At 63.5% G+C, this 57,671-nt stretch carries 42 protein-coding genes, 2 tRNA genes and 3 rRNA genes (1 of these 47 cut by a window edge); 31 read left to right on the top strand and 16 right to left on the bottom strand.

What is annotated here, in order from left to right:
- From AB1Z25_RS02180 to AB1Z25_RS02250, 15 genes are all read left to right on the top strand, one after another.
- Nucleotides 1–2,338 carry the 3' portion of a T6SS effector BTH_I2691 family protein gene (locus tag AB1Z25_RS02180; RefSeq protein WP_486636486.1) on the top strand. 230 nt of this gene lie to the left of the window's left edge, so only the last 2,338 of its 2,568 coding nucleotides appear in the window; its start codon lies off the left edge, out of view; its stop codon occupies nt 2,336–2,338.
- A gap of 1 nt (nt 2,339) precedes the next feature.
- Nucleotides 2,340–3,500, top strand: a complete 1,161-nt coding sequence (locus tag AB1Z25_RS02185) for a DUF6708 domain-containing protein (RefSeq protein WP_486636487.1) — start codon at nt 2,340–2,342, stop codon at nt 3,498–3,500.
- 46 nt (nt 3,501–3,546) lie between these two features.
- Nucleotides 3,547–4,710: a DUF6708 domain-containing protein gene (locus tag AB1Z25_RS02190; protein ID WP_486636488.1), complete on the top strand. Its 1,164-nt coding sequence runs from the start codon at nt 3,547–3,549 to the stop codon at nt 4,708–4,710.
- Between the two features lie 84 nt (nt 4,711–4,794).
- Nucleotides 4,795–6,654 carry a type VI secretion system baseplate subunit TssF gene (gene tssF, locus AB1Z25_RS02195; RefSeq protein WP_227106742.1) on the top strand — a complete coding sequence of 620 codons (1,860 nt, stop codon included), beginning with the start codon at nt 4,795–4,797 and terminating at the stop codon, nt 6,652–6,654.
- The gene (gene tssG, locus AB1Z25_RS02200; RefSeq protein ID WP_107798035.1) at nt 6,618–7,643 is read left to right on the top strand and encodes a type VI secretion system baseplate subunit TssG; all 1,026 of its coding nucleotides are present in this window, start codon (nt 6,618–6,620) and stop codon (nt 7,641–7,643) included. The genes tssF and tssG overlap by 37 nt, the downstream gene beginning before the upstream one ends.
- Before the next feature lie 47 nt (nt 7,644–7,690).
- Nucleotides 7,691–10,324: a type VI secretion system ATPase TssH gene (gene tssH / locus AB1Z25_RS02205; protein ID WP_486636489.1), complete on the top strand. Its 2,634-nt coding sequence runs from the start codon at nt 7,691–7,693 to the stop codon at nt 10,322–10,324.
- Nucleotides 10,325–10,336: 12 nt separating this feature from the next.
- Nucleotides 10,337–11,779 carry a hypothetical protein gene (locus AB1Z25_RS02210; RefSeq protein WP_486636490.1) on the top strand — a complete coding sequence of 481 codons (1,443 nt, stop codon included), beginning with the start codon at nt 10,337–10,339 and terminating at the stop codon, nt 11,777–11,779.
- On the top strand, nt 11,776–12,039 hold the full coding sequence (locus AB1Z25_RS02215) for a PAAR domain-containing protein (protein ID WP_043641377.1): 264 nt from the start codon (nt 11,776–11,778) through the stop codon (nt 12,037–12,039). The genes AB1Z25_RS02210 and AB1Z25_RS02215 overlap by 4 nt, the downstream gene beginning before the upstream one ends.
- A gap of 33 nt (nt 12,040–12,072) precedes the next feature.
- Complete coding sequence (gene tssA / locus AB1Z25_RS02220) at nt 12,073–13,164, top strand: type VI secretion system protein TssA (protein WP_107798038.1); 1,092 nt, start codon at nt 12,073–12,075, stop codon at nt 13,162–13,164.
- 380 nt (nt 13,165–13,544) lie between these two features.
- Nucleotides 13,545–15,080 (top strand): 16S ribosomal RNA (locus AB1Z25_RS02225).
- A gap of 85 nt (nt 15,081–15,165) precedes the next feature.
- A tRNA-Ile gene (locus AB1Z25_RS02230) sits at nt 15,166–15,242 on the top strand.
- Between the two features lie 117 nt (nt 15,243–15,359).
- Nucleotides 15,360–15,435, top strand: a tRNA-Ala gene (locus AB1Z25_RS02235).
- A 258-nt stretch (nt 15,436–15,693) separates the two neighbouring features.
- Nucleotides 15,694–18,582, top strand: a 23S ribosomal RNA gene (locus AB1Z25_RS02240).
- A 121-nt stretch (nt 18,583–18,703) separates the two neighbouring features.
- A 5S ribosomal RNA gene (rrf, locus tag AB1Z25_RS02245) occupies nt 18,704–18,818 on the top strand.
- The 16S, 23S and 5S rRNA genes sit together here with 2 tRNA genes alongside, the layout of an rRNA operon.
- 295 nt (nt 18,819–19,113) lie before the next feature.
- A complete protein-coding gene (locus AB1Z25_RS02250) occupies nt 19,114–19,863 on the top strand; it encodes a carbonic anhydrase family protein (protein WP_486636491.1) in 750 nt (249 codons plus the stop codon).
- A gap of 27 nt (nt 19,864–19,890) precedes the next feature.
- Here AB1Z25_RS02250 and AB1Z25_RS02255 read toward each other — a convergent pair whose 3' ends face one another.
- Both AB1Z25_RS02255 and pdxR read right to left on the bottom strand, forming a co-directional pair.
- Nucleotides 19,891–20,373: a 2-thiouracil desulfurase family protein gene (locus AB1Z25_RS02255; RefSeq protein ID WP_486636492.1), complete on the bottom strand. Its 483-nt coding sequence runs from the start codon at nt 20,371–20,373 to the stop codon at nt 19,891–19,893.
- Entirely contained in the window at nt 20,370–21,827 is a 1,458-nt protein-coding gene (gene pdxR / locus AB1Z25_RS02260; protein WP_486636493.1) for a MocR-like pyridoxine biosynthesis transcription factor PdxR, read from the bottom strand. Before pdxR ends, AB1Z25_RS02255 begins: the two co-directional genes overlap by 4 nt.
- Before the next feature lie 91 nt (nt 21,828–21,918).
- Here pdxR and AB1Z25_RS02265 point away from each other — a divergent pair, with 91 nt between their 5' ends.
- From AB1Z25_RS02265 to AB1Z25_RS02275, 3 genes are all read left to right on the top strand, one after another.
- Entirely contained in the window at nt 21,919–22,302 is a 384-nt protein-coding gene (locus tag AB1Z25_RS02265) for a rhodanese-like domain-containing protein (protein ID WP_253315086.1), read from the top strand.
- Between the two features lie 11 nt (nt 22,303–22,313).
- A complete protein-coding gene (locus AB1Z25_RS02270; protein ID WP_486636494.1) occupies nt 22,314–23,045 on the top strand; it encodes a GNAT family N-acetyltransferase in 732 nt (243 codons plus the stop codon).
- 78 nt (nt 23,046–23,123) lie between these two features.
- Entirely contained in the window at nt 23,124–24,572 is a 1,449-nt protein-coding gene (locus AB1Z25_RS02275) for a hypothetical protein (protein WP_107798043.1), read from the top strand.
- 211 nt (nt 24,573–24,783) lie between these two features.
- Here AB1Z25_RS02275 and gabD read toward each other — a convergent pair whose 3' ends face one another.
- The 6 genes from gabD to AB1Z25_RS02305 all read right to left on the bottom strand — a co-directional run bounded on the left by gabD (nt 24,784) and on the right by AB1Z25_RS02305 (nt 34,160).
- Nucleotides 24,784–26,244, bottom strand: coding sequence for an NADP-dependent succinate-semialdehyde dehydrogenase (gene gabD, locus AB1Z25_RS02280; protein WP_253315084.1), 1,461 nt, complete (start codon nt 26,242–26,244; stop codon nt 24,784–24,786).
- A gap of 74 nt (nt 26,245–26,318) precedes the next feature.
- Complete coding sequence (gabT, locus tag AB1Z25_RS02285; protein WP_486636495.1) at nt 26,319–27,584, bottom strand: 4-aminobutyrate--2-oxoglutarate transaminase; 1,266 nt, start codon at nt 27,582–27,584, stop codon at nt 26,319–26,321.
- A 426-nt stretch (nt 27,585–28,010) separates the two neighbouring features.
- On the bottom strand, nt 28,011–29,321 hold the full coding sequence (locus AB1Z25_RS02290) for a TolC family outer membrane protein (RefSeq protein ID WP_107798046.1): 1,311 nt from the start codon (nt 29,319–29,321) through the stop codon (nt 28,011–28,013).
- Between the two features lie 55 nt (nt 29,322–29,376).
- Nucleotides 29,377–32,430 (bottom strand): efflux RND transporter permease subunit, encoded by a 3,054-nt coding sequence (locus tag AB1Z25_RS02295; protein ID WP_253315083.1) that lies wholly within the window; start codon nt 32,428–32,430, stop codon nt 29,377–29,379.
- A 7-nt stretch (nt 32,431–32,437) separates the two neighbouring features.
- Nucleotides 32,438–33,502, bottom strand: a complete 1,065-nt coding sequence (locus AB1Z25_RS02300; RefSeq protein WP_227106758.1) for an efflux RND transporter periplasmic adaptor subunit — start codon at nt 33,500–33,502, stop codon at nt 32,438–32,440.
- A 1-nt stretch (nt 33,503) separates the two neighbouring features.
- The gene (locus tag AB1Z25_RS02305; RefSeq protein ID WP_107798049.1) at nt 33,504–34,160 is read right to left on the bottom strand and encodes a TetR/AcrR family transcriptional regulator; all 657 of its coding nucleotides are present in this window, start codon (nt 34,158–34,160) and stop codon (nt 33,504–33,506) included.
- A 169-nt stretch (nt 34,161–34,329) separates the two neighbouring features.
- Here AB1Z25_RS02305 and argB point away from each other — a divergent pair, with 169 nt between their 5' ends.
- Together argB and AB1Z25_RS02315 are read left to right on the top strand one after the other, a co-directional pair.
- Entirely contained in the window at nt 34,330–35,211 is an 882-nt protein-coding gene (argB, locus tag AB1Z25_RS02310; protein ID WP_107798050.1) for an acetylglutamate kinase, read from the top strand.
- Nucleotides 35,212–35,358: 147 nt separating this feature from the next.
- The gene (locus AB1Z25_RS02315) at nt 35,359–35,793 is read left to right on the top strand and encodes a CBS domain-containing protein (protein WP_048414414.1); all 435 of its coding nucleotides are present in this window, start codon (nt 35,359–35,361) and stop codon (nt 35,791–35,793) included.
- Nucleotides 35,794–35,816: 23 nt separating this feature from the next.
- Here the strand turns inward: AB1Z25_RS02315 and AB1Z25_RS02320 are convergent, their stop codons facing one another.
- On the bottom strand, nt 35,817–36,584 hold the full coding sequence (locus AB1Z25_RS02320) for an IclR family transcriptional regulator (protein ID WP_235084603.1): 768 nt from the start codon (nt 36,582–36,584) through the stop codon (nt 35,817–35,819).
- Between the two features lie 161 nt (nt 36,585–36,745).
- Here AB1Z25_RS02320 and AB1Z25_RS02325 point away from each other — a divergent pair, with 161 nt between their 5' ends.
- From AB1Z25_RS02325 to ylqF, 8 genes are all read left to right on the top strand, one after another.
- Entirely contained in the window at nt 36,746–37,933 is a 1,188-nt protein-coding gene (locus AB1Z25_RS02325) for an acyl-CoA dehydrogenase (protein WP_227106762.1), read from the top strand.
- Between the two features lie 111 nt (nt 37,934–38,044).
- Nucleotides 38,045–39,238: a CaiB/BaiF CoA transferase family protein gene (locus AB1Z25_RS02330; RefSeq protein ID WP_486636496.1), complete on the top strand. Its 1,194-nt coding sequence runs from the start codon at nt 38,045–38,047 to the stop codon at nt 39,236–39,238.
- Nucleotides 39,239–39,298: 60 nt separating this feature from the next.
- Complete coding sequence (locus AB1Z25_RS02335) at nt 39,299–41,683, top strand: mechanosensitive ion channel family protein (protein WP_486636497.1); 2,385 nt, start codon at nt 39,299–39,301, stop codon at nt 41,681–41,683.
- A 101-nt stretch (nt 41,684–41,784) separates the two neighbouring features.
- The gene (locus tag AB1Z25_RS02340; protein ID WP_227108533.1) at nt 41,785–43,404 is read left to right on the top strand and encodes an electron transfer flavoprotein-ubiquinone oxidoreductase; all 1,620 of its coding nucleotides are present in this window, start codon (nt 41,785–41,787) and stop codon (nt 43,402–43,404) included.
- Between the two features lie 287 nt (nt 43,405–43,691).
- A complete protein-coding gene (locus AB1Z25_RS02345) occupies nt 43,692–44,258 on the top strand; it encodes a hypothetical protein (RefSeq protein ID WP_107798055.1) in 567 nt (188 codons plus the stop codon).
- Nucleotides 44,259–44,301: 43 nt separating this feature from the next.
- Nucleotides 44,302–44,640 (top strand): DUF4870 family protein, encoded by a 339-nt coding sequence (locus AB1Z25_RS02350; RefSeq protein ID WP_107801617.1) that lies wholly within the window; start codon nt 44,302–44,304, stop codon nt 44,638–44,640.
- Between the two features lie 251 nt (nt 44,641–44,891).
- Entirely contained in the window at nt 44,892–45,104 is a 213-nt protein-coding gene (locus AB1Z25_RS02355) for a DUF3820 family protein (protein WP_019100859.1), read from the top strand.
- Between the two features lie 4 nt (nt 45,105–45,108).
- Entirely contained in the window at nt 45,109–46,044 is a 936-nt protein-coding gene (gene ylqF / locus AB1Z25_RS02360) for a ribosome biogenesis GTPase YlqF (RefSeq protein ID WP_107798056.1), read from the top strand.
- Nucleotides 46,045–46,107: 63 nt separating this feature from the next.
- Here the strand turns inward: ylqF and AB1Z25_RS02365 are convergent, their stop codons facing one another.
- From AB1Z25_RS02365 to AB1Z25_RS02390, 6 genes are all read right to left on the bottom strand, one after another.
- Nucleotides 46,108–46,794 carry a response regulator transcription factor gene (locus AB1Z25_RS02365; protein WP_253315077.1) on the bottom strand — a complete coding sequence of 229 codons (687 nt, stop codon included), beginning with the start codon at nt 46,792–46,794 and terminating at the stop codon, nt 46,108–46,110.
- Nucleotides 46,772–48,688 carry a sensor histidine kinase gene (locus AB1Z25_RS02370; RefSeq protein WP_486636498.1) on the bottom strand — a complete coding sequence of 639 codons (1,917 nt, stop codon included), beginning with the start codon at nt 48,686–48,688 and terminating at the stop codon, nt 46,772–46,774. The genes AB1Z25_RS02365 and AB1Z25_RS02370 overlap by 23 nt, the downstream gene beginning before the upstream one ends.
- Nucleotides 48,689–48,864: 176 nt before the next feature.
- On the bottom strand, nt 48,865–49,320 hold the full coding sequence (locus AB1Z25_RS02375; protein ID WP_107798059.1) for a DUF3592 domain-containing protein: 456 nt from the start codon (nt 49,318–49,320) through the stop codon (nt 48,865–48,867).
- Entirely contained in the window at nt 49,317–49,835 is a 519-nt protein-coding gene (locus AB1Z25_RS02380) for a DUF3592 domain-containing protein (RefSeq protein ID WP_107798060.1), read from the bottom strand. The genes AB1Z25_RS02375 and AB1Z25_RS02380 overlap by 4 nt, the downstream gene beginning before the upstream one ends.
- 7 nt (nt 49,836–49,842) lie before the next feature.
- A complete protein-coding gene (ruvX, locus tag AB1Z25_RS02385; protein ID WP_107798061.1) occupies nt 49,843–50,280 on the bottom strand; it encodes a Holliday junction resolvase RuvX in 438 nt (145 codons plus the stop codon).
- On the bottom strand, nt 50,264–50,827 hold the full coding sequence (locus AB1Z25_RS02390) for a YqgE/AlgH family protein (protein ID WP_107798062.1): 564 nt from the start codon (nt 50,825–50,827) through the stop codon (nt 50,264–50,266). Before AB1Z25_RS02390 ends, ruvX begins: the two co-directional genes overlap by 17 nt.
- On the opposite strand from AB1Z25_RS02390, the gene smc reads away from it, so the two are divergent.
- The 3 genes from smc to AB1Z25_RS02405 all read left to right on the top strand — a co-directional run bounded on the left by smc (nt 50,826) and on the right by AB1Z25_RS02405 (nt 56,843).
- Nucleotides 50,826–54,446, top strand: a complete 3,621-nt coding sequence (smc, locus tag AB1Z25_RS02395; protein ID WP_486636499.1) for a chromosome segregation protein SMC — start codon at nt 50,826–50,828, stop codon at nt 54,444–54,446. The genes AB1Z25_RS02390 and smc overlap by 2 nt on opposite strands.
- A 334-nt stretch (nt 54,447–54,780) precedes the next feature.
- On the top strand, nt 54,781–56,157 hold the full coding sequence (locus tag AB1Z25_RS02400; protein ID WP_486636500.1) for an MFS transporter: 1,377 nt from the start codon (nt 54,781–54,783) through the stop codon (nt 56,155–56,157).
- Between the two features lie 302 nt (nt 56,158–56,459).
- Nucleotides 56,460–56,843: an energy transducer TonB gene (locus tag AB1Z25_RS02405; RefSeq protein WP_486636501.1), complete on the top strand. Its 384-nt coding sequence runs from the start codon at nt 56,460–56,462 to the stop codon at nt 56,841–56,843.
- A gap of 107 nt (nt 56,844–56,950) precedes the next feature.
- Here the strand turns inward: AB1Z25_RS02405 and AB1Z25_RS02410 are convergent, their stop codons facing one another.
- Entirely contained in the window at nt 56,951–57,418 is a 468-nt protein-coding gene (locus tag AB1Z25_RS02410; RefSeq protein WP_019103187.1) for a MarR family winged helix-turn-helix transcriptional regulator, read from the bottom strand.
- Between the last annotated feature and the right edge of the window lie 253 nt (nt 57,419–57,671).

The following is a 57,671-nucleotide window of genomic DNA, read 5'->3' on the forward strand; positions in this document are numbered from 1 at the left end:
CAAGTGGGAGAGCGCCTGGGCGGTGAATCATCAGGGCTATATCGCCAGAATCGCCTTGGGCGACGCGGTGCAGCCCCCGCCGTTCACCTGCACCACCAAGGGCGACGATATCAACGCCTCGATGATCTCCATCGAGAAAGCGCAGGATGTCAGCGAATTCCGCGTGCTGTTCCTGCCGGACCCGCTGTCCAAGGCCGCGCTGAGCAAGATCGAATCCGACAGCAAGCTGTATAACAAGCTGCAGAAATTCCAGGCCAAGGCCGTGACGCAGCCGCATGCGTTGCAGCCGGGCGACCTGCGCTCCAAGGTGGTGGAGTTCCGCTCCATCGAGGGCGGCGAGCGCAAACTGGCGCCGCGCTTCAACAACCACATGCACCCCTTCTTCGGCGCGGAAGCCAAGCTGGTCAAGAATGAGCCTTACCCCTATACCGGGCGGCTGAAAAACCTGGGCGTGGAACTGCTCAATAAAAAGGGCATGGCCATCGTTTTGCACGATCCGCTGGGCCTGGCCCAGGAACTGAACAACTGGCGCAATCTGTCCATCGCCCGGCTCAGCACGGTGATGGCGGCGGAGAGCACGGTGTTCGCCAATTACAAGAACGAGCAACTGATGGCCATCATCCGCTCGGTCAACGCTGCTGAAGAGCAGGTGCGCAACGGCGCTATCAGTCGGCGGGAGCCCAAGCTGGGGGTGGCCTTGGATGACTTGGCCAAGGAGGCGAAAAACAACCCGAAGTTCCGGGCTCCAGATTTGAGGGGCATCCCGTATGACAGCATCTATAAGAACCGGGAAGAGTACGAAAGCAAAAAGCAGGAATGGCGGCGCAAGTACGCCAAGGGTATAGGGGATGGTGCCTGGGAGAAATACGGCAAGCGCTTGTGGCCCAAATCGTCCTACAACGCGGTGCTCAAGAGCTTCGAGGCGCTGGGCGACGTTTGCGACCAGAAAAACCAGGAGCGGGCGCAGGACTTGATGCAGTGGCTGAACGCGCCGCTACTGCACGACACCCTGGGGTTTTACGATGACCAGCACTTTGAGAGCGGCGTCGCATACGCCGGCCAGATGGGCTTTTGCGTGCACGGCCTCAATAGCTGCAGCATCGGTCAGGACTGGTTGATCAAGCAGGTCGAGCAAAAAGACCTGAAGCCCAGTGCGATGGTGTTCAAAGCCGCGATGCTGAACTTTAAGGCCGCGACCGAGGCCTATGTGGCGAAGGGCGGGCTTAGCGACGCGCTGTCCCCGTATGAAAAAATACAGGAGGCCGGCAAGGGCATCAGCGATGTCTGGTCCAAGGTCAAGGACCTGGCCGAGAAGCTGGAAACCGTCGCCCATGTCAGCGGCGTCAGCACCGCACACCTGGGCGGAGTCAACCTGCTGCTGCTGCAGCTGGGCCACGCCGGGCTGGCGCGGATGCCGGGCGGCAAGCTGCTGGACAAGCAGGTGCTGCGCGCCGGCGTGGTCCACCGGCTGCTGTCGCTGTCGCTGGGCAAGATCATGAGCAAGGACCTGGCGGCGGCCTACCCCAATCCCGCCGCCTTCGACGCCAAGAGCGTGGCGGCGGCCAAGGCCCAGCGCAATCAGATCAATAAGGCGCTGACCGCGGCCAGCAAATCCAACAGCATGAACGGCCTGCGCTTCGGCTCGGTGGTGGCGATGCTGGAAATGATGAATGTGATGATGAAGGCCGGCAAGCTGGGGGAAAAGCCAGCGCAGCGCGAGGCCTGGGAGTTGCTCGCCGCTAGCTTGGGCTTGGGCGCGGTGATGCTGGAGCTGACCGGCAGCGTCTGCGAGAAGATAGGCGAGAGCCGCAATCCGGCGCTGATCAGCGGCAGCAAGGTGGGCGTTGGCGCCTTGAAGCTGGCTTCCGGCGGCTTGGGTACTGTGGCGGGTGTAATTGGTGCGATTGTAGATTTTGATAATGCTAACGATGCAAAGTCCAAAAATATTAATTTGGCAACCGTGTATTTCCTCAGAGGTATTGTTTCTACTTCTGGGGCCGTGGTTGGTGTCGGAATTGCCTTAGGAGCCTCTGGGCCATTTTTGGAGTGGTTGCTCAAACGTGCAACAAGTGATTTTGGTCGGACTTTATTGCAAGGGATGCTTAATGTCAGCAAATTTGCGGCAGGGGAGCGTATTGCCTTATTGCTACTGCGTGGCGCACGCTTATTCACTGTGGTAGGCATAGGTCTGACTGTGGCGATCTGGTTGTTTAGCGATAATGCGTTGGAAAGCTGGTGTGACAAATCCTGCCTGCGCAAGGATAGAAAGGCCGCGGGTTTTGGTAGTGCAGTGGAAGAGGGTGCGGCTTTGGATGCTGCCGTCTTGGAGGTAAAGTGAGATGTATCTGATGGAATGGATGGTGGTCTTGGACCACAAGCGCTATAAACCTGGTTCGATATGGGATGAGCAGCAAAAGAAAAACGCAGAGAGTGAGAAAAAGCATGAGAAAAAGTTGTTCGCTCAAGGCCTAGGACATTTGCGGGCGGCGAAAGAGTCGGATATCCATGAAAGCCGTTCTGAGGTGGTGGATGACAATGGGTCTATCTACCGTAAGACAAAGACTTACTTGGATGTTTGTACTTACAACGATGATAAACGAGGTTTGATCACTTTACTTATGGGAGTAGTTTGTCTTTATCTTATAGGTGGCGTTGATTTTTTGGTTTTTATTTTGCGGCAAGCTGTAACAGGACTTGATGAGAGTGGAGAGGCCGTTTCTCTCTCTAGTTTGATTTTTCCTTTGGTAGTATTTGGTGTTGTTGTTCCATTGTTGTATTTTGTTTTTTTTCGTTATTTAATAAAGGCTTGGCGTTTGGAGGCTTTTACTGCGCGCCGATTGATGGTGCGATTCAATAGAGAAACGCGAAAAGTCTATTTGTTGCGACCTGGTTTTTTGGGCGGGGTCAAAGCTTATGACTGGGAGGAAGTTGACGCCATTTTGCCAAAAAACATGCCGAATCATGAAGGTATAGGCGGCATGCTGGTATTGGCGGTTAAGACTGAAGAAAACGAAAATCCTTATCGGGATTTTGGAGTGGATGGTGCTTTCCTCGGCTTGCCGAGCCGCGACTACCAGCACTTGCTGTCGTTCTGGGAATATATCCGCCGCTTCATGGAAGACGGCGCGGACGCGGTGCCGGCGCCGAAACGGCTGCGCAGCAAGTGGCCTAACCCCTTGAGCAGCATGTGGACGGTGTCGCGGCTGAGCTTGCCGGGCGGTTTCGATCTGGGACGCAGCTTTTTGTGGCTACGTCTGGCGTTGACGCCGGTCTTCGTGATCTGGGGCCTAGGCCACTATGCCTCGCTGCTGCTGAGCTACGAGGGCCGCTTCCCCAAGGCGATTCGAGAGGCCAGCGGGGAATCGGAGCTGCGTTCCTGGCTGGAACTGCTGGCTTACAATCTGTTGCCGCTGCTGTATACCGCTGCGGGCCTGTGGCTGTACTACGCGTGGCGGCATGGTCTGGATTGGCGTTTGCCGCTGTCCTATTTGGGGCTATAGGCAAAGCTGGATGATGATGGCGGTTTGAAAACAGGAAGAGAGGCTTATGTATTTTTTGGAGTGGTCATTGGCGATGGGGCGGCGCAAGCATAAGCCCGGTTCCTGGTTTGATGAGATTCAAAAAGACATTGCCGAAGAGAATAAGGAAGACGCCAAAAAAATGTGGGCGCGGGGCGTGCGCTATGATCCGGATGCCCTTGAAATTGACGTGAAAGAGAGTCGGTCTGAGCTGCTTGATGATAATGGCTCTATTTATCGGAAAACAAAATCCTACTTGGATGTTTGTACCTACAATGATGATAAACGAGGGTTGTTGACATTTTTATTTGGCGTGATTTGTTATGGTTTGTATGTTTGTACTTATATTTCTGCATCTCAAATTTTTCAATTGATGACTGGCAAGGATGCTCTAGGGTTTGATTTTTATCCGGACGCAGATTTTTGGATTGGTTTTGTTGGGTTTGGTTTTATAACGCCTGCCGTTTGGTACTGTTTTTTTCGCTATCTACAAAAAGCTTGGCATTTAGAAGCATTTACTTTGCGCAGACTTGTAGTGCGTTTTAATCGTGATACACGCAAAGTCTATTTGTTGCGGCCTGGTTTTCTGGGTGGCGTCAAATTCTATGACTGGGACATGATTGATGTTGGCCTGCCCAAGGACATGCCAAATCATCAGGGCATAGGAGGCATGCTGGTGTTGGCGGCGCGGGCGGAGTCTACCGACAATCCGCACAGCCCGCTGGGCGTGGATGGCGCATTTCTTGGTTTGCCAAGCCGCGACTACCAGCATTTGCTGTCGTTCTGGGAATATATCCGCCGCTTCATGGAAGACGGCGCGGATGCGGTGCCGGCGCCGAAACGACTGCGCAGCAAGTGGCCCAACCCCTTGAGCAGTATGTGGACGGTGTCGCGGCTGAGCCTGCCAGGCGGTTTTGATCTGGGGCGCAGCTTTTTGTGGCTACGTCTGGCGCTGACGCCGGTCTTCGTGATCTGGGGCCTGGGTCATTACGCCTCGCTGTTGCTGAGCTACGAGGGCCGCTTCCCCAAGGCGATTCGAGAGGCCAGCGGGGAATCGGAACTGCGTTCCTGGCTGGAGCTGCTGGCTTACAACCTGCTGCCGCTGCTGTATACCGCTGCGGGCCTGTGGCTGTACTACGCGTGGCGGCATGGTCTGGATTGGCGTTTGCCGCTGCGGTATTGGGTCGGTTGAAGATTTGGCCGGGCACAAAGATAAAACAGGGCGGGCGTTGCCCGCCTGGTGAGATGAATACTTAATGATTGCGCGTGAGCCTTAATGCTTGAATCCTTATTGCCGTATTACGAACGCGAACTCGGACACCTGCGCCAGCTGTCCGGCGAGTTCGCGCGCCGCTATCCCAAGATCGCCGGCCGTCTGCAAATGGAAGGCGACCAGTGCGAAGACCCGCACACCGAGCGGCTGATCGAGTCCTTCGCCTTCCTGGCCGCGCGCATCCACAAGAAGCTGGACGACGAATATCCGGAGGTGGCGGCCAGCTTCCTCAATGTGCTCTACCCGCATTATCTGCAGCCGATTCCCTCCGCCACCATCGTGCAGTTCGAATGCGATCCGCAGCGGCCGGAAATCGCCAAGCGCTACCGGGTGGAGCGCGGCCAGCCGGTGCACGCGCCGGCGATGCAGGGCGTGGTGTGCAAATTCCGCAGCGCTTATCCGGTGGACCTGTATCCGCTGTCGCTGACAGAGGCCAAGCTGGAGCTGACCAGCGGCTCGCCCTATCTGCGCCAGCTGGCGCCGGACGCGGCGGCGGTGCTGACGCTGGAGTTCCATACTCACGGCGGCCTGGCGCTCAACGCCATCGGCCTGCAATCGCTGCGCTTCTTCCTGGACGGCGAGCCGGCGCTGATGCATCTGCTGTACGAAATGCTGCTGTCCAATGTCCTGAGCGTCAGCGTGGGTGATGGCAGCGAAGACCCGGCCCGCACGCGCAAGCTGCCGGCAGACAGTCTGCGGGCGGTGGGCTTCGGCCGCGAGGAAGGTCTGCTGGACTACGACGAACGCTCCTTCATGGGCTACCGGCTGCTGACCGAGTACTTCTGCTATCCGGACAAATTTCTCTTTGTCGATCTGCTGCGCTTGGACAAGGCGGTGGCGCGGCTGGACGGCGACAAGCTGGTGCTGCGGATCTTGCTGGACGAATACCCGGACAGCGAGCGTCACAACCGGCTGCAGACCCAGTTGCAGGCCCAGCACATGAAGCTGGGCTGCACGCCCATCGTCAACCTGTTCACCCAGCCGGGCGAGCCCATCCGCGTCACCCACCAGAAAGCCAGTTACCCGGTGCTGGTGGACGCGCGCAAGCAGCAGGCTTACGAGGCGATCCAGATCAAGCGCGTGGTGCGGGTGGAGAAATCCGGCGACGGCGAAAGCAGCGAGGAAGTGCCGTCCTTCTACGCGATACGCCACGGCAGCGAAAAAAAGACGCCGCGCTTTTATTGGCACGCCAGCCGGGAGCCCTCGCCGCGCCAGAGCGACAAGGGCACGGATCTGGAGCTGCACCTGGCGGACCTGGAGTTCAACGCGGTGCGGCCGGCCACCGAGGTGCTGAGCCTGGAGCTGCTGTGCAGCAACCGCGATCTGCCGGAGCAGATACCCTTTGGCGGCAGCCAGTCCACCCAGCGGACGGATTTCTCGCTGCCCGGCCATTCCGTGGTCAAGCGCGTGCGCCTGTTGCGCAAGCCCAGCGCCAGCCAGCGTTGCCCGCTGGGGCGCGCGGTGCAGTGGCGGCTGGTGTCGCATTTGTCGCTTAACTACATGTCCATCGTGGATTCCGGCTGCGCCGCCTTGCAGGAAATGCTGGCCTTGTACAACCTGACCGATTCCCCGGTGAACGTGCGCCAGATCCAGGGCGTGGTGGGGATAGAAAGCCAGCCGGCGGTGACCCGCGTGTCCGGCCGCGATTTCAGCGGCTTTGTCCGCGGCAGCGAAATCCGCCTGACGCTGGACCCGGATTACTACGTTGGCGGCAGCGTTTATCTGTTCGCCGCGGTGCTGGAGCGTTTCTTCGCGCTGTATTGCGCGCCCAATAGTTTCACCCGCCTGCGGGTACATGCGGTTCAACAAGACGAGGAGGTAGCCTCATGGCCAGCCCGAGCCGGCGAAGCCCTCGTGATCTGAAACTGGAGCTGGCGCGCGACGCCAGCCAGTTCGGCTTTTTCCAGGCGGTGCGCATCCTGGGCTTGTCCGCGCGCAAGCGCGGCGAGCGCCGCGGCCGGTTGCCGGCCAGCTTGCGCTTCCGCTCGCTGGCCTCGCTGTCCTTCCCGCCCAGCGAGCTGTGTCGTTATCAGCCGGCCAAGGAGCCGGAGCAGCTGGACGCCACCGACGAGATGACGGTCAGCTTCATCGGGCTGACCGGGCCCAGCGGCGCCTTGCCCACCAGTTATACCGAGCTGTTGCTGGAGCGCCGCCAGCAGTACAAGGATGGATCGCTGCACGCCTTCCTGGACATCTTCAGCCACCGCGCCACCGCCTTGTTCTTCGGCGCCTGGCGCAAATACCGCTATTGGCTGGAAGTGGAGGCCGGCGAGCGCGACGGTTTCACCCGCAATCTGCTGGACCTGGGCGGCCTGGGCCTGTCCCAGCTGCGCAAGCAGATGGGGCCGGACGCGAGCCTGGACGAAAACCTGTTCATCTATTACGCCGGCCTGCTCAGTCAGAAGCCCTTGTCGGCGCAGGCGCTGGAAACGCTGATCCAGGGCTTTTTCGGCGTGGACGCCGCATTGGAGCAATTCATCGGCCAGTGGATGCAGGTGCCGGCGGCGGAGCAAAGCCGGCTGGGCGACAGCGAGAGCGAGCTGGGCGTGTCCTTGTTCGCCGGCGCCCGGGTTTGGGACCGTCAGACCAAGCTGCAGCTGCGCTTGGGCAGCATGCGCCGCGCCCAGTTCGAAGCCCTGCTGCCCGGCGGCCCCGGCGCGCAGGCCTTGCAGGCGCTGCTGCAATTCGCCGTCGGCCATAATCTGGCGGCCGACGTCAGCCTGGTGCTGGACAAGCGCGACGTGCCGGCGGCGCAGCTGGGCGGCCCGGCGGACCTGCGTCTGGGCGGCAATTGCTGGCTGGGCCCGCAGAAGCAAGATCCTGAAGACATGCGCTACGCGCTGCTGCATTGAGCGGCGCGAGCGGAATCGACTTTTCATTTTGAGCGTATTGGAACGATATGTCCGTATCCCTGAAAGCCCTGATCGACAGGCTGACCCCCACCGCCCGCCAGGCGATTGAGCAGGCGGCCAGCCGCGCGCTGGCGCGCACGCATTTCGAAATCGAGATCGAACACGCGCTGCTGGCGATGTTCGACCAGGACAACAACGCCGCGCTGGCGGCGCTGCACGCGCTGGGCGCGGACCTGCCGCGCATCGAGCGCGAGCTGGAAGCCGCGCTGGACGCGTTCCGCAGCGGCAATACCCGCAATCCGGTGCTGTCCGGCTGGCTGCCCAAGTGGCTGGAAAAAGCCTGGCTGCTGGCCAGCGCGGAACAGGGGCAGGACGATGTGTCCACCTTGGACCTGTTGCTGGCGCTGTGGCAGGACGAGGCGCTGCGCGGCGCGTTGCAGTCCGGCTCCGCCGCGCTGGCGCGCCAGGACGCCGGCCGCCTGCAGGGCGCTTACGCCGCCTTGCGTCAGCACGGCGGCGAGGCCTCGGCCAACGCGCCGGCCGCCGAAGCCGGCGCGGAACCGACGATGGCCGCGCCCGCGGCCGGCAAGCGCGGCAGCCCGGCGCTGGATAAATACACGATAGACCTGACCGCCCAGGCCAAGGCCGGCAAGATCGACCCCATTCTGGGACGCGACGTTGAAATCCGTCAGATGATAGACATCCTGATGCGTCGCCGGCAGAACAACCCCATCCTCACCGGCGAGCCGGGCGTGGGCAAGACCGCGGTGGTGGAAGGCCTGGCGCGCAAGATTGTGCACGGCGAAGTGCCGCCGGTGCTGGCCGGCGTCACCCTGCGCACCCTGGACCTGGGTCTGTTGCAGGCCGGCGCCAGCGTCAAGGGCGAGTTCGAAAACCGCCTACGCCAGGTGATAGACGAGGTCAAGGCCAGCCCGGTGCCCATCATCCTGTTCATCGACGAAGCCCACACCTTGATCGGCGCCGGCGGCGCGGCGGGCCAGAACGACGCGGCCAACCTGTTGAAACCGGCGCTGGCGCGCGGCGAGCTGCGCACCATCGCCGCCACCACCTGGGCCGAGTACAAAAAGTACTTTGAAAAAGACGCCGCGCTGGCGCGCCGCTTCCAGGTGGTGAAGGTGGAAGAACCGGCTCCGGAAATCGCCGTGCAGATGGTGCGCGGCCTGACCCCGGCGATGGCCGAGCACCACAAGGTGGAAATCCTCAACGAGGCGGTGGCCGCCGCCGTGCATCTGTCCAGCCGCTACATCGCCGGCCGCCAGCTGCCGGACAAGGCCATCAGCGTGCTCGACACCGCCTGCGCCCGCGTGGCGCTGTCGCGCGCCGGCAAGCCGGGGCCGATCGAAGACGTGTCGGTGCTGATAGACAATATCGACCGCGAAGTGGCCGCGCTGCAGCGCGAAGAAGGCCACGCCGAACGCATCGCGGAGCTGGAAGCCCAGCGCGCCGAACTGCAGGCGGACCTGGAGAAACTGCACGCCGCCTGGGACGAACAGCAAAAGCTGGTGGCGGAAATCGACGAGCTCAAACAGCGGCAGGCCGAGGCCAAGCCGGCCAAGGGCAAGAAGCTCAGCCCGTTGCAGACCAAGCGCAAGGCGCTGCGCGAACTGCAGAAGCTCCAGCCGCTGGCCTTCGAGTGCGTGGACGAGAGCGTGATCGCCGACGTGATTTCCGGCTGGACCGGCATCCCGCTGGGCCGCATGGTCAGCAATGAGCTGGAGCAGGTGCAGAAGCTGGCCTCGCTGCTGGGCGCGCGCGTCATCGGCCAGGATCACGCCTTGGAGCAGATCGCCGAGCGGGTGCAGATCGCCAAGGCCAATCTGGAAGACCCGGGCAAGCCCAAGGGCGTGTTCCTGCTGGTGGGGCCGTCCGGCGTGGGCAAGACCGAAACCGCGCTGGCGTTGGCCGAGGCCTTGTACGGCGGCGAGCGCAATCTGATCACCATCAATATGTCGGAATACCAGGAAGCGCACAGCGTCTCCGGCCTCAAGGGCTCGCCGCCGGGCTATGTCGGTTACGGCGAGGGCGGGGTGTTGACCGAGGCGGTGCGGCGCAAGCCCTACTCGGTACTGCTGCTGGACGAGGTGGAGAAAGCCCATCCGGACGTGATGGAGCTGTTCTTCCAGGTCTTCGACAAAGGCCTGCTGGAAGACAGCGAAGGCCGCGAAGTCGATTTCAAGAACACCATCATCCTGCTGACCTCCAACGCCGGCTCCGATCTGGTGATGCGCGCCTGCGAGCACGGCGTCACCGTTGAAGGCGAAACCCGCGATCCGACGCCGGAAGACCTGGTGGAGATTTTGCGGCCCACCTTGCAAAGCGTGTTCAAGCCGGCCTTCCTCGGCCGTCTGACCATCGTGCCCTATCTGCCGATCAGCGACGAAGTGCTGCGCGCCATCGTCGGCCTCAAGCTGAACAAGATCCGCCAGCGCATCGCCGACAACCACGGCGCGCAAGTGGAGTTCCCGGAAGAACTGGCGGAACAGATGGCGGCGCGCTGCCTGGACGTGGACAGCGGCGCGCGCAACGCCGACGCCATCCTGACCCGCACCCTGCTGGCGCAGATATCCAGCGACCTGCTGGCGCGCATGGCTTCCGGCCGCCCGGTGAAGAAGATCGCCGTCTCGCTCAAGGGCGAGCAGGTCAAAGTGCGGCTGAGCTGAGGAAACGCGTCCATGTGGAAAATGTTGGGCCTGTTCGGGGTCAGCACCGTCGCCTGGTGGGGGCTGCTGTGGCTGGTGTTGCCGCAAAGCTGGCAGCGCATCAGCCCGTCGGCCATCCTGCTGCTGCACCTGGGGCCGCCGATGTTGCTCAGCGCCGGCGTCAAGCTATGGGGCTATCTGAAGGAAAAGCGCGCCAAGCAGGAAGAGACCGAGCAAGAGAGCGCGGCCGAGGCCGAGCGCCAGTCCGCGCGCGAGGCCGCGCGCGAACGGCATCTGGCCGAGCTGCGCGAACGCCAGGCCGTGGTGGACTGCCGCTGGCTGTGGGCGCGCGCCGTGCCGGCCCATGGCGAGCCGGACTGGCTGGCGGAAGCGCCGGAAGGCTGTCTGTGGTCCTGCCTGGACGCGGCCGACCTTGACGCCGACGAGGCGCTGGAAGGACTGCGGCCGCATGTGACCGAGGCCTTGCAGGAACTCTACGCCGTCGCGCCCGGCGCGGCCTGGCTGCCGCTGGTGATGGAAGTGGTGCCCAGCCTGTCCGGCATCGAACAGATCGCCGCGGTCAAGGAATGGCAGACGGTCGCCATGGCCGAAACGCTGGACGACGGCGAATGGCCGGCGCCGGAAGCGCGTTTCCTGGCGGGCGCCGGCACCGGCACGGTGGCGGACCGCGCGCGGCAGTTGCTGCAACAACAGCCGGAACTGCCGGGCGTGATCATGCTGGGCGCCGACGCGCCCTTGCTGACGCGAGGCGGCGAAGAGCGGGACGAGAGCGACCCCGCCACGGCGGAACGCCTGCGCTGGCTGGGCAAGCCGGGCCTGGCCGTCGCCGTCATGCTGTTCCTGCGAGAGCAATTGCCGGAGCCCGATTTGGGCCCCGTCGCCGTGGCCGAGGGCGCCGACCCTTATCAGCCTTATTGGGAAAAAGACTTCAGCCGCGCGGGCGGCAGTTGGGGCGTGGTGCCGGCCCGTCATCAGGCCGGCCTGGCCGAGCTGCCGGTCTTGGCCCAATTGGGCCAGTCCAGCGCGGCCGCTGCGCCGCAGGAGCGCGCCTTGCAACTGACGCGGCAACTGCAACCGGTGCTGGACAACGCCTTGGTCAACGCCGCGCTGCTGGACTACCCGTTCAGCCCGGAGGACGCCAAGCCGGAAAACGATAAGGCGGCCAGCCTGGGCTGGTTGGTGCACAACGGCGGCGACGTAGACGCCGGCGGCGTGCGCCTGGCCGCCATCGCCAGCGCCTTGAACCGCCACGCGGTGGAGCTGCACCCCATCGACGAGGCCAGCAATCTGGCGCGGGAGTGGGGCGACGTCGGCGTCGCCGCCGACGCCATGCTGGCCGCCGCCGCCGTCAGCCACAGCGCGCGCCTGGCCGCTCCAGCCCTCATTACTCAATTCAGCAACGATCATGTGGCGCTGGCCATGGCCAGACCGCCGCGCGAGGAGGCCACAGCATGAAACGCGTGATCCGATTGGGCGACCCCACCGACCATGGCGGCAAAGTCGTCAGCGCCGCATCCAGCACCACCTTGTTCGGCAAGCAGGTCGCCTGCCTGGGCGACGCCGTCACCTGCCCGCAGCAAGGGCACGTCAACTGCACCATCGTGGAAGGCGACCCAAGCTGGGTGGTCGGCGGCAAGCCGGTGGCGCTGGAAGGCCATAAAGTCAGCTGCGGCGCCTCGCTGATCTCCACCATGCCGGAAGTCGGCAAGGGCTGATCGCAACACCTCTATATATAGAAGCCACAAAGCATGGAAAACATCGAACAAACAGTGCAGCAATTGCTGGTCCCCATCCCCGGCGGCTGGCCGGCGGGGGAGGACCTGGCTTACTCCACGCTTTTCGACCAGATTCGCGAAGCCCGCCGCAGCGACGACCCGGGCCTGTCCCAAGGCGATTGGGAACAGACGCTCAAAACGGCGGAATGGCCCAAAGTCATCCGCCTGTGCGAAGACGCGCTGAGTCAGAACAGCAAAGACCTGCAATTGCTGGCCTGGTACGCGGAAGCCCAGGTCCAGGCCAACGGCGTTCCCGGCCTGACCCTGGGCCTGGCCGCGCTGGAGGGCTGGCTGCGCCAATACTGGGACAGCGGCTATCCTGAACTGGACCCGCACGATCTGGACGAGCGCGTCGGCAAGCTGGAGTGGCTGAATCAGCAACTGGGTCTGGCCATCCGCAACGTGCCGCTGCTGAAACCGGAGTTCGGCGCTTACGGCTGGAACGACTGGCAGCAATCGCGCGACGTGGAAAACCTGGGCTTGAAAGACGCCGAATCCAAGGCCGCGGCCATCGCCGAGGGCAAGCTCTCCGGCGACGAGTTCGAAAAGAGCGCCAACCTGTCCGGCCACGCCTGGTTCCAGAGCCAGGCTGAGGCGCTGGTCCAGGCATTGGGCCGCTATGAAGCGCTGGACGAGCAAGTGGACCAGCGCTTCGGCGGCGAAGCGCCCAGCCTGGCGGAGATCCGCAACGGCATCTACGCCTGCCAGGATCTGGTGTTGCGCTACCGTCAACAAACCGCGCCGGCCGGCGTTACGCCGGCTCCCGTGGAACCCGCCGTGGAAAGAAAAGCCGTGACCCAAAGCTATAGCGCGCCCACCCCCGCCGCTTCGGCGGCGCCCGTCGCCTTCAACGGCCAGATCCGCAGCCGCCAGGAAGCGGTGCAGATGTTGAGCGAAGTCGCCCGTTACTTCCGCAGCAACGAACCGCATAGCCCGGTGGCCTTATTGGCCGAACGCGCGGCGCGCTGGGCCGAGATGAGCTTGGAAGAATGGCTGCTGCACGTGGTCAAGGACGATTCCACGCTGAATCAGCTGCAAGAACTGCTGGATGTGAGAAAGGATTAAGCGGTTTCAGGCCTCCGCAACCGTGCGGGCCGGCGAAGCGCCGGCCCGTTTTTCATGGTTGGGCGGGGCGGTTGAGGCGTGTCGGCAAATACCCTTTCCGGATATTGCTTGCCACATCAAGGGCTTGCCCTGCGGTGCCCGCTTTTGTTAAGGTTTTTCTCGCAAAAGGTGTTGACGGGTTTAGGGGCCTGACGTATAGTTCGCCTCCTCAGCAGACAACGCAGCGACGGAAACGAAACGCAGCGATCTGCACCGATCTTTAACAGAACGAATAACCGATAGGTGTAAGTGCTCGGTCGATGGCCAAACACTTGCACTGCAAGACGAGAAATGTCTCGATGTTTCTTTGATCTTGCGTGCCAGAAAATTTGCTTGGAATTGAACTGAAGAGTTTGATCCTGGCTCAGATTGAACGCTGGCGGCATGCTTTACACATGCAAGTCGAACGGTAACAGGGTGCTTGCACCGCTGACGAGTGGCGAACGGGTGAGTAATGCATCGGAATGTACCGTGTAATGGGGGATAGCTCGGCGAAAGCCGGATTAATACCGCATACGCCCTGAGGGGGAAAGTGGGGGACCGTAAGGCCTCACGTTATACGAGCAGCCGATGTCTGATTAGCTAGTTGGTGAGGTAAAGGCTCACCAAGGCGTCGATCAGTAGCGGGTCTGAGAGGATGATCCGCCACACTGGGACTGAGACACGGCCCAGACTCCTACGGGAGGCAGCAGTGGGGAATTTTGGACAATGGGCGCAAGCCTGATCCAGCCATGCCGCGTGTCTGAAGAAGGCCTTCGGGTTGTAAAGGACTTTTGTCCGGGAGCAAATCCTAGTGGTTAATAACCGCTGGGTCTGAGAGTACCGGAAGAATAAGCACCGGCTAACTACGTGCCAGCAGCCGCGGTAATACGTAGGGTGCAAGCGTTAATCGGAATTACTGGGCGTAAAGCGTGCGCAGGCGGTTGTGCAAGTCTGATGTGAAAGCCCCGGGCTTAACCTGGGAACGGCATTGGAGACTGCACGACTAGAGTGCGTCAGAGGGGGGTAGAATTCCGCGTGTAGCAGTGAAATGCGTAGAGATGCGGAGGAATACCGATGGCGAAGGCAGCCCCCTGGGATGACACTGACGCTCATGCACGAAAGCGTGGGGAGCAAACAGGATTAGATACCCTGGTAGTCCACGCCCTAAACGATGTCAACTAGCTGTTGGGGGTTTGAATCCTTGGTAGCGTAGCTAACGCGAGAAGTTGACCGCCTGGGGAGTACGGCCGCAAGGTTAAAACTCAAAGGAATTGACGGGGACCCGCACAAGCGGTGGATGATGTGGATTAATTCGATGCAACGCGAAAAACCTTACCTGGTCTTGACATGTAACGAACGCTGCAGAGATGTGGCGGTGCCCGAAAGGGAGCGTTAACACAGGTGCTGCATGGCTGTCGTCAGCTCGTGTCGTGAGATGTTGGGTTAAGTCCCGCAACGAGCGCAACCCTTGCCATTAGTTGCCATCATTAAGTTGGGCACTCTAATGGGACTGCCGGTGACAAACCGGAGGAAGGTGGGGATGACGTCAAGTCCTCATGGCCCTTATGACCAGGGCTTCACACGTCATACAATGGTCGGTACAGAGGGTCGCGAAGCCGCGAGGTGGAGCCAATCTCATAAAACCGATCGTAGTCCGGATCGCACTCTGCAACTCGAGTGCGTGAAGTCGGAATCGCTAGTAATCGCAGATCAGCATGCTGCGGTGAATACGTTCCCGGGTCTTGTACACACCGCCCGTCACACCATGGGAGTGAGTTTCACCAGAAGTGGGTAGGCTAACCGTAAGGAGGCCGCTTACCACGGTGGGATTCATGACTGGGGTGAAGTCGTAACAAGGTAGCCGTAGGGGAACCTGCGGCTGGATCACCTCCTTTCTAGAGAAGGTTGTTGATCGAGTACTTACAGCCTATCGGTTATTTGTAGTTAAGGGCGTCAGCCAGCGATGGCTGAACAAGAAATGGGTTTGTAGCTCAGCTGGTTAGAGCACCGTCTTGATAAGGCGGGGGTCGTTGGTTCGAGTCCAACCAGACCCACCAGAATTTCTGTTGTCGGAGTAATCCGGCCGCACAAATAAAGCTGAAAGGCAAGGCGAAAGGCGGCGAAGTGTGCTGATGCACACGAGGCGCGTTTCAATGCGGCATTTCAGGTTTAGAGGGGGATTAGCTCAGTTGGGAGAGCACCTGCTTTGCAAGCAGGGGGTCGTCGGTTCGATCCCGTCATCCTCCACCACAACTCAAACACAAGCGAGTTTGCAAGATAGCTTGATTGTGTTTGCGTTGTATTTTTAACGCCCGATCTTTAACAAACTGAAGAAGCCGAATATATAAAGACGGCGAGAAGGAAGCGTAGAGTTAACTCTTTACGCGGACGGATCGTCATCTTGGGTATTTGATTGTATCTAGGCTACGTCGCCATATCAAAAGGGGCGGTGTAGTCGTCGCACAAACACACTTGTTGTTTTGGTGATCTAGGTTACTGAAATGATAGGGTCAAGCGACTAAGTGCATCTGGTGGATGCCTTGGCGATCATAGGCGAAGAAGGACGTGTAAGCCTGCGAAAAGCGCGGGGGAGCTGGCAATAGAGCTTTGATCCCGCGATGTCCGAATGGGGAAACCCCTCCGCAAGGAGATCCCAGACTGAATCCATAGGTCTGAGGAGGCGAACGCAGCGAACTGAAACATCTAAGTAGCTGCAGGAAAAGAAATCAACCGAGATTCCGTTAGTAGTGGCGAGCGAACGCGGAAGAGCCTGTACGTGTTATGGATTGTGTTAGTGGAAGGTTCATGGAAAGGACCGCCATAGTGGGTGATAGCCCCGTACACGAAAACGCATTCCAAGGACTAGGCGTACGATAAGTAGGGCGGGACACGAGAAATCCTGTCTGAAGATGGGGGGACCATCCTCCAAGGCTAAATACTCATGATCGACCGATAGTGAACCAGTACCGTGAGGGAAAGGCGAAAAGAACCCCGGGAGGGGAGTGAAATAGAACCTGAAACCGGATGCATACAAACAGTGGGAGCGGACTTGTTCCGTGACTGCGTACCTTTTGTATAATGGGTCAGCGACTTACGTTCAGTAGCGAGCTTAACCGAATAGGGGAGGCGTAGGGAAACCGAGTCCGAATAGGGCGATTTAGTTGCTGGGCGTAGACCCGAAACCGAGTGATCTATCCATGGCCAGGATGAAGGTGCGGTAACACGCACTGGAGGTCCGAACCCACTAGTGTTGCAAAACTAGGGGATGAGCTGTGGATAGGGGTGAAAGGCTAAACAAACTCGGAGATAGCTGGTTCTCCCCGAAAACTATTTAGGTAGTGCCTCATGTATCACTTCCGGGGGTAAAGCACTGTTATGGCTAGGGGGTCATTGCGATTTACCAAACCATGGCAAACTCTGAATACCGGAAAGTGCGAGCATGGGAGACAGACGGTGGGTGCTAACGTCCATCGTCAAGAGGGAAACAACCCAGACCGCCAGCTAAGGTCCCAAATGATCAGTTAAGTGGTAAACGAGGTGGGAAGGCATAGACAGCCAGGATGTTGGCTTAGAAGCAGCCATCATTTAAAGAAAGCGTAATAGCTCACTGGTCGAGTCGTCCTGCGCGGAAGATGTAACGGGGCTCAAACTGATAACCGAAGCTGCGGATTTGCACGTAAGTGCAGATGGTAGGGGAGCGTTCTGTAGGTCTGTGAAGGTGTCTCGTAAGGGATGCTGGAGATATCAGAAGTGCGAATGCTGACATGAGTAGCGATAAAGCGGGTGAAAAGCCCGCTCGCCGAAAGCCCAAGGTTTCCTACGCAACGTTCATCGGCGTAGGGTGAGTCGGCCCCTAAGGCGAGGCTGAAAAGCGTAGTCGATGGGAAACGGGTTAAAATTCCCGTACTTTTATGCAGTGCGATGTGGGGACGGAGAAGGTTAGGTCATCAGACTGTTGGAATAGTCTGTTTAAGCCGGTAGGCTGGGGTGGTAGGCAAATCCGCCGCCCCTTAAGGCCGAGACGTGATGACGAGGGTCTACGGACCTGAAGTGACTGATACCACGCTTCCAGGAAAAGCCACTAAGCTTCAGCTGCATAAGAACCGTACCGCAAACCGACACAGGTGGGCAGGATGAGAATTCTAAGGCGCTTGAGAGAACTCAGGAGAAGGAACTCGGCAAATTGATACCGTAACTTCGGGAGAAGGTATGCCTCTTAGAGTGAATCCCCTGCGGGAGGAGCTTTGAGAGGTCGCAGAGAATCGGTGGCTGCGACTGTTTAACAAAAACACAGCACTGTGCCAACACGAAAGTGGACGTATACGGTGTGACGCCTGCCCGGTGCTGGAAGGTTAAGTGATGGGGTGCAAGCTCTTGATCGAAGCCCCAGTAAACGGCGGCCGTAACTATAACGGTCCTAAGGTAGCGAAATTCCTTGTCGGGTAAGTTCCGACCCGCACGAATGGCGTAACGATGGCCACACTGTCTCCTCCTGAGACTCAGCGAAGTTGAAGTGTTTGTGAAGATGCAATCTCCCCGCTGCTAGACGGAAAGACCCCGTGAACCTTTACTGTAGCTTTGCATTGGACTTTGAACAGACTTGTGTAGGATAGGTGGGAGGCTATGAAGTGGGAACGCTAGTTCTCATGGAGCCGTCCTTGAAATACCACCCTGGTGTGTTTGAGGTTCTAACCTTGGTCCGTGATCCGGATTGGGGACAGTGCATGGTAGGCAGTTTGACTGGGGCGGTCTCCTCCCAAAGTGTAACGGAGGAGTTCGAAGGTTACCTAGGTACGGTCGGAAATCGTGCTGATAGTGCAATGGCAAAAGGTAGCTTAACTGCGAGACCGACAAGTCGAGCAGGTGCGAAAGCAGGACATAGTGATCCGGTGGTTCTGAATGGAAGGGCCATCGCTCAACGGATAAAAGGTACTCCGGGGATAACAGGCTGATACCGCCCAAGAGTTCACATCGACGGCGGTGTTTGGCACCTCGATGTCGGCTCATCACATCCTGGGGCTGTAGCCGGTCCCAAGGGTATGGCTGTTCGCCATTTAAAGTGGTACGTGAGCTGGGTTCAAAACGTCGTGAGACAGTTTGGTCCCTATCTGCAGTGGGCGTTGGAAGTTTGACGGGGGCTGCTCCTAGTACGAGAGGACCGGAGTGGACGCACCTCTGGTGTACCGGTTGTGACGCCAGTCGCATTGCCGGGTAGCTAAGTGCGGAAGAGATAACCGCTGAAAGCATCTAAGCGGGAAACTCGCCTGAAGATGAGACTTCCCTGAGGGCTTGACCCTCCTGAAGAGTCGTTCGAGACCAGGACGTTGATAGGTCGGGTGTGGAAGCGCTGTGAGGCGTTAAGCTAACCGATACTAATTGCTCGTGAGGCTTGATCCTATCATTTGAGTGGCTTGGGAAACTGAGCGACGAGATAGTGTTGTGCGGCACAATTGAATACCGAATATATGTGGGGTGGTGTAGACCATCCCAGGCTTCTTCAAGTTTGTACCAGTTTATGTCTGGTGGCCATAGCGAGGTGGTCCCACGCCTTCCCATCCCGAACAGGACCGTGAAACGCCTTAGCGCCGATGATAGTGTGGCATTCGCCATGTGAAAGTAGGACACCGCCAGACGCCCCATTGCAAAGCCCAGCTCACACGAGCTGGGCTTTATGCATTGTGCTGTTGAACGGCGACACAGAAGCCTCCCCAAAGGGAGGCTTTGTTGCGTCCGGACGGAGCCGCCGCTTCTCCTTATCTTCCGTTTTCCTTCTCTTTTCCTGGCTTGTTGTTGGGTGCCGATGCGGCAAACGCCATACCCATGTCTTAATTGCGGGTTTGATGAACTAAGTCGCCGGTGATCATCTAAATAAATAGTTACTGAATAAAATTAAAAAACTTTATACCACTGCACTAGGAAAGGACGCGAATGAGCGAGCATCTGTGTCGGGAAGGCCATTGCGGCGAAACCATCGGCCGGCGGACGGTGATGAAAACCGCGCTGGGCGCGGCGGCGCTATTTGCCATCGGCGCCAACGGGGGCGTGAACGGCGTGGCTTACGCGGCGTCTTTGAGCAAGACGCAGCGGGACGCGATGACGCCGGAGCAGGTGCTGGCGGAGATGGCCAAGGGCAATGAACGTTTCCGCACCGGCAAGCCGATGCAGCACGATTACCTGGCGCAAAAGCGTTCCAGCGCCGAGGGGCAATACCCCGCCGCGGTGGTGCTCAGTTGCATAGACTCGCGCGCGCCGGCGGAAATCGTGATGGACGCCGGCATAGGCGACACCTTCAATTCGCGGGTGGCCGGCAATGTGGTGAATGACGACTTGCTGGGCAGCATGGAGTTCGCCTGCGCGGTTGCCGGCGCCAAGGTGGTGCTGGTGATGGGGCATACCGCCTGTGGGGCGATCAAGGGGGCTATCGACCACGTGGAGCTGGGCAATCTGACCGGCTTGCTGGCGCGCATCCGCCCGGCGATTGCGCAGACCCTCTACGAGGGTGAGCGCAGCAGCAAGAACGCGGAGTTTGTCGACGCGGTGGCGCGCAGCAATGTGCTGCATACCATTGATCAGATCCGCAAGCGCAGCGATGTGCTGGCCAAGCTGGAGAAGGAGGGCCGGATCAAGATCGCCGGCGCCATGTACCATTTGAGCGGCGGCCGCCTCGAGTTTCTGTAAGCGCCGTCGATAGGGGGCCGGCGGCGTTCAGCTCGCCGGCGCTCTCAGCCCCGCCATGTCTTCCTCCGAACAGACCTCGATGCCGGCCTGCCGCAATAGGCTGGCGGCCACGCCTTCCCCGTCCTTGAGCGTGCCGGAAAACTCGCCGTCGTAGATGCGGCGCGTGCCGCAGGAGGGGCTGTTGGCTTTCAACAGCGCTTGTCGGCAGCCATGGGCTTGCGCCAGACGCAGGCATGCCTGGGCGCCGCGCAGAAAGGCGGCGCTGACGTCTTCGCCTGCGGCGGTTTCCACGGTGGCCTGGCAGCGCAAGGCGGCCGCGCCGTCGCCGCCGCGCAGTTCCGCCGCCGGCCTAGGCGTGGGCAGCCCGCCCATGCATTCGGGACAGGTGGAGATCAGGGTGAAATCCCGGCGTAATCGCGCCCAGTCCCGTTCGGCCAGCGGTTTGGCCTGGCCGTCGTAGCGCACGGGCTGTCCCAGCAGGCAGGCGCTGACCAGCAAAGTCGGTTTCATTTCCATCGCGTTTCCAATAGCGCCGCCAGCTTGAGCGCGGCGGCGTGAAGTTCCTGTTCCTCCACGCCTGCGTAGCCCAGCACCAGCCCGCTGCGGTCCGGCCGTCCGATGAAGTGCTTGGCCAGCGGGCGCAGCCACAGTTGCTGCCGGGCGGCGGCCTGGCTGAGTTCCTCTTCGTCGAAGCCGGCGGGCAGTTGCGCGACCAAGTGCAGGCCGGCCTCGCCTGCGGACAGCGGCAGCGCGTCTCCCAAGGCGCGCTGCAGGGTGCCGCGCAGCAGTTGTTGCCGCAGTTGGTAGAGTTCACGCATATGTTTGATGTGGCGGGCGAAATGGCCTTGTTCGATGAAATCGGCCAAGGCCGCCTGCACCTGATAATTGCCTTCCCGGTACAAGCGCGCCTGCACGCGGCGGAACGGTTCCACCAATTCTTCCGGCAGGATCAGATAGCCCAGGCCCAGCGCCGGAAACATCACTTTGCTGAAGGTGCCGAGATAAATGACGTGTTCGCTGTCGGCCAGGCCTTGCAGGGAGGCGATGGGGTGGGTGGCGTAGCGGAATTCGCTGTCGTAGTCGTCCTCGATGATCCAGCTGTCGTGCTGTTTGGCTAATTGCAGCAGCGCGAGCCGCCGCGCCAGCGACATGACGACGCCGGTCGGGTATTGGTGGGACGGCGTGATGTAAATCAGGCGCGGCGGCGCGGCCTGATGCGCGGGCGTCGGGGCCATGCCCTGAGCGTCGACCGGGATCGGGACGATGTCCAATTCCGACGCGCGCAGCGCGGCTTGCGCGCCGCTGTAGCCGGGGTCTTCCACCCAGGCGGCGTCGCCGGGGTCGGCCAATAGCCGTGCGAGTAATTCCAGCCCTTGTTGCGCGCCCTGGATGATGACGATTTGCTCCGGCTGGCAGCGCACCGAGCGCGATAGATACAGGTATTGGCTGAGGGAACGCTTGAGCTCGGGCAGGCCGCCGTCGTGGCGATAATGAAGATGATCCAGTTGCGGACGCTGGATATGGTGCTGTAGGCAACGCTGCCACTGGGCGTGGGGGAATTGCTTCAGTTCCGGCGTGCCGGGGGCGAAGGCGCCGGCCAGCCCGGTGGGCAGCGAGCACTGCCCGGAGACGCGTTGGCCGCGCTGAGACAGCCCCGGGTGTTGCGGAGCGCGCAGAGGCGGCGAGGCGCTGGGGCTGAACAGGGCGGCGACATAAGTGCCGGAGCCGTGGCGGCTTTCCAGATAGCCTTCGGCGGCCAGTTGCTCGTAGGCGTTGAGAATGGTGTTGCGGCCCAGCGCCAGCTCCGCCGCCAGCGCGCGGCTGGCGGGCAAGGGCGCGCCGCCGGCCAGCTGACCGGCGCGGATCAGTTCGCGCAATAAACGGTAGAGCTGGCGCGCCAAACTTTCCGCGCCCTGGCGTTGCAAGCGCTGACGCAGGAAATCGATCAACCACTCGGCGGACAAAGTGGTTCCTTCGGATTTTGCATGGTGGCACTGTTTGGGGTATGACTTGTCGCTTAGGCTAACAGCATTCCCAGAGCCGCAGGAGAAAAAAATGTTGAGTCAGCAGGATTTTTACGCCGCCAAGCTGGCGTACGAGATGGACGCGGCCGATGTCTGGAGCGCCTTGCAAGCCGGGGAGAAACTGGTTCTGATCGACGCCCGCGCGGAAGAGGCCTTCCGCAAGGAAACCCTGCCCGGCGCCGTGTCCGTGCCGCACCGGACCATGGATGAGGGGAGCACCGCGCATTTGCCCAAGGATGCGGTCCTGGTGTCGTTCTGCGACGGCATAGGCTGCAACGCGTCGACCAAGGGCGCTTTGAAGCTGGCGCGTCTCGGTTTCAATGTGCGCGAACTGCAAGGCGGCCTGGATTGGTGGGTGCGCGATGGCTACGCGACCACGGCGCGCGCCGGCGTCGCCGTGTCCTGCGCATGCTGAAAGGGGCTGCGATGTTGGAAACGGGCATGGCGCAGGCGGGCGAGGCCAACGCTCTGGGGCAGGCGGTGGGATGGCCGGTGGCCGACTGGCGCGAGGCGGCTTGGCCGCCTAAGACGGATCTGCAGGGACGCTTCTGCCGGCTGGAGCCGTTGCAGGCGGAGCGGCACGGTCCCGCTTTGTTCGCGGCGATGGGCGCGGACGCGGAAGCGCGCAACTGGACTTATCTGAGTTACGGGCCGTTTGCCGATTACGCTGACTACTACGGCTGGCTGGTCGAGCAGCAATGGCGGCGCGATCCGCATTTTTACGCGATCGTGGACGCGGTCAGCGGGGAGGCGCTGGGCGTGGCCGCCTATCTGCGCATCGATCCGGCCATGGGCTGCATCGAAGTCGGGCATCTGAATTTCTCGCCCTTGCTGCAGCGTCGGCCGGCGGCGACGGAAGCGATGTATCTGTTGATGCGCCAGGCCTTTGAGCTGGGCTATCGCCGTTATGAGTGGAAGTGCGACGCGCTGAACCTGCCTTCGCAGCGGGCGGCGCAGCGGCTGGGCTTCCGCTTCGAAGGCGTGTTCCGGCAGGCCATGGTCTACAAGGGGCGCAATCGCGACACCGCCTGGTTTTCCATCCTGGATCAGGAGTGGCCGGCCTTGCGGCAAGGCTTCGAAGCCTGGCTGTCCGCGGACAACTTCGACGCGGCGGGCGGGCAGCGCCGGACGCTGGCGCAATGGCGGGACGGGGATTGATTTTGCCGGCGGACTTCAAGCCGCCCCGCTAGGCAGGTACAATGAGTGTTTGATTTATTGAATAGATTTGCTTGCCAGATGAAATCCCTGCCGCGTAATGCCCGCATCAAGGGCGAGCCGTTCTTGCCCAACCGCTTCATTTTTGGTGATGCCGTCGACGATCAGGGCCTGGAAGGTTCCGAGTACCTGATTCACACGGAAACGCCGGCTTTTGTCTGCCGCCTGCTTGGCGACGACGACACCGACTTTCCCGGCCGCGAGCGGGAAGGCCTGGTCAGTGCCATGCTGTTCGACGAGGCGGACAATGTGACGGTCTATGTCTGCAATCTGCGCCTGCGCTTGTTCGATTTCAACTTCAGCAATGAAGACGAGATGCCGACCGTGGGCCAGTTGCAGGCGATCTGCGACGAGGCGATGCAGGCTTATCAGCGCCTGCACAAGGCCTACGCTGACCGCGAGGCCGCCGGCCCGGTGCCGCGCGAGATGCGCGCCGGCCCCACCGAGCCGCTGCCGCCGGCGGAGCGCGGCCGCGCGGTGAACCAATTGGTGGAACTGGCACGGCGCGCGGTGGATCAGCCTATGGACCGGGCGCAGCTGGCGGGCGAGGTGCAGATGGCGCTGGCGGCCGGCGATCAGGCGGTGTTCACCGAATCGCAATTGGCGCTGTTGTCCCAGCCGGCCGCGAGGCAGTTGCTGGTGAATTGCGCGCGCGACGCGATCGCCTTCCCCGAGGTGATGCGCAAGGACGGCGCCGTGGTGTCGTTCGAGCTGTGGGCTTTGCCGTTCGCGTTTTCACGCGCCCAGGGCGGGGTGTGGTGGCATTTCCCGCAGCTGGAGCGGCTGGAGGTGGCGCTGGCGGACGCGCTGGAGGTGCCGGAGCAGTCGATATTGTGGATTTCTCCCACCTTGTTCACGCTGGAGATGCTGAACGAGCGCGCCTGCCAGGACTTGGTGCAATTGGCGCCGGTGATGGACGCCGGCTGCGATTTCGCGCCGCTGGACCCGGACTCCTCGCGCGCCACTTACGAGGCGGCGCGCAAGACCAACGAGCCGCAATTGGTGCTGGCCTGGATTCCCTTCCTGGTGGAGCGCGGCGCTTTGCCGCCGGAGCAGGCGCGCCGTCTGGCGCGCAAGGCGCTGGACGCGGCGATGCCGCTGGTGCAGCAGGCGGTGGGGGCCGAGATGGAATACGGCGAGGCCGAGCTGTTCGCGCCGCTGCCTTGGTGGGAGGCGGTGCAGACCGGCGTGCGAGCCTGGAACCGCAAACGCCTGGGCGTGACCGCGGCGCTGCTGGCCGCGAGCGCCGGCGGAGTGCAGGAACTGGAGGCGGTGGCGGAATACCAGCCGGAATTGCAGGGCTATGAGGTGGGCTTCCGCCTGCGCGGTCGCGAGGAATCCGCCGCGCACGCGCCGTGGCTGGTGACGCCGGACGTGGCGCCTGAGCGCGACGAGGCCTGGCGCGATCTGGCTGAATGCCTGAAAGAGGCCGGCATCCCCTTGTCGGAGACCTTGGCCAAGTTCCACTGAGGCCATTGTCTTCGCCATAAGAATCTGTTTACGGTCTCGCGAGCTAAGGCGAGACAAGGCGAAAACGGCTGAGAAAGCGGAATGTACACACGGTACATGAGCATTTCGAAGGTGTACTCACCGTGTAACGCGTCCACGACGCGCAGCAGATCGTAAATAGGTTCTAAAAAACGGGCTGGATTTCCAGCCCGTTTCGCATTGGCGCGGCGCTTTACTGGTCGATGCCGCCCAGCAGCACGTATTTGATTTCCAGATAGTCCTCGATGCCGTACTTGGAGCCTTCGCGGCCCAGACCGGATTGCTTGACGCCGCCGAAGGGCGCGGCCTCGTTGGACAGGATGCCGGTGTTGACCGCCACCATGCCGTATTCCAGGCCCTCGGACACGCGGAAGATGCGGCCGATGTCGCGGGCGTAGAAGTAGCTGGCCAGGCCGAACTCGGTGTCGTTGGCCATCTGGATCGCTTCCGTCTCGCTGTGGAAGCGGAACAGCGGCGCCAGCGGGCCGAAGGTTTCCTCCTTGGCCACCTTCATCCGCGGCGTGACGTCGGTGATCACCGTCGGTTCGAAGAAGCTGTGGCCCAGCGCGTGGCGCTTGCCGCCGGCCACCAGCTTGCCGCCCTTGGCCAGCGCGTCGGCGATGTGCTCTTCCACTTTGCTCACCGCGTTCATGTCTATCATCGGGCCCTGGGTGACGCCGGCCTCCAGGCCGTTGCCCACCTTGAGCTTGGCTACCGCGGCGGCGAACTTCTCGGCGAAGGCGTCGTAGACGCCGTCCTGCACCAGCAGCCGGTTGGCGCAGACGCAGGTCTGGCCGGCGTTGCGGTATTTGGAGATGATGGCGCCTTCCACCGCGGCGTCGAGGTCGGCGTCGTCGAAGACGATGAAGGGCGCGTTGCCGCCCAGTTCCATCGACACTTTCTTGACGGTGTCCGCGCATTGGGCGATCAGCTTGCGGCCCACTTCGGTGGAGCCGGTGAAGGAGAATTTCTTCACGGTGTCGCTGCCGGTCAGCACCGCGCCGATTTCGCTGGAGCCGCCGGTCAGCACCGAGAACACGCCGGCGGGAATGCCGGCGCGCTCGGCCAGCGCCGCCAGGGCCAAGGCGGACAGCGGGGTCTGGCTGGCCGGACGCACCACCATCGGGCAGCCGGCGGCCAGCGCCGGCGCCGCTTTGCGTGTGATCATCGCATTGGGGAAGTTCCACGGCGTGATCGCGGCGGTCACGCCTATCGGCTCCTTGTTGACCAGGATGCGTTTGTCGGCGCCGGGAGAGGGGATGGTGTCGCCGTACAGGCGCTTGGCTTCTTCGGCATACCACTCGATATAGGACGCGCCGTAGGCGATTTCGCCCTTGGCTTCCGAGAGCGGCTTGCCCTGTTCGCAGGTGAGGATGACGGCCAGATCGTCCTGGTTCGCCATCACCAGATCGAACCAGCGGCGCAGCAGGGCGGCGCGTTCTTTCGCCGGCTTGCGCTTCCAGACGAGGAAGGCCTCGGCCGCGCCGGCCACGGCGCGCTCGGCTTCGGCCTTGCCCATCTTGGGCACGCTGGCGATGATTTCGCCGGTGGCCGGGTTGCTCACCGGGATGGTTTCGCCGTTGTCGGCGTCAAGCCAGGCGCCGTTCACATAGCACTGCTGTTTCAGCAGCGAGGGGTCTTTCAGGTTCAACATGCGGCTCTCCAACGCGGAAGATGTCGGATAAGGCCCGCGCCGGGCGGCGCGGGCCTTGGACTTTGAACAGGCGCTTAAGCTTTGAGCGCGGCTTCCAGCTTGGCCAGGGCTTCTTCGAACACCGCGTCTTCTATGGTCAGCGGGAACAGGAAACGGACCACGTTGGCGTAGACGCCGCAGGTCAGCAGGATCAGGCCGGATTCCAGCGCCTTGGTCTGCACTTTCTTGGCGAAGTCCGGATCAGGCTGCGGGTTGCCGGGCTGATTGAACTCCACCGCCAGCATCGCGCCCAGTCCGCGGACTTCGGCGATCTGCGGCACTGCGTTTTTCAGGCCGTGCAGTTTTTCCTTCAGCAGCTCGCCCAGACGGTTGGCGCGCTCCAGCAGCTTTTCTTCCGCGATGACGTCGATCACCGCCAGCGCCGCTGCCACCGCCAGCGGGTTGCCGGCATAGGTGCCGCCCAGGCCGCCGGGCGCCGGAGCGTCCATCAGCTCGGCGCGGCCGGTCAGCGCGGACAGCGGGAAGCCGCCGGCCAGCGATTTGGCCATGGTGATCAGGTCGGCCTGCACCGGGTAGTGTTCCATCGCGAACAGCTTGCCGGTGCGGGCGAAGCCGGATTGCACCTCGTCGGCGATCAGCAGGATGCCGTGTTCGTCGCAGATCTTGCGCAGCTGCACCACCCATTCGCTGGGCGCGGCGTAGAAACCGCCTTCGCCCTGCACCGGTTCGAAGATGATGGCGGCGACGCGCTTGGGATCGACATCGTATTTGAACAGTTTTTCCAGACCGTGCAGGGAGTCTTCCACGGACACGCCGTGCAGCGCGTTGGGATAGGGAGCGTGATAGACGTCGCTGGGGAAGGGGCCGAAGCCCACTTTATACGGCGCCACCTTGCCGGTCAGCGCCATGCCCAGCAGGGTGCGGCCGTGGAAGGCGCCGCCGAAGGCGATGACGCCGGCGCGGCCGGTGGCGGCGCGCGCCACTTTCACCGCGTTTTCCACCGCTTCGGCGCCGGTGGTGAACAGCGCGGTTTTCTTGGCGTGCTGGCCCGGGGTCAGCTGGTTCAGCCGTTCGGTCAGGCGGATATAGGATTCGTAGGGGACGACTTGATAGCAGGTGTGGCTGAAGCGGGACAGTTGTTCCGCCACCGCGGCCTGCACCTTGTCGTGCAGATGGCCGGTGTTCAAGACGCCGATGCCGCCGGCGAAGTCGATGTAGCGTTTGCCGTCGGTATCCCAGACTTCGGCATTCTTGGCGCGCTCGGCAAAGAAGCCGCACATGACGCCCACGCCGCGCGGGGTGGCGTCGGCCTTGCGTTGCATCAAATCCTTATTGCTCATCTGCTCTCTCCTCGACGTTGTGCGGTCGGCGCCGCATCGGACGGGCCGCCGCGAATCGGTGTCGGAACGGGGCCGGTCTGTCATGGCGCCGGTTGCCGCTCCGTGGTTTTTTGCTTTCATTATTGCTGTCTGACCATCTCAGGCATTCTATGTTCGTGTTTAGCAAAAAGCTACACGCGCACTAAAAAATTAAACACCTGTTGCGTGGATGCCAGCGGAGGAGTGCGGAAGGGATGGGGAGGTGGCGACCACGCCGGCTGGCATGGCCGCGGAGAAGGGGTCTTAGGACGTGTTTACGATCTCGCGAGCTAAGGCGAGACAAGGCGAAAACGGCTGAGAAAGCGGAATGTACACGTGGTACATGAGCATTTCGAATGCTGTTTTCAACGCCGTATCGCCGACGCGCAGCAGATCGTAAACAGGTTCTTAACGGCGGATGACGGCGTTGACCTTGCTCAGTACCTCGCTATCCAATTGGCCGGCGGCCTGGGATAAGGACAGCCGCGCGATCAGATACTCGTACTTGGCGGTGGCCAGGCTGGTCAGCGTCGAGTAGTAAGCCTGTTCGGCCTGCAGCAGATCGATATTGGTGCGGATGCCGACCTCCTTGCCCAGGCGGGTGGATTCCACCTTGCTCTTGGCCGAGATCAGCAGCTGTTCCTGGGCCCGCACCAGCGCCGCGCCATTGGTGACGCCGAGGAAGGTGCGGCGCACGTCTTCGCGCACCTGGCGTCGGGTGGCTTCCAGCTTGTCCTTGGCGGACTCCTGCTGCGCCGCCGCCTCGCGCACTTGCGAATTGATGCCGCCGCCGGCGAACAGGGGCAGGGTGACGCCGACGCCTATGCTGCTGCCGCGGGTGTGCGGCTGCTGCATCGGGGCGCGGGTCTGGGTGTCGCTGTAGCCGGCGGTCAGGCTGATCACCGGCAGGTGGCCGCCCTTTTTCTCGGTGACGTTCTTGTCGGCGATCTCCAGCGCCTGCTCGGCGGTCTTGATGCTCAGGCTGTTGCGCAGGGCCAGCCCGATCCAGGCTTCCAGCGTGGCCGGGGTCGGCAGTTCCAGCGGCAGTTTGTCCAGCACCGGCTGGATGGTCTTGGGGTCCAGCCCGGTGACGCGGCGCAGATTGTTTTCCGCCAGCTCCAGGCTGTTGATCGCCTTGATTTCCTGGGCCACCGCGCCGTCGTAGCCGGCCTGAGCCTCGTGCGTGTCGGTGATGGTGGCGGTGCCCACTTCGAAGGCGGTCTTGGCCTGCTCCAGTTGTTGCTGGAAGGTTTTCTTGCTGGCGCTGGTGGCGGACAGGGTGTCCTTGGCCAGCAGCACGTTGAAATAGGCCTGCGAGGTGTCCAGGATCAACTGCTGTTCGGCGGCGCTGAAGCTGGTTTCCGCCTGCTGCGTCGCCAGTTTGCCTTTTTGATAGCCGGTGTATTTGCCCACGTCGAATAGCGGCTGCTGCAGATTGACGCCGTAGGTGGTGGAGTCGTAACGGCCCTGGCCGGCCGGCGCGATCGGATTGGTGTAATTGTAATTGGCGGTGGCGCCGACCTGGGGCATCAGCAGCGCGCGGCCCTGCGGCGCTTTTTCGCGGCCGGCGTCCAGGTCGGAGCGCGCGGCGGCGAAGTCGGCGTTGTAGTCGCGGGCGGCGCGCCAGGCTTCCACCAGGTCGAAAGCGTGGACCGGCAGGGCGAAGCCCAGCAGCAACAGGCTGCCCAGCAGGGGCGAGCGGAATCGGGTCTTGTTCATTGGTGTTTATTTGCTCGGTTTGTTTTGTGTGCTTGTGTGTGGCGGCAAGGCGCCGTCAGGCCGGAGGCCGCCGTATCTTGAACCATTGCGCGTACAGCGCCGGCAGGAACAGCAGGGTCAGCACCGTGGCCACCAGCAGCCCGCCCATGATGGCCACGGCCATCGGTCCCCAGAACGTGCTGCGGCTCAGCGGGATCATCGCCAGGATCGCCGCCAATGCCGTCAGCATGATAGGCCTAAAACGTCTAATTGTGGAGCCGACAATCGCATGCCAGGGATCGATGCCGTCGCGAATATCGTGCTCGATCTGATCGACTAGGATAACCGAGTTGCGCATGATCATGCCGGACAGCGCGATCACCCCCAGCATGGCGACGAAGCCGAAGGGCGCGCTGAAGGCGATCAGGGTCAGCGTCACGCCTATCATGCCCAGCGGCGCGGTCAGCAGCACCATGATGGTGCGCTGCACGCTGTGCAACTGCAACATCAGCAGGGTCACCACCACCACCAGCATCAGCGGCGCCACCGCGGCGATGGCTTTTTGCGATTTGGCGCTGGACTCCATACTGCCGCCGGTTTCGATGTGATAGCCCAGCGGCAGCGTCCGCTCCAATTCTTGCATCTTGGGCTGCAACTGCCGGGAGATGTCCGCGCCCTGGGCGCCTTCCGCCGGGTCCGCGCTCACGGTGATGGCGGGCAGGCGGTTGCGCCGCCAGATGATGCTTTCCTCAGGCTGGTATTCGATGTGTCCGATTTGCGACACCGGCACGAAGCGGCCGCTGCCGGTTTGTATCATCAAATTGCCGAGGCCGGCGACGTTCTTGCGCTCGTCCGGATTGAGCCGGGCGACGATGGCAATGGCCTGGTCGCCTTCGCGGAAGCTGGTGACGGCGGCGCCGGAAATCAGCATCTGCAATTGCTGGGACAATTGCTGCGAGGACAGGCCGAGCGCGCGCGCCTTGTCCTGATCGATGCGGATGCGCAGCGCCTTCACCTGCTCGCCCCAATTGATGTTGACCTGGCGGGTGGACGGATGCGCGCGCATCAGCGCCTCCACCTGGGCGGCGATGGCGCGCACCTTGGCGTGGTCCTCGCCCATTACCCGGAATTGCACCGCGTAGCCCACCGGCGGGCCGTTTTCCAGCCGGGTCACCCGGCCGCGGACATTGGGGAAGTCGTTGTCGAACAGCTTTTCCAGCCGTTTCTTCACGTCTTCGCGCACATGTTCGTCGCGGGTCATCAACATCAGCTGCGCGTAGTTCAGATGCTGCAGCTGCTGATCCAGCGGCAGATAGAAGCGCGGACTGCCGCTGCCCACGTAGCTGGTGACGCTGACGATGTCCGGGTCGCGCTTGAGCAGCGCTTCCAGTTTTTCCACCTCGCGCTCCGTGGCCTGATGGCTGGCGCCGCGCGGCAGCCACATGTCCACCATCAGCTCGGGCCGGTTGGAGGAGGGGAAGAATTGCTGGGCCACCAGCAATTTGAAGGCGAGCAAGGACAGCACGAAGGCGGCCAGCGTCAGCGCGATCACGGTCTTGCGCCGCTCCAGGCACCACTCCACCACCCGGCGGAAGCGCCGGTAGAACGGCTTGTCGTAGACATCGTGCGCCTCGTGGTGTTGCAGGTTTTCCGGCAGCAGCTTGTAGCCCAGATAGGGGGTGAACACCACTGCGACGATCCAGGACAGCACCAGCGCGATGCCCACCACGGCGAACAGGCTGAATACGTATTCGCCGGCATTGGACTTGGCGATGCCCACCGGCAGGAAGGTGGCGGCGGTGATCAGGGTGCCGGTCAGCATCGGGAAGGCGGTGCTGGTATAGGCGAAGGTGGCGGCCTGGAACTTGCTCCAGCCCTGCTCCAGTTTCAGCGCCATCATTTCCACCGCGATGATGGCGTCGTCCACCAGCAGGCCCAGCGCGATGATCAGCGATCCCAGCGAGATGCGTTGCAGGTCGATGTTGAAGAAATACATCGCCAGAAAGGTCATCGCCAGCACCAGCGGAATGGACAGCGCCACCACGATGCCGGTGCGCAGGCCCAGGCTGAAGAAGCTGACTGCCAGCACGATGACCACCGCCTCCACCAGAGAACGCATGAATTCGCTCACCGCGTTCTTGACCACCTTGGGTTGGTCCGACACCGAGTGGATCTCCAGACCCACCGGCATCTTGGACTGGATCTGCCGCATGGCCTCGTCCAGGTTCTTGCCCAGGCGCAGCACGTCGCCGCCGGCCTTCATGGTGATGGCCATGCCCAGCACCGGCTTGCCGTTGAAGCGCATGGTATTTTGCGGCGGGTCGATGTAGCCGCGTTTGACCGTGGCGATGTCGCCGAGGCGGAAGGTTTTGCCGTTGACGGTGACCGGGGTGGCGGCGATGGCCTCCACGCTGGCGTAGTTGCCGGTGGGACGGACCCAGATGCGGTCGCTGGCGGTTTCGAACACGCCGGACGGCGTCATCGCGTTTTGCTGTTGCAAGGCTTTCCAGATCGCGCCGGTGTCCAGGCCCAGCGAAGCCAGCTTGGCGGTGGACAGGTCTACGTAGACGCGCTGCTCCTGCACGCCCAGCAGGCTGACCTTGGCCACATCCGGCACGCGCAGGATCTCGCGCTTGGCGTCCTCCAGGTATTGGCGCACTTCCTCGTAGCTGAAGCCGTCGCCGGCGAAGGCGTAGATATTGCCGAAGGTGTCGCCGAACTCGTCGTTGAAGAAGGGCCCCTGGATGTCGGCCGGCAGGGTGGCGCGGATATCGCCTATCTTCTTGCGCACCTGATACCAGAGCTGCTGCACGTTCTTGGGCGGCACGTCCTCGCGCACCGAAATCAGCAACAGGCTTTCACCGGGCTTGGTATAGCTTTGGACGAAGTCGATTTCGCCCATTTCCTGCAGCTTCTCCTCAAGCTTGTTGGTGACCTGTTGTTCCATTTCCAGCGTGCCGGCGCCGGGCCAGTAGGCTTGCACCAGCATGGCCTTGAAGGTGAATTCCGGGTCTTCCTTCTGGCCCAGCTGGGTGTAAGCCCAGACGCCGGCCAGCATCAGCATCACCATCAAATAGCGCACCAGCGACTGGTGGCGCAGCGCCCATTCCGACAGGTTCAGTTTTTTCATGGCCGTCTCAGCGCTCCAACAGTTTCACGGCCTGGCCGTCGCGCAGCAGATGGATGCCGGCGGTGACGATCTTGTCGCCCGCTTGCACGCCCTGGGACAAGGTGGCGGAGTCGGCGTCGACGCGGCTGACCGTCACCGCGCGGCGGGCGACTTTGCCGTTGGCGGCGATCAGCCAGACATAGTGCTTGCCCTGCTCGTCCAGCAGCGCGGTCAGCGGCAGCCGCATCTGCGCGTCGGCGGCGTCCGGCAGCGCGACGCTGGCGGTCATCCCCAGTTGCAGGCGGCTGGAATCGCCGCCGATGGCGACGCGCGCCGGATAGGTGCGGGTGGCCGGGTCGGCGTCGGCCGCCAGTTCGCGCAGCGTGCCCGTCATCGGCGCGCCGCCGTTCCACAAGCGCACCTGGAACTGTCCGGCGCGGCGCACCTTGTCCAGCGCGTTTTCCGGCACCTGGATCGCGGCCTCGCGCGGGCCGTCTTGGGACAGACGCGCCATCGGCTGGCCGGCGGCCACCACCAGGCCGGGTTCGGCGGCCATCTGGCTCAGCACGCCGTCGGCGTCCGCCACCAGGCTGGTGTAGCCGGTCTGATTGCGGCTGGCCGCCAGCTGGGCCCTGGCCTGGTCCACCTTGGCGCGGGCGGCGTTGACCGCGTTTTGCTGGCCGTCCACCTGGGACTGGCTGACGAACTGCTTGGCCAGCAGCTCGCGGTAGCGTTTCAGATTCAGTTCCTGCTGGCCGAGATCGGACTGCGCGGCGGCCAGTTGAGCTTGTTTGGCCGACAGGTCCAGCGCGTAGTCGCTGGGGTCCAGCCGCGCCAGCGTCTGGCCTTTCTTCACCCGGTCACCGCTATTGGCCAGCTTGGCCACCACCTTGCCGGCCACGCGGAAGGCCAGATTGGTCTCGTGGCGGGCGCGGATTTCGCCGGCGTAGCTATCGCCCTGCTGCTGGGCGGCGGCGCCGGCCACCACGTAGCGGACCGGGCGCGGCGCTTCCGGCGGCGCCTCCGGCTTGCTGCAGGCGGCGAGGGTCAGGCTGGCGATGCCCAGCCAGAGGCAATGAGCGGCAGTTTTCATGTCAATTCTCGTAGGTAGGATTCTTCAGGCCCTGCAGCACCAACTGCAGGGCTTCGCTCAGGTGCGCGCGGGAGTATTGATGCGAGTAGCCGCAGACATCGGGCACCACCTTGGCGAAGGAGTGGGCCCAGGTCATCGCCATCACCAGCGGCGCCAGCAGGGCGTCGCTGCTGCTGGCGATGGGCAGGACGCGGAATTCCCCGCTGTCCATGCCGCGGCGCAGAATGTGCTCGACCATGCGCAGACAGGGCGAGATCACTTCCGTGGTGTAGAAACGCGCCAACTCCGGAAAATTGGTGGCTTCGGCGATGGCCAGCTTGCACAGGCCGGCGGCCGGCGTGGCGCCCACTTCGTCCCACCATTTGAGCAGCAGAATCTGCAGCAGCTCGCCCACCGGGCCGGTGTGTTGCTGCTCCAGTTCGACAAAGGCGCCGAGACGGCTGGACAGATGGTGGCGGACCATGGCCTTGAAGATTTCTTCCTTGTTCTGGAAGTACAGATAGGGCGTGCCCTTGGTCACGCCGGCGGCGCGGGCGATGTCTTCCATCTTGGTGGCGCTGAAGCCTTTCTCTACGAACAGGGCCAGCGCGGCGTCCAGGATTTCGCTGGGACGGGCGTCTTTTTTGCGCTGCCAGCGCGAGGCGGGGGCTTGGGCCATGGTGATATAGCTGAATTCTGGTTCATTAATGATGTGGACTGTATTGCATAATGCCGTTGTTCTGCAATTAATAAATCACAGTTCATTAACAAGCTTGATTAAAATGCAACAGATCAGACCATTGGGTCAGAACCGTCATCTCGCCGGCCGGCAACGGCCCGGCGCAACCATGGAGAACGCCGTGCCGACCGATGCAGCAGAAAAAGCCCTGATTCTTGCCGAAGCCCTGCCCTATATCCGCCGTTTCGCCGGCAAGACCCTGGTCATCAAGTACGGCGGCAACGCGATGACCGACGCGGCTTTGAAAGAGGGCTTCGCCAAGGACGTGGTGTTGCTCAAGCTGGTGGGCATCAACCCGGTGGTGGTGCACGGCGGCGGACCGCAGATCAATGAGCTGCTGAACCGCGTTGGCAAGCAGGGCGAGTTCATCCAGGGCATGCGCGTGACCGACTCGGATACCATGGACCTGGTGGAAATGGTGCTGGGCGGCCTGGTGAACAAGGAAATCGTGTCGCTGATCAACAAGCACGGCGGCAAGGCCGTGGGCCTGACCGGCAAGGACGGACATTTCATTCGCGCCAGCAAGATGTATTTGAAGTCCGAGACCGACGATGAGATCGACATCGGCCAGGTGGGCGAAATCTCCAGCATCGATCCGGCGCTGGTGTCCTTGCTGGACAGTCAGGACTTCATCCCGGTGGTGGCGCCGATAGGCGTTGGCGAAGACGGCGAGGCCTACAACATCAACGCGGATCTGGTGGCCGGCAAGCTGGCGGAGACCCTGGGCGCGGAAAAACTGGTGCTGATGACCAATACCCCTGGCGTGCTCGACAAGAACGGCAAGCTGTTGACCGGGCTGTCGGCGCAGCAGGTGGACGGCTTGTTCGCCGACGGCACCATACACGGCGGCATGCTGCCCAAGATCAGCTCGGCCTTGGACGCGGCGCGCAACGGCGTCAACGCGGTGCACATCATCGATGGCCGCGTGCCGCACGCGCTATTGCTGGAGATCCTGACTGACGCCGGCGTCGGCACCATGATCCGGGCTTGAGGCGGGACTCCGCCCCGGCAGGGCGCCGCGCGTTTACCGAGGCGCCGCAGCCTGCGCTATAGTGGATTGGTAGGCGCTCGTCCGCGTCGCCAAGCGGCGGGCGGGGCCACGGGAACGGCCGGATTGCCGGTTTGAAAGGGGACATGCATGCAAACGGTAAGACAGTTGTTGGACAGCAAGCCAAACCGAGCCTTGGTCTACGTGAACCCGGACAGCACGGTGTTCCAGGCCTTGCAGGTGATGGCGGAAAACGACATCGGCGCGGTGTTGGTGATGGAGGAGGGCGGTATCGTCGGCATCTTCTCTGAGCGAGACTACGCGCGGCGCATCGTATTGCAGGGCCGCACCTCGGCCGGCACCAAGGTGCGCGACATCATGACCAGCCGCGTGGTCTACGTGACGCCCAGCCAGACGTTGGACGACTGCATGGGCCTGATGACGGAAAAGCGCATTCGCCACCTGCCGGTGTTGGAAGGCAGCGACGTGATGGGCATGTTGTCGATCGGCGACCTGGTGCGCGCCACCATCGAAGAGCAGGAGCAAGTGATCAACCACCTGGTCCATTACATCCAGTCCGCCTGAGCCCGGCGAACGGAGCCGCGCGCTCAGCCCAGCGGCGCCAGCCGCTGACGCAAGGCCTTCAAGGCCGGCGCGATGCGTTCGCGCATCGCGCCTTCGCTCAAGGCGAAGGCCGGGCCGCTGGCGTTCAAGGCCATCGGCGCCTGGCCGGGCACGGCCAAGTGCACGCCCACGGCCATCACATCCGGTTCGTATTCTCCGAAAGACGCTGAATAACCCTGGCGCAGATAGGCCTGGCGGGCCTCCTCCAGGCGCGCGCCTATTTCCGGCCACTCCGCGCCGTAGCGCGCGGCCAGCAGCGCTTGCAGCTTGGGCTGCTCCGCCGCCGGCAAGCCGGCGTAATAAGCGCGGCCGATGGCGGTGGTGGCCAAGGGCACCCGCGAGCCCACGGTCAATTGCACCGAAATGCGGGCCGGGCTGCGGCAGGTTTCCAGATACACCATATCGCTGCCGTCGCGCAGCGCCAGGCTGATGGACAGGCCTTGCTCCAGCGCGAACTCGCGCATCAGCGGTCCGGCGATCTGGCGGATGTCGTAGCTGGCGAGCACCGTGGAGCCCAAGGCCAGCACCGCCAGTCCCAGCCGGTAGTAGCCGCTGGCTTCGTCCTGCGCCAGATAGCCCAGGCGGGTCAGAGTGTAGCTCAAACGCGACACTGTTGATTTGGGCAGGCCGGTGCGTTTGGCCAGCTCCTGATTGGACAGCGCCAGTTCGCCGGGGCGAAACGCCGCCAGCACTTCCAGTCCGCGCGCCAACGCGGTGACGAACAGCCTGTCCTTGTCCGTTTCCAAATCCATTGAATCCATCTTGTCTCGTGAGCCTCCGCTTGGGTTGCGCGCCGGGGGCGGGCGTCGAGTTTCGCAAAAACGCTTTACATCCGTCCAGGCGACGATTAGCCTATTCTGCAATGTGAAACCAAGTTCCGCAATGCGGAACAAGTAACGCGGAGACAGAACCTATGGCAGCCCCCTCCAGTCGCGCGCCGTTCAGCTGGGACGATCCTTTGCTTTTGGCCGAATGCCTGAGCGAAGAAGAACGCATGGTGCAGCAGAGCGCCCATGACTACTGTCAGGACAAGTTGTTTCCGCGGGTGTTGAGCGCCAACCGCGAAGAACGCTTCGACCGCGAAATCATCAACGAGATGGGCGAGCTCGGCCTGCTCGGCTGCACCATAGAAGGCTATGGCTGCGCCGGCCTCAACCACGTGGCCTACGGCCTGGTGGCGCGCGAAGTGGAGCGGGTGGATTCCGGCTACCGCTCGGCGATGAGCGTGCAGTCCAGCCTGGTGATGCATCCGATCTGGGCCTACGGCTCGGACGCGCAGAAGGATAAATACCTGCCGCGGCTGGCCAGCGGCGAATGGCTGGGCTGTTTCGGCCTGACCGAACCGGATTCCGGCTCGGACCCGGCCAGCATGAAGACGCGGGCGCGCAAAGTGGACGGCGGCTATCTGCTCAACGGCAGCAAGATGTGGATCACCAACAGCCCGCAGGCCGATGTGTTCGTGGTCTGGGCCAAGGACGACGAAGACGAAATCCGCGGCTTTGTGCTGGAGAAGGGCATGGCTGGGCTGTCCGCGCCCAAGATCCACGGCAAGTTCTCGCTGCGCGCCTCCATCACCGGCGAGATCGTGATGGACGACGTGCTGGTGCCGGAAGACGCCATCCTGCCGGGCGTCAAGGGTTTGAAGGGGCCGTTCGGCTGCCTGAACAAGGCGCGCTACGGCATCGCCTGGGGCGCGCTGGGCGCCGCCGAATTCTGCTGGCACGCGGCGCGCCAGTACACGCTGGACCGCAAGCAGTTCGGCCGTCCGCTGGCCGCCAATCAATTGATCCAGCTGAAACTGGCCAATATGCAGACCGAGATCGCCCTGGGCCTGCACGCGGCGCTGCGCGTGGGGCGCCTGATGGACGAAGGCAAGGCCGCGCCGGAAATGATCTCGCTGATCAAGCGCAACAACTGCGGCAAGGCGCTGGACATCGCCCGGCTGTCGCGCGATATGCACGGCGGCAACGGCATTGCCGACGAATTCCACGTGATCCGCCATGTGATGAACCTGGAGGCGGTCAACACTTACGAAGGCACGCACGATGTGCATGCCTTGATTCTGGGCCGAGCCCAGACCGGTATTCAGGCGTTTGCCTGATAAGCCGGCGCGGCCGGGAGGCCGGCCGCGCCGTTATTCCTGTCTGTCCTTGGAGGCCCGGCTTGCCGGGCCGCTTTTTTTTCGATGGGCTGCATGTATCGGGAGACGCAGATGACGGGCGCGCTGGAAGGCATCAAGGTATTGGATTTGTCCAGGGTATTGGCCGGGCCGTGGACCGGCCAGTTGCTGGCCGACCTGGGCGCGGAAGTGATCAAGGTGGAGCGCCCGGGTTGCGGCGACGATACCCGGCAATGGGCGCCGCCCAGCCTGCCGGACGGCACCGCCGCCTATTTTCTGTGCGCCAACCGCGGCAAGAAATCGCTGACCGTGGACATCGCCAAGCCGGAAGGGCAGGAGATCGTCCGCCGGCTGGCCGCCGACGCCGACGTGCTGATCGAAAACTACAAGGTGGGCGGGCTGGCCAAATACGGGCTGGACTACGCCAGCCTGGCCGAACTCAACCCGCGGCTGGTGTATTGCTCGGTCACCGGCTTCGGCCAGGACGGGCCGTACGCGCAGATGGCCGGCTACGACTACATCGTGCAGGGCATGTCCGGCCTGATGAGCATCACCGGCCCGGCCGACGGCGAACCGCATAAGGTAGGGGTGGCGGTCACCGATCTGTTCACCGGGCTCTACGCCGCCAACGCGATCCAGGCCGCCTTGTGGGCGCGTCAAGGCAGCGGCCGCGGCCAGCATATCGACATGGCCTTGTTTGACTGCGCGCTGGCGATGCTGGCCAACGTCAATATGAACTGGCTGGTGGGCGGCGCAGTGCCGCCGCGCCTGGGCAACGCCCATCCCAATATTGTGCCCTACCAGGTGTTCAAATGCGCCGGCGACGGCCACTTCATCCTGGCCTGCGGCAACGACCGGCAGTTCCGCTCGGTGTGCGAGCTGATAGGCTGCCCGGAACTGGCCGACGATCCCCGCTTCGCCAGCAATCCGCAGCGCGTCGCGCACCGGGACGAGCTGGTGTCCTTGCTGGCCGCCGGCTTTCTGGCTCAGCCGCGTGACGCCTGGCTGGCGCGGCTGGATCAGGCCGGCGTGCCCTGCGGACCGATCAATACCGTGGACGAGGCCTTCGCCGATCCGCAAATCCGGCATCGTCAGATGCAGATCGAACTGCCGGGCCTGGACGGCCAGGCCGTGCCCCTGGTGGCCTGCCCGATCAAACTGTCGGACACGCCGCCGCAATATCGCGAGGCGCCGCCCCGGCTGGGCCAGCACACCGACGCCTTGCTGGAGAAGGCAGGCTATGGCGCCGAGGACATTGCCCGCCTGCGCGGGGCGGGCGTGATCTGAGGCGAGGCAATGCCTTTGGCATGGTTTGGGCCTGGGTGCCGCGCGCGGATTCGTGCGAAAATGCGCCGTCGAGTTGCCGCCGGCGGTCTGCGCCGGGGCAAGGTCCACCGCTTGTTCAATGAAATGCCTAGCGTGAAGAGCCGCTTCTTTGCCGTCTGTTGCCTGTTTGCCGGGCTCTTGTCCTGCGCCGGGGCTTACGCCGCCTTGCCGGCCGCGTCCAGACCCGCGGCCAAGCCGGCGGCTTCGGCGCCCGCGGTCAGCGTGGCGGACAAGCTGTCCGAGGCGCAGCAGGCGCTGGATCAATTGGAAACCATCAAGCTGGACAAGTTGCCGGCCGGCGTCACCCCGGGCGAGTTGTTGTTTCGCCGCGCCTTGCTGGAACGCTTGGTGGCGTCTTACGCCTGGCAGCTGGATCTTGCGGGGGAACGCGATCAGAGGCTGAGGCAGCAAGCCGAGGCCGAAGAGGCCTTGCGGAACTGGAGCGGCTTTGCGCAAGCCGGCCCCTATCCGGTGTCCTTGGTGGAGGGCTTGCGCAGCCGCCTGCAGACCGGCGGCTGGGAAAAGGATACCCAGCAGGCGCAGCAACTGATGTTGTCGCAGATGCAGGAGGCGATGCGCAACAGCCTCAAGCTCAACGAGGTGAGTCTGCGCCAGGCGCGGGAGCAGTTGGAAGGGGCCGCGGCCGGCGAGGCCGAGGCGCTGCGCTGGCGGATGGACGGCGCGCGCTGGCGCCGCGACATCAGCGCGTCGGAATTGCTGCAGTTCGACGCCTTGGGGCAGGTGCTGCGCATCCGTCAGCAGACCTTGCAGGCGCAGTTGGACTTGTGGCGGAAGCAACTGGACGGCGTCGGCAAACAGGTCCGTTTCCAGCCGGCGGAACTGGACGGGGTGCAACGGCGCTTGGGAGAGGAACGCCTGCGCCTGGAGCGGGAGATGAGCGTGCACGAGCAGCGCCGCCGCCGGGTCAAGGCCGAGCTGGAGGAACTGGAGCGGCAGTTGGCGGCCTTGAAGCAGAAAAAGGACGCGCCGGCGCAGGCCGCGCTGTTACAGGATTTGACCCAGCGCACAGTCGAGCAGCGCCAGGCTCTGGACAATAGCGACCTCGCGGTGCAGCTGATGCGCATCCGTCAGGAGGCGAACTCGCAGGAGGGCGGCATCTGGGAGTACCGCTACCAGTTGTACGCCGGCAAGGCGGCCAATCTTGCCGAGGTGGCCAGCGCCAGCCGTCAGGCCGGCGAGGAATTGGGCGCGGTGCGCGACTACCTGCAAAAAGAGGCGGAGCTGACCATGGCCAAGATGGCGGACGTGCAGCATGAAGTCGGCCTGGACCGCGGCGGCGGCCACGCGCTGGCGATGCTGCAACTGCTGCGCCAACGGCTGGACATCGTCAACGCCGCCCAACAGCCGGTGCAGGCGGCCTTGACCGGCATTCTGCTGTTGCAGCAGGAGTTCGACGTCGGCGCGCCGGCGGAGGGCACGCCGCAGGAGGTGTCCCGCCGGCTGAGCGAGCGCGTGTTGCAGGCGGCGCGGGCGCTGTGGAATTATGAACTGTTCAGCGCCGACGACAGCGTGGAGATCAACGGCCAGAAAGTGCAGGCCACCCGCAGCGTGACCATAGGCAAGAGTCTGGGCGCCATCCTGGTGCTGCTGATAGGCTACGCCGCCAGCACTGCGCTGCTGCGCGCTTTGCGGCGCTTGGCCACGCATAGGCTGGGTTTCAGCGAGGCCGCCGCCAATATCTGGTGGCGCTGGAGTTATGTCTGCGTGATCGCCCTGCTGGTGGTGTTCGCGCTCAATCTGGTCAAGATTCCACTGACGGTGTTCGCCTTCCTGGGCGGCGCCTTGGCGATCGGCATCGGCTTCGGCACTCAGAACCTGCTGAAGAACCTGATCAGCGGCGTGATGCTCTTGGTGGAGCGGCCGCTGAAAGTGGGCGACTTCGTCCAGGTCGGCGGCATCAGCGGCACCGTCAGCAGCATAGGGCTACGTTCTTCGGTGGTACGCGCAGGCGACGGCATCGAGACGCTGATCCCCAACTCCACCTTTGTGGAGAGCGCGGTGACCAACTGGACTTACAGCAACCGGCGGATTCGCCGGAAAATCGCCATCGGCGTGGCTTACGGCAGCCCGCCGCGCGAGGTGTGCAATCTATTGCTGGCGGAGGCGGAGCGTCACGGCCTGGTGCTCAAGGAGCCGCCGCCGCGGGTGTTGTTCAGCAACTTCGGCGCCGACGCGCTGGAGTTCGAGCTGGAGTACTGGTTGGACATCGGCGACGCCGATTCCGTGCTGGTGGCCAGCGATCTGCGTCACATGATAGACGGCGCGCTGGCCAAGGCCGGCATCGAGCTGCCCTTCCCGCAGCGCGATGTGCATTTGCAACAGGGTGAGCCTTTACAGATTGAAGTCAGACGGGCGGCCGGCGGTCGGGCGTCTGACAGTTTTTAAACGGTTGTTTGATTTTTGATCGCGCGCCATGCAACATGCATGCGGTAGCGGGGCTTTTGAACCCGGCGCGCGATTAAGGAGATGCAGTGGAACGCGATTACATGGAATACGATGTGGTGATCGTCGGCGGCGGCCCCTCCGGGCTGACCGCGGCGATTCGCCTGAAGCAGCTGGCGGCGGAGCAGGGCCGGGAGATCAGCGTCTGTCTATTGGAGAAGGGCTCGGAAATCGGCGCCCACATCCTGTCCGGCGCGGTGATCGAACCGCGGGTGCTCAATGAGTTGATCCCGGACTGGAAGGAAAAAGGCGCGCCGCTGAACACCGAGGCCAAGTCCGACCGTTTCCTGTTGCTGACCGAAACCGAATCCATTCAGCTGCCGACGCCGCCGCAGATGCACAATCACGGCAACTACATCGTCAGCCTCGGCAATTTCTGTCGTTGGCTCGGCCAGCAGGCCGAGGAACTGGGCGTGGAAATCTACCCCGGCTTCGCCGCCGCCGAAGTGCTCTATCACGAGGACGGCTCGGTCAAGGGCGTGGCCACCGGCGATATGGGTATCGGCAAGGACGGCGAGAAAACCGACGCCTGGCAACCTGGCATGGAGCTGTGGGCCAAGCAGACCATCTTCGCCGAAGGCTGTAGGGGCTCCTTGACCAAGACGCTGTTCGAGCGTTTCCGCCTGCACGACGGCGCCGATCCGCAAACCTACGGCATCGGCATCAAGGAATTGTGGGAGGTACGGCCGGAACTGCATCAGCCGGGCAGCATCACCCATACCGTGGGCTGGCCGGTGGACACCGCCACCTACGGCGGCTCCTTCATGTACCACCTGGACAATAATCAGGTGGTGGTCGGCTTCGTCATCGGCCTGGATTACCAGAACCCCTATCTGTCGCCGTTCGATGAATTCCAGCGCTTCAAGACCCATCCGGCCATCCGCAAGGTGTTCGAAGGCGGCCGCCGGCTGTCTTACGGCGCGCGCGCGCTGACCGAGGGCGGCCTGCAAAGCCTGCCGCGGCTGACCTTCCCCGGCGGCCTGCTGGTGGGCGACACCGCCGGCTTCCTCAACGTGCCCAAGATCAAGGGCACCCATACCGCGATGCAGTCGGCGATGCTGGCGGCGGAAGCGGTGTTCGAACTGTTGGGCCAGGAGCAGCCGGCGCGCGAAGCCACCGCCTACAGCCAGAAATTCAAGCAAAGCTGGCTGCACGAGGAACTGCACCGGGTGCGCAATATTCGGCCCTCGTTCCGCTGGGGTCTGTGGCCGGCGATGATTTATTCGGCGCTGGACACCTTTTTGTTCCGCGGCAAGGCGCCGTGGACGCTGCGCCACCACCAGGCCGACCATCAGAGCCTGAAGCCGGCCGACGAGTGCGCGCCCATCGCCTATCCCAAGCCGGACGGGGTGTTGACCTTCGACCGCCTGTCCTCGGTGTTCATTTCCAACACCAATCACGGCGAAGACCAGCCGCCGCACCTGAAGCTGAAGGACGCCAGCGTTCCGGTGCAGTTCAATCTGGCCAAGTACGACGCGCCGGAACAACGCTACTGCCCGGCCGGGGTGTATGAGATCGTCGGCCGCGAAGAGGGCGAGCCGCGCTTGCAGATCAACGCGCAGAACTGCGTGCACTGCAAGACCTGCGACATCAAGGACCCGACCCAGAACATCGTCTGGACCGTGCCTGAGGGCGGCGGCGGCCCCAACTATCCCAATATGTAAGCGGGATGGTCTGGCGAAACCCCGGAGCATGCTCCGGGGTTTTTCTTGACAAGCCGGGCCTATTGTTGGCAGCATGCACGACATGACCCAATCTTTCGCCTTCTTCAACAGCTATTTTTATTGGTACCGCACACCGGCGGCGCCAAGGGATGGCTGTGGACTGAAAGATTGACCCAGCACTAGTAAAGATTCCCGATAAATGCCGCCGCGCTACCGGCGGCATTTGTTTTTCCTCCCCGAAATACATGACCTCCGGAAGCCAGGCCAGACCCCAGGAGGTCCGTTCCATGAATGAAGTCAGCGATGCCGCGCAAATCGCGCGCCAGTCTTGGTCCCTGCTGTGTCCCAGCGACGCCGTTCCGGTGAAAGTGTTGACCGACGGCGAACGCTACGCCAACCGCCCGGCGCCGGACGCCGCGTGGATGGCCGCCGCGCGGCGCGACGGCGGCGTGCTGGAAAGCCGGCTGCCGCAGCTGCGCGCGATGGCCATGCTGCTGGCCGCGCAACGCTGGCGCGAACGGAGCGGGGAGACGCCGGCGCAGCTGGCCGACGCGGCGGATTGGCTGGCCGCGCGCATTCTGCTGCTGGGCCTCAGCCACGTGCTGGTGACGGCGGAGAGCTTTGCCCGGCTGGATCTGGCGAACCGCCGCTGCCGCGCCTGGTCGGAACAGATCGGCCTGCCGTTCGCGCCGGCCTTGCCCATTCTGGTGGCGGACGCCGGCGGCGAATCGTGCTTGCAGGCCTGGAGCCGCAGCGCCGAGGTGGCGCTGGCCCTGGCCGGCGGCAGAGGGGAAGCGGCGTTGACGCGGCATTGCGAACAGCGCTTGCAAGCGCTGCTGGCTAGGGTATCTTGATAATTGTTTTGCATAAATTTTGAGCCGGGGAGGCATGATGTCCATGGACGTGATCACGCAAGAAGACGAACGCAAACTGAATAATCTGACCCTGGTGGTCTATATCCTGCAGGCAATCAGCCTGTTTGTCGGCCTGACCGGCTTGGTGGCGGTGATCATCAACTACGTCAAGCGCGACGATGTGCGCGGCACGCGCTATGAAAGCCATTTCAGTTGGCAGATCCGCACCTTCTGGTGGGCCTTGCTCGGCACCGTGTTGGGCGTGGCGCTGGCCTGGATCCTGGTGGGCTTCGTGATTTTGGGCGTTACCTGGGTGTGGTACGTGTACCGCATCGTGCGCGGTTTCCTGAATTTCAACGACGGCAAGCCGATGCCGGAGTGAGCGGCCTCCGGACAAAAAGAGCGGGCGCGGGCATATGCTATGCCCGACGCCCGGCAAGGTTCTGCGCGAACCGGAAAATGGGCGGCCGGCGGGCCGCTGGTTTTTGAAAGCCGCCTACATGCTAAACCGCGCGCCTGGCCGCCCCCAGCAAAACCCGGCCGGCGCTTGCGCCATGTCAAGCCAGGGGCGCGGGCATGGCCAGCGGGCCGCGGTTTTGGCACAATGCGCAGGCTGTTTGAACGAGAGGCGCAATGCAAGCCGATGATTTGCAAAGCCTGGTGACCCGGGCCATGCCGTTTGGCAAACACAAGGGCACGCTGATCTGCGACCTGCCCGGCAACTATCTGAACTGGTTCGCCCGCGAAGGCTTTCCTCCCGGCGAAATTGGCCGCCTGCTGCAATTGATGCAGGAGCTGGACCATAATGGCCTAACCTATCTACTTGATCCGATAAGAAAGCGCTAGAAGCATGGCAATCCAATGGTTCCCCGGCCATATGAACAAGGCCCGCAAGGATGTGGCCGAGCGATTGAAAGACATCGACGTGGTCATTGAAATGCTGGACGCGCGGCTGCCGGCTTCCAGCGCCAATCCCATGCTGGCGCGCATGGCCAAGGGCAAGCCGCGGCTGATGATCCTGAACAAACAGGACTTGGCCGACGCCGCCGCCACCCAGCAGTGGCTGGACTGGTATCGCGCCAAGAAAAACACCCAGGCGCTGGGCATGGACGCCGGCGAGCGCGCGCCGGCGCAAAAGCTGGTGGCCGCCTGCCGCGAGCTGGCGCCGACGCGCGGCGGCCTGGAAAAGCCGCTGCGGGTGTTGATCTGCGGCATTCCCAATGTGGGCAAGTCCACGCTGATCAACAGCATGAGCAGCCGCAAGGTGGCCAAGACCGGCAATATGCCCGGCGTTACCAAGAACGAGCAGCGCATCATCCTGGCCGACGACGTGGAACTATTCGACACCCCGGGCATGCTGTGGCCCAAGATCGAGGTGGAAGAGGGCGGCTACAATCTGGCGGCCAGCGGCGCGGTGGGCCGCAACGCGATGGATGAAGAGGAAGTGGCGCTGGAGCTGCTCAAGTATCTGATGCAGCACTACACGCCGGAGCTGAGCGCGCGCTACAAGCTGGACGATATCGCCGGTCAGCAGGATTGGCAGGTGCTGGAAATGATAGGCCGCAAGCGCGGCGCGGTGCAGTCCGGCGGCAAGATCAATGTGCAGAAGGCGGCCGAGATCGTGCTGACCGATTTCCGCGACGGCAATATCGGCCGCATCACGCTGGAACGGCCGGAAGAATGGCTGGCCTGGGAAAAGCGCGCCAAGGAATTGGCCGCCATCCGCGCCGCCGAACGCGAAGCCCGGCAACAGGAGAGGGACAGCAAGAAGTCCGGCCGCCGCTGAGCCTGCGTCCCTTCTTGCTCCGCCCAAGCGCGGCCCATTGCGGGCCGCGTTTTTTTTGCCGCCTCAAAGCGGCTGGCAGGGCTCGCTGAAACCATAGCCCACGCCCCTGGCCGCCAGGATGGGGTTGTGTTGCGGCGCGATGGCGCTGAGCTTGCGTCGCAGGCGGCTGATCAGGGTTTCCAGTCTGCGTTCGTCGTAGTGCAGATAATTGGCGCCCAGCGCCTCCGCCAGTTCGCGACGGTGCGCCGGTTCCGGCGCGCGCCGCAGCATCGCGCTCATCACCTGGTGTTCCGCATGGGTCAGGTGCAGCTGCTGGCCGTTGGGCGCGGTCAGCGTGCGGTTGGCGGCGTGGTAACGCCAGCCGTCGGCGCGCTCCGCTGCGTCGCCGTCCAGCCGCCGCAGTACGCTGGCCAGCGTGGCCAGCAATTCCGCCAGCGGCGTCGGTTTGACCAGATAGGCGTCGGCGCCTTGCTGCAGGCCCTGCACCTTGTCGTCCAGCGCGCCGCGCGCGGTGAGCATGACTTGCCCCAGGCCGGGGTGGCTGGCGCGCAGCCGCCGGCTCAGCGCCATGCCGTCGATATCGGGCAAGCCCAGGTCCAGTATCAGCAGCCGGCAGGGATGTTCGGCCAGATGCCGTTCCAGCTCCTGGCCGCAGGCGAGGCCGGTGGCCTGGTAGCCGCAGCGCTTGAGCTGGAACAGCAGCTCTTCGCGCAGGTCCGGGTTGTCTTCAAGCAAGGCTATGTGCGTCATGAGCGGCTTTCGGTAGATGCAAGATGAAGCTGGCGCCGTGCGGCCAGTGAGGGTCCAGGCCCAGCTCGCCGCCGTGTTGGACGGCGATGCGCCGCGCCAGGTGCAGGCCCAGTCCCAGGCCGGGACGGTTGCTGGTTTCCGCCAAGCGGGTGAAGCGCTGGAAAATCGCTTCTTCCTGGCCCGGCGCGATGCCGGGGCCGTAGTCGCTGATTTGCCAGGCGATGCGGTCGGCGAGGTGGTGGACGCCGATCTGGATGGGCGTGTCCGGGTGCGCGTATTTCAGGGCGTTTTCCATCAGGTTCTGCAGCAGCATCGTCAGCAGTTGGTCGTCGCCGCACAGCGGCATGCGCGCGCCGCCGCTTTGCAGCCAGAAGCGCCGCTGCGCGTCCGCGTCCAGTTGTTCCAGGCTGCGCCGGGTCAGCTCCAGCAAATCCAGCGGGCGGCTGTGCAGGCCGGCGTCGCTCACATCGGCGCGGCCGTGTTGCTCGGCCAGCCGCATCAATTCCTGCATCCGCTGCAAGGCGCGCTGGATGCGTTCGTGGCGCGCCTGCCGCTGCGCCAGCACCGGCGGCGCCGGCGCGTCCTCTTCCAGCAGGCGCAGGCTGCTGCTGGCGGCGTCGATGATGGCCACAGGGGTGCGGATTTCATGGGTGATCATCGCCAGCAGATCGGCCTGCTCTTCGCGCGCCTCGCGCTGACGCAGGCTGTCGGCTTGGGCCTGGCTGGCCTGATGCAGCGCCTCGATGCGTTCGCGCTCCAGCGTGCGCATGCGCAGGAACAGGCCGATGTAGAGCAGGGTGATGGGCGGCAGATCGGCCAGGCGGCCGTATTCCTGGATCCAGGATTGATAGGGGATGTGTCCCAGATGCAATAGCAGCGCGGGGATGTTGAGCGCCAGATTGGTGGGCAGATGCAGCGCGATCAGGCGGTCGCCGCTGTCGTTGCGCCGCCACAGCCGCCAGCAGACCGGCAGGGTCAGCAGATTGATGACGATGATGGCGTAGAGGGTGACCGGAATGCTGTAAGCGAGGCCAAAGGGCCAGAACAAGGCGCACAGCACGGTGGCGGCGCCGGCGGCGGCCTGCAGCTGGTATAGCCGGTAGGTGCGGGGATAGTCGCGCTTCAGTTCCAGCAGATGGGCGAAATAGGCGCAGCCCAGCATGACGGCGGCGCCCAGGCCGACGTAATTGCACAGCAGCGCGATCTGGGGCTGTTCCGGAAACAGCAGCAGGCGGGCCATGCCGTCGGTGGCGAAGCGGTGGCAGGCCACCGCCAGGATGTAGCCGAACAGCTTGGCGTGCTGCGCCCGGCGGGTGATCAGCCAGGCCGCCAGCGCGATCAGCACCATGGTCAGCATATAGCCGTAGATCAGACCCAATTGCAGCAGGCGCTGATTGTTGTGGGCGGCCAGTTCCGCCTCGCTCCACAGGCGCGGCTGCGCGTTCAAGGCCAGCGACTGGACTTTGACAAAGACCGTTTGCTCATGCGGCAGCAGGGAAAAACTGGCGGCGATCAGCGGCAGCTCCATCGCGGACACCGGACGCCAGGAACCGATGTCCCGTCGTTGCCAGCCGCCGTCCGGCAACCGCTGATACAGGCTTAGCCGCGCCAAATAGCTGGGAATCAGCTCCAGCCAGGGCCGGGGCGGCACATCGCTCAGCTTGAGCCGCAGCCAGCAGGTGTCGTGCCCGTAGCCGCGCGCCAGTTTGCCGTCCGGCAGCGGCTGGAAACGCGTCTGCCAGCTGGCGCTGGCGACGCGGTCTATGTCCAGGCCGGCGTCGGCGCTGCAATAGACGGCGGCGTCCCGTTCGCTGAAGGTCCGGAAGCCGGCATGCGCGACGCCGCCGGCCAAGAGCAGGCACAGCAGCAGCAATGTCGACAGCGCGCGTGTCATCGGGTCAACGGCTCGAAGTTCGGGATTGGGGCGACATTGTGACGGCAATGTCATTTCTTGTCAGCGCTTACGCCAAAAATTAAAACAGATATCGTCGGCGCAATGAAAGATGACTTTGTAATGATAGGCGCAGGCGGACGGTTCTCGCCGTTCGTCGCTTGGGGGCGGGTCCGAATTCAGCGCCGCAGCAAGAACAGGCCGACAAGGACCACCAGCGCGCCAACGGCCTGGGCCAGCCATGCCGACCAGTGTTTGCCCGGCTCCAGGCAGGCTTCTTCGGGATTCTGCGGGTTGTAGAACACCGGCACGGTCTTGCCCGCCGGATAGCGTTGCACGATCTCTCGCGCCTGCTCGTCGCTGCTGCCGTAGCCGGGGTTGGGGAAGCGCAGCCGCTCGGCGCGGTGGACGCCGTCGGCCACGCGGTATTCGTAGCGCACGATGGCGCGGTATTCCCGACGGTCCGAGCTGTCGCCGCCGCGCGCGTGGCGCCAGTCCACTTCGCTGGAGACGATCTTGCCGGCGACGCTGGGCCAGCCGGCGGCTTGCTGGGCCTTGGCGGACTGCTGCCAGAGATAGGCGGAAACGGCCACGCCGATGGCGATGACCAGCAGGGCGATGACTTTTTCGCTCATGGGGCGCGGATGCCTCGGTGAATGCGCCGGCGCGGCAGCGGCAGCTTGGCCCGCAGCCGGTACAGCAGCGCCCAGCCGAACAGCGCGCTCAGCGCCGCCAGGATGAATTTGGCGCTGCCGATATCGCTGTCGCCGCCCTTGATCAGCACGGATTCGGCGGGGCTGCGCGGATTGTAGTAGACGGTGATCGCCTTGCCGGAGGGGAAGCGCCGCGTCAGATCGTCGGCGTTGCTGCGGTCGCCCGGCAGGGCGCCGTCGACGGCGAACAGCCGGTCGCTGTGGTAGACCTGGCCGCGCACCGTGTACAGGTACTGCACATGCGGCTGCCAGTACAGCTGATCGGGATGCTCGTCGCTGGACACCACCAGCATGCGGCTGCTTTCCACGTGGCCCGGCGCGTTGCGCCATTCGCGCAATTGATGGCTGGGCGTCAGCAAGACCGCGATCAAGCCCAGCAGGCTGGCGAGAAAGGCCAGCATCAGCGCGCTGACCCGGGCTTGCGGCGAGAATTTCATGATGGGCTCAGACGGCCTGGCCGGGATGCTCGAACCAGGTCAGCAGAATGGCCTGGGCCGCCACCTGGTCCAGCGCCGGCTTTTGCTTGCGGCCGCGCACGCCGGCTTCTTCCAGCATGGATTCGGCCACCACCGAGGTCAGCCTTTCGTCCACCAGCCACACCGGCAGGCCGTAGCGGCCCTTGAGCCGGTTGGCGAAGCGGCGCGCCAGCTGCGTCATCTGGTGTTCGGTGCCGTCTATGTGCATAGGCAGCCCCACCACCAGCTGCGCCGGCTGCCATTCCGCGATCAAGGCGGCGATGGCGGCGAAGCGCGCGTCGTTGATTTCCGTGTCTATGGTGATGAGCGGGTGGGGAATGCCGAGCAGGGTGTCCCCGACGGCGACGCCGATGCGGCGCTCGCCGAAATCGAATGCCAAAGCACAACCTTCAGGCATGGCCGACATCCGTGGACAAGAGCGAGGGATCGAAGCCCAGCAGCGCCATCGCGGCGTCGTAGCGTTCTTCGCAGGGCAGGCCGAAGATGATGTCCGGCCGGGCCGGCACCGTCAGCCAGCCGTTGTCGGCGATCTCCTGCTCCAGCTGGCCGGCGCTCCAGCCGGAATAGCCCAGGGTGATCAGCATGCGGTCCGGCTGCTTGTGGTTTTCAGACACCGCGATCAACACGTCCTTGGACGTGGTCAGCGCGATGTCGTCGGTGACCAGCAGGCTGGACTGCCAATTGCCCACCGGCATGTGCAGCACGAAACCCCGGTCCGGCTGAACCGGTCCGCCGAAGTAGACCGGCTCGGCGCGCAGCGAGTCGCCGTCCAGCGGCAGATCGATCTGATCGAACAACTGCGCCATGGCGATGCCGGAAGGCTTGTTGACGATCAGGCCCATGGCGCCGTGCTCGCCGTGCTCGCAGACGAAGACCAGCGAGCGCGAGAACAGCGGGTCCGCCATATTGGGCATGGCGATCAAGAATTGATTGGACAACGATAGCGGTTCCATGCGGCCATTATGGCATAAGTCGGCGGGCCGGGTAGATGCGGCTGCGCGACGCGCAACAGGTCCGCGCGCGACGCGCGGCGAAGGCGGGCAACTGCTAAAATGCCGATTTTCGCCCAGCCATTGCGAGGACATTTTGCGTCTCACCCACATCAAGCTTGCCGGTTTCAAGTCATTCGTCGATCCCACCAGCATTGCCGTGCCCGGCCAACTGGTGGCGGTGATCGGCCCCAATGGCTGCGGCAAGTCCAATGTGATAGACGCGGTGCGCTGGGTATTGGGCGAATCCTCGGCCAAGCAGCTGCGCGGCGAATCGATGCAGGACGTGATCTTCAACGGTTCGTCCACGCGCAAGCCGGTCAGCCGCGCCTCGGTGGAACTGGTGTTCGACAACGGCGACGGCGCGCTCACCGGCGCCTGGGGCCAGTACGCGGAAGTGTCGATCAAGCGGGTGCTGACCCGCCAGGGCGAATCCAGCTACTTCATCAACAACCAGCAAGTGCGCCGCCGCGACATCACCGATCTGTTCCTGGGCACCGGCGTGGGCGCGCGCGGCTACGCGGTGATCGAGCAGGGCATGATCTCCCGCATCATCGAAGCGCGGCCGGAAGAACTGCGCGCCTATCTGGAAGAAGCCGCCGGCGTGTCCAAGTATAAGGAGCGCCGCCGCGAGACCGAACACCGCATCGCCGACACCCGCGCCAATCTGGAGCGCATCGCCGATTTGCAGCAGGAATTGGAGCGCCAGGTGGAGCGCCTGTCCGAGCAGGCCGAAGTGGCTGCCCAGTATCAAGATCTGCGCGGCGCGCTGACCCACAAGCAAAACCTGCTGGCGCTGGCGCGGCGCGAAGAGGCCGCGCGCAACGAGGCGGCGGCGCGCGCGGAGCTGGCGCGCATCGAAACCGAGGAAGCGGCGCTGGAAGCGGCGGTCACTCATCTGGAAGCCGAGTCCGAAACCGTGCGCGAAAGCCATTTCGCCGCCAGCGACGAAGTGCACGAGGCGCAACAGCATTTGTTCGAAGCCAATGCCCAACTGGCGCGGCTGGAAGAGGCTCAGCGCCATCGCGAGCAGAACCGCGCCCGAGTGGACCGTGAGCTGGGCAGTGTGCGCACCGAGCGCCAGGTGCTGGCCGAAAGCCGCGGCCAGGTGAAGGCCGAACTGGACGATTGGCTGCCGCGGCGGGAAGAAGCGCAGATGCGGCTGGAAGAGGCGCAGATGACGCTGGAGGACGGCGCCGACGAACTGCCCACCGCCGAGGCGGAATACCGCGCCATCGAACAACAATTGAACGGATTGACCGCGCAGCAGGCCAAGCTCGGCCGCGATCGCGACCTGGCGCGCCAGAACGGCGAGCATCAGCGCCGCAACCTGGAACAACTGTCCGGCCGGGAAGACGCATTGCGGCGCGAGCTGAGCGATCTGAACCTGCCGGACCAAGAGAAGCAACAAGCCGCCGCCGCCGAAGCGGAACGCGCGCGCGGCGCGCTGGAAACGGTGCGCAGCCGGCTGGTGGCCGATGAGGCCAAGCAGGCGGACCTGGCGGCCGAGCGGGAAAAACTGGACGAACAACTGGCCGGGCTGCGCAGCGAACAGGCGCGGGCCGAGGCCGAGGCCGCCGCGCTGGCCGGCATGCTGGCGCGCGAGGCGGCCAGCGAACAATTGGACGCCTGGCTGCAGCGCCGCGGCCTGGCCGAGGCGCCGCAGCTGTGGCAAAGCCTGCAGGTGGAGCCCAAGTGGCAGCCGGCGCTGGAGGCGGCGCTGGGCGAGCGTCTTGCCGCGCGCGCCGCCGCGCTGCAAGGAGAACCGCCGCCGGCGGCGCTGGCGCTGGCGGACGGCGCGGCGGCGCGCGATTGGCAGGCCGAGCGCCCGTGGCCGACGTTGCTGCAGCAAGTGCGCGCCGCCCAGCCCTTCCAGGCGGCCTTGCAGGACTGGCTGGCCGGCGTCTACCTGGCCGGCTCGCTGGACGAGGCCTTGGCCATGCGCGGGCAGTTGCCGGCCGGCGCCTGCCTGCTGACGCCGGAAGGCCACCGCATTTACGCCGCCAGCCTCTGCCTGCACGCCGAAGCCAGTGGCGACGGCCTGATGGCGCGCAAGGCGCTGCTGGAAGCGGCGCAGGCGCGGCTGGACGCCTTGTCGCCGGAAATCGACGCCTTGCAGCGGCGCCGCGAATCCTTGCAAAGCCGCGGCGGCATGCTGGCCGAGGCGGTGCGCGCGCAAAAGGGCGCGCTGACCCGCTTGGAAGCGGAGCTGAACGCGGCGACGCTGGAACACGTCAAGCTGGATCAGGCCGCGCGGCAGGGCGCGGCGCGGCTGGCGGCGATCGAGGCCGAGCGCGGCCGCATCGCCGAAGAGGGCGAGCTGGCGCGCCAGAGTATCGCCGAGGCCGAAATGCTGGGCGAAGAGACGGCGCTGACGCTGGAAGAACTGACGGTGCAGCTGGAAGACATGCGGGTGGACCGGCTCAACGCCGAAACCGGCTTGCAACTGGCGCGCAACAAGACCCGCGACGCCGAGCGCATGCTGCACGAGATCAAGCTGGAAATGAGCACCGCCGAGCAGAAGGTGGCGGAGCTGGCGCGGCGCGGCCGCGAACTGGACGAGCGCGACCAGCAACTGGCCGAGCGCCTGGAAACCCTGGCCGAAGAGGCCGAGGCGGTGGAGGAGGCGGTGCCGGAGGAGGCCTTGCAACTGGCCCTGGCCGAGCGGGAGCAACGCGAACATAGTCTGGGCGCGGTGCGTGACCGGCTAAACGGCCTGACCGAGAAGCTGCGCGAACTGACCCATCAACAACAGCAAGCCAACGCCGCTTTGCCGGCGCTGCGCGAAGCGCGCTCGGACTGGTTGCTCAAGCACCAGGAAGCGCGGCTGGCGATGGAGCGCTTCGCCGAAGAACTGGCCAGCGCCGGCGCCGACGAAGCCGCGCTGATGGCCGATTTGAGCGAGGCGGTGAAACCGAACGCGTTGGCCGCCGAGATCGCGCGGCTGGCGCGCGCGCTGGAAGGCCTGGGCGCGGTCAATCTGGCCGCGTTGGAAGAACTGGACGAAGCCCGGAAGCGCGGCGATTACCTGGCGGCTCAGTCCGATGACCTGAATCAGGCGATGGCCACGCTGGAGGAGGCCATCGCCAAGATAGACGGCGAAACCCGCGAAATGCTGCAAGCCACTTACGACGCGGTCAACGCCAAGATGCGCGAGTTCTTCCCCACGCTGTTCGGCGGCGGCCGCGCCGAACTGGTGCTGACTGGCGAGGACTTGCTGGACGCTGGCGTGCAGATCATCGCCCAGCCGCCGGGCAAGAAGAACAGCACCATTCACCTGCTGTCCGGCGGGGAAAAGGCGTTGACGGCGATGAGCCTGGTGTTCTCGCTGTTCTCTCTGAATCCCGCGCCGTTCTGCCTGTTGGACGAGGTGGACGCGCCGCTGGACGACGCCAATACCAGCCGCTTCTGCGATCTGGTCAAGCAGATGTCGGAGCGCACGCAGTTTCTCTATATTTCCCATAACCGGCTGACCATGGAAATGGCCGAGCAATTGGTGGGCGTCACCATGCAGGAGCAGGGCGTCAGCCGCATTGTGGCGGTGGACATCGTGGAAGCGTTGAAAATGCGGGAAACCGCCTAAGAACCTGTTTGCGATCTGCTGCGCGTCGTGAGGCGTCACACGGTGAGTACCGCTTCGAAATGCTCATGTCGCACGCGTACATTCGGCTTTCTCAGCGGTTTTGGCCTTGCCTCGCCCTCGCTGGCGAGTTTTTGAAAAAGCGCTTGGCGCAATGGCAAAGTCCGCTTGGCGTCGGCCAGGTTTTTGTTAGTCATCGTTTAAACAGGCTGGTGAGGACTATTATCGTCAGTTACAGTTTGACGGCGCGCAAACCGGGCCGCGCGCGCGGATGGCATACTGCGCAGCTTCCCGACGGCAGCGGCCGTCGGGCGATATCATTGCTGGATGAATGGGCATGACCGTAAGCATCAAGCGTTGGGAACCTGAAAACCCTATCTTCTGGCTGCGCTGCGGGCGGCGCATCGCCAATCGCAATCTCTGGCTGTCCATCCTGTCGCTGCACCTGAACTTCAATATCTGGATGATGTGGAGCATGGTGGTGGTCAACCTGCCGGCGGTGGGGTTCGCGCTCAGCAATCAGCAGCAATTCCTGCTGGTGTCTATCCCGCCGCTGGTCGGCGCCCTGATGCGGCTGCTGTACTCGTGGATCTGGAGCTGGGTGGGCGGCGGCCTGTGGCTGGGCATTTCCACCTTGCTGCTCTTGCTGCCGGCTTTGGGCGTGGCCGCGGTGGTGCAGGACATTTCTACGCCGTTTCCCATCTTGCTGCTGGTGTCCGGCCTGTGCGGCATCGGCGGCGGCGCCAGCGCCTCCCATCTGTCCAATACCAGTTTCTTCTTTCCCAAGGCGGCCAAGGGGCTGGCGATGGGGCTGAACGCGGGCTTGGGGAATTTGGGCGTGTCGGTGGCGCAACTGGCGATTCCGGTGGTCATTCTGCTGCCCTTGTTCGGCGAGGTGGGCGGGCCGCAGATCTGGGGCGTCGGCGGCGTCGTTCACCCGGTGTGGCTGCAGAACGCCGGCTATCTATGGCTGCCCTTCATCGTGGTCATCGCGCTGGCCTGCCTGTTGTACGCGCATGATCTGCCCAAGCTGCGCATCACGCCGCATGACCAGCTGGACGCGATGCGCGACCCGCACACCTGGTATATCTGCCTGCTGTACATGGGCAGCTACGGCACTTTCCTCGGCTTCGCCGCCGCCTTTCCCTTGCTGGCGCGCAATATGTTTCCTCTGGTCGACGTCACCCCTTACGCCTTCATCGGCCCCATGGTCTGCGCCTTGTCGCGGCCGCTGGGCGGCTGGATGGGCGATCACATCGGCGGCGGCATCGCCACCATGCTCAGCAACGGGGTGATGGCGCTGGCCACCGTCGGCGTCTACCTGAGCATGCCCTCCGCCGGCAACGGCGGTTCGTTCTGGTTGTTCCTCGCCATGTTCCAGCTGATCTTCTTCGCCGCGGGTGTCGGCAATGGTTCTTCCTTCCAGTTGGCGCCCAAGGTCTTTCTTTTGCAGGCCGGCCAAGGGGCCAAGGCCGCCGGCCTGGACATCGCCGAGGCCTATGCGCGCGGCGGCCGCCGCGGCGCGTCGGCGATGAACGTCAGCTCGGTGATGGCGGCCTTCGGCGGTTTCGTGATTCCCAAATCCTTCGGCAGCGCGCTGGCCGCCTTCGGCAGCTTCCTGCCGGCCTTCGGCATGTTCTTTGTGTTTTATCTGGTGTCCATGCTGGTGGCCTGGTGGCAATACAGCCGGCCGGGCAGCCGGATGCGCTGCTGAGGCGAGCGATGCGCGCGCGGCCTGGATGGGCTTGGGCCTTGCTGGCATCTTTGCTGCTGCACGCCTTGTTGCTGTTTTGCTGGCGGCCGTTCGCGCCGCGGCCTTCTGCTCGCGCCGCGGTACTGACGCTAAGCCTGCCGGCGCCGCGGGCCGCCGGCGTTCCCGATGGCGTAGGGGCTAGGACGGAAGCGGCCAAAGCGTCACCGGCCCCGCGCCGCCAATCTCCGCAGTCCAAGCGCCTTCCCATTGCCAAGGCTATTGCGGCGCCGCCGGCTGCGGCCGCGCCGCGGCAGCGTCCATCGTTGCCGACGGCGCTTGGAGGCGGCTCCAGCGTCGTGGAAGGCGAGCCGGCCGGCTCGGCGTCGACGCAAAGCGCTTCCGGCGCGGCAAGGGGCGGCGGACAGGACAGCGTGGCCTTGTATCGCGCCGAATATTTGAACAATCCGCGGCCAGAATATCCGGAGCGGTCGCGGGAAAACGGCGAAGAGGGCACGGTCTTGCTGCGGGTCAGCGTTAGCGCCGCCGGCCGCGCCAGCGAGGTGACGGTGGCGGTCAGCAGCGGCTATCCGCGGCTGGACCGCGCGGCCAAGGCCGCGGTGGAAAGCTGGCGCTTTGCGCCGGCCAAGCGCAATGGCCAGGCGGTGGATTCGGTGTTGACGGTGCCGGTGCGGTTTCAGAGCCCATGAGCCGCGTGCGCGGCAGGCGCTGAAAACGCAATGGCGGCGAGGGGCGGACCGCATTGCGGGACCGCGCGCCTCGCCGCCGGGTAAAGGCGGTTACGGCAGGAGAAATCCTAAGCCGTGACTTCTTCCTGTTCTTCCAGCGCCAGGCTGAAGCCCTCGCGCAGGCGGCCCAATTCCTGGCAGAAACCGGACAGGTCGTGTTCGCCAAAGCGTTTAAAGGCGATCTGCATATAGTCGATATGAGCGGGGAAGGCCTGGTCGAACAGGCGTTCTCCGTGTTGGGTCAAGGAGACGAACACGCTGCGGCGATCGTTGGGCTGCATGGTGCGGGTAACCAGACCCTTGTCTTCCAGCCGGTCGATGACGCCGGTCAGCGTCCCTTTGGTGATCAACGTGCGGTCGGACAGCTCCTTGCAATTCATGCCTTTGCTGTGGCCCAGCGTGGCGACCACGTCGAATTGCGGCGGAGTCAGGCCCAGCTGACGAATGTGCTGGCTGGCAAACTGTTCGAATGCCTGGTAGGTGCGCGCCAGCTCGTGGACCACCGGAAGGAAACTGGCTTGAGAAGTGTTTTTCATCGATCTATCCCTTGCTTTCCTAAGCAGTGTTTAAGACGATTTGGAATCATTCATTTGCATGAACACGAAATATTCTGGCACGAGATATTTCAGAGCGCCCCTGTCAGAAATGTCATCTACCGGACCTTATGGGCCTGAAAATGACGTTCCGCTTCCATTTGGCTCGCTTGCGGCGGGCCTGACTCGCGGCGCCGAACTGCCGACTGGGGCGGTTCGACGCGGTCCGATGGAACCAGCAGGGGCGATTCGGCAT

Source organism: Chromobacterium sp. HL1 (genome assembly GCF_057418835.1).

Excerpts from the sequence above, each read along its gene's own strand:
- AB1Z25_RS02375 (WP_107798059.1), bottom strand. The coding sequence starts at position 49,320 with ATGAGCGAAAAAGTCATCGCCCTGCTGGTCATCGCCATCGGCGTGGCC.
- ylqF (WP_107798056.1), top strand. The coding sequence starts at position 45,109 with ATGGCAATCCAATGGTTCCCCGGCCATATGAACAAGGCCCGCAAGGAT.
- gabD (WP_253315084.1), bottom strand. The coding sequence starts at position 26,244 with ATGTTGAACCTGAAAGACCCCTCGCTGCTGAAACAGCAGTGCTATGTG.
- tssA (WP_107798038.1), top strand. The coding sequence starts at position 12,073 with ATGGAAAACATCGAACAAACAGTGCAGCAATTGCTGGTCCCCATCCCC.
- AB1Z25_RS02300 (WP_227106758.1), bottom strand. The coding sequence starts at position 33,502 with ATGAAAACTGCCGCTCATTGCCTCTGGCTGGGCATCGCCAGCCTGACC.
- AB1Z25_RS02305 (WP_107798049.1), bottom strand. The coding sequence starts at position 34,160 with ATGGCCCAAGCCCCCGCCTCGCGCTGGCAGCGCAAAAAAGACGCCCGT.
- ruvX (WP_107798061.1), bottom strand. The coding sequence starts at position 50,280 with ATGTCGGCCATGCCTGAAGGTTGTGCTTTGGCATTCGATTTCGGCGAG.
- AB1Z25_RS02320 (WP_235084603.1), bottom strand. The coding sequence starts at position 36,584 with ATGGATTTGGAAACGGACAAGGACAGGCTGTTCGTCACCGCGTTGGCG.
- AB1Z25_RS02355 (WP_019100859.1), top strand. The coding sequence starts at position 44,892 with ATGCAAGCCGATGATTTGCAAAGCCTGGTGACCCGGGCCATGCCGTTT.
- AB1Z25_RS02345 (WP_107798055.1), top strand. The coding sequence starts at position 43,692 with ATGAATGAAGTCAGCGATGCCGCGCAAATCGCGCGCCAGTCTTGGTCC.
- AB1Z25_RS02365 (WP_253315077.1), bottom strand. The coding sequence starts at position 46,794 with ATGACGCACATAGCCTTGCTTGAAGACAACCCGGACCTGCGCGAAGAG.
- AB1Z25_RS02185 (WP_486636487.1), top strand. The coding sequence starts at position 2,340 with ATGTATCTGATGGAATGGATGGTGGTCTTGGACCACAAGCGCTATAAA.
- AB1Z25_RS02325 (WP_227106762.1), top strand. The coding sequence starts at position 36,746 with ATGGCAGCCCCCTCCAGTCGCGCGCCGTTCAGCTGGGACGATCCTTTG.
- AB1Z25_RS02350 (WP_107801617.1), top strand. The coding sequence starts at position 44,302 with ATGGACGTGATCACGCAAGAAGACGAACGCAAACTGAATAATCTGACC.
- smc (WP_486636499.1), top strand. The coding sequence starts at position 50,826 with ATGCGGCCATTATGGCATAAGTCGGCGGGCCGGGTAGATGCGGCTGCG.
- AB1Z25_RS02255 (WP_486636492.1), bottom strand. The coding sequence starts at position 20,373 with ATGAAACCGACTTTGCTGGTCAGCGCCTGCCTGCTGGGACAGCCCGTG.
- AB1Z25_RS02290 (WP_107798046.1), bottom strand. The coding sequence starts at position 29,321 with ATGAACAAGACCCGATTCCGCTCGCCCCTGCTGGGCAGCCTGTTGCTG.
- tssF (WP_227106742.1), top strand. The coding sequence starts at position 4,795 with ATGCTTGAATCCTTATTGCCGTATTACGAACGCGAACTCGGACACCTG.
- tssG (WP_107798035.1), top strand. The coding sequence starts at position 6,618 with ATGGCCAGCCCGAGCCGGCGAAGCCCTCGTGATCTGAAACTGGAGCTG.
- AB1Z25_RS02315 (WP_048414414.1), top strand. The coding sequence starts at position 35,359 with ATGCAAACGGTAAGACAGTTGTTGGACAGCAAGCCAAACCGAGCCTTG.
- AB1Z25_RS02190 (WP_486636488.1), top strand. The coding sequence starts at position 3,547 with ATGTATTTTTTGGAGTGGTCATTGGCGATGGGGCGGCGCAAGCATAAG.
- AB1Z25_RS02250 (WP_486636491.1), top strand. The coding sequence starts at position 19,114 with ATGAGCGAGCATCTGTGTCGGGAAGGCCATTGCGGCGAAACCATCGGC.
- gabT (WP_486636495.1), bottom strand. The coding sequence starts at position 27,584 with ATGAGCAATAAGGATTTGATGCAACGCAAGGCCGACGCCACCCCGCGC.
- AB1Z25_RS02295 (WP_253315083.1), bottom strand. The coding sequence starts at position 32,430 with ATGAAAAAACTGAACCTGTCGGAATGGGCGCTGCGCCACCAGTCGCTG.
- AB1Z25_RS02390 (WP_107798062.1), bottom strand. The coding sequence starts at position 50,827 with ATGGAACCGCTATCGTTGTCCAATCAATTCTTGATCGCCATGCCCAAT.
- tssH (WP_486636489.1), top strand. The coding sequence starts at position 7,691 with ATGTCCGTATCCCTGAAAGCCCTGATCGACAGGCTGACCCCCACCGCC.
- AB1Z25_RS02270 (WP_486636494.1), top strand. The coding sequence starts at position 22,314 with ATGTTGGAAACGGGCATGGCGCAGGCGGGCGAGGCCAACGCTCTGGGG.
- AB1Z25_RS02410 (WP_019103187.1), bottom strand. The coding sequence starts at position 57,418 with ATGAAAAACACTTCTCAAGCCAGTTTCCTTCCGGTGGTCCACGAGCTG.
- AB1Z25_RS02400 (WP_486636500.1), top strand. The coding sequence starts at position 54,781 with ATGACCGTAAGCATCAAGCGTTGGGAACCTGAAAACCCTATCTTCTGG.
- AB1Z25_RS02210 (WP_486636490.1), top strand. The coding sequence starts at position 10,337 with ATGTGGAAAATGTTGGGCCTGTTCGGGGTCAGCACCGTCGCCTGGTGG.
- AB1Z25_RS02330 (WP_486636496.1), top strand. The coding sequence starts at position 38,045 with ATGACGGGCGCGCTGGAAGGCATCAAGGTATTGGATTTGTCCAGGGTA.
- AB1Z25_RS02215 (WP_043641377.1), top strand. The coding sequence starts at position 11,776 with ATGAAACGCGTGATCCGATTGGGCGACCCCACCGACCATGGCGGCAAA.
- AB1Z25_RS02340 (WP_227108533.1), top strand. The coding sequence starts at position 41,785 with ATGGAATACGATGTGGTGATCGTCGGCGGCGGCCCCTCCGGGCTGACC.
- AB1Z25_RS02370 (WP_486636498.1), bottom strand. The coding sequence starts at position 48,688 with ATGACACGCGCGCTGTCGACATTGCTGCTGCTGTGCCTGCTCTTGGCC.
- AB1Z25_RS02275 (WP_107798043.1), top strand. The coding sequence starts at position 23,124 with ATGAAATCCCTGCCGCGTAATGCCCGCATCAAGGGCGAGCCGTTCTTG.
- AB1Z25_RS02335 (WP_486636497.1), top strand. The coding sequence starts at position 39,299 with ATGCGCCGTCGAGTTGCCGCCGGCGGTCTGCGCCGGGGCAAGGTCCAC.
- AB1Z25_RS02265 (WP_253315086.1), top strand. The coding sequence starts at position 21,919 with ATGTTGAGTCAGCAGGATTTTTACGCCGCCAAGCTGGCGTACGAGATG.
- argB (WP_107798050.1), top strand. The coding sequence starts at position 34,330 with ATGGAGAACGCCGTGCCGACCGATGCAGCAGAAAAAGCCCTGATTCTT.
- AB1Z25_RS02380 (WP_107798060.1), bottom strand. The coding sequence starts at position 49,835 with ATGAAATTCTCGCCGCAAGCCCGGGTCAGCGCGCTGATGCTGGCCTTT.